The sequence below is a fragment of the Terriglobia bacterium genome (assembly GCA_020073185.1).
GTDB lineage: Bacteria > Acidobacteriota > Terriglobia > Terriglobales > Acidobacteriaceae > JAIQGF01.
In genome coordinates this window covers 1-42735 of sequence record JAIQFT010000039.1, presented here as the reverse complement: position 1 = coordinate 42735, position 42735 = coordinate 1, and the positions used below count along the sequence as shown (strand labels likewise).

Genomic DNA, 42735 nt, shown 5'->3' with positions numbered 1-42735 from the left:
CAAGAACTACCTGCGTAACGTCTACGACAAGATCGGCGTCTCCGACCGGCTGGAGCTGGCCTTGTTCACCATCCACCACCGCATCCTCGCCGAAGCCGCCGCTGCCACCGGACGCTAGCCCCGCGCTGCTACGATTTCGCGCTGGCTAACCGCGGATTCACCGAGGGAAAAACGCGAGTCATTGCAGGGAACGCGTTTACCCATCTCCCCGCCGCTTTTCACCGCAGATTCCACTGAATCCCCTAACTCATTGAAACCATGGGGCAAACGGATTGCCTCCTTCGGCGCCACTGTGGCCTCCTAAGTGCCCTAGCCACGGTGGATGCGTTGCTTCCCCCATCCGTCCAATCTCTCAGCGCTGGCTCAGCGCAGGAAGGCTTCCTAATGAAGAGGGTTCTTATCCTGATCACCGTGTTGGTATTGGCTCCCTTAGCATTTGCCGATACTTTCACGTTGACCAACTACACCATTACAGCCAACGTTTCCGACTCCTCCGGGCTGCCGATTAACACTCTAGGAGTCGCGGTACCGAAAACATTTTCCCTCAATCCGGGTGACTCCGTTACCTTCGACTTGTTCCAAATCTGGACCAACGAAAGCTCCCTCGATTCGAACGACTCGACCCCGAAGCCCATCGACGTGCACTTCACGTTTAATCCTCCAACCCCAGCCACTTCGGGTGACGTGACCGGTTACACCGAGGGTAACTCCAGTGGGCTTTTCGGTTGGTATCAGTCCGGACAAGTTACCTGGAACGGCCCGGTCGTAGTGACCTTTGGCAACGGCGGACAATACACGGTTTCGCTGTCGAACGAGACCTTCAATGATGGATGGGGACTAGACAGCGGACAGGGCAATGGTGCGACCGTGCAAGCCACGCTGACTTACAGTCTAGCCAACCCTGATCCTCCGCCTGCGCCCGCGCCTGCTCCCGAGCCCGCCAGCATGTTGCTGCTCGGTACCGGACTTACCGGACTGTTCGGTTTGATCCGCCGCCGCAAGTCGTAACCCTTGTCGTAATGCTTCGCAATACTGACAGACTGCGGACAACGCGATTGCCGTGTCCGCAGTCTGGTTTTCTTCCACGCCGCGCTCACAATGTTCAGTGGCAACTGGGGCTGTCCGCGAACTCACCGCTGATCAGCATCGCATTTAGAAAATTGGCGCATTCGGAGATTTTCGTTTGCCGCGGATCGTTCTGCGCTACGGCCGGATTAACCGCTGGCTCGGCATTCAGGGCATGGATGCTTGCCTGGGTATCGCTGTCCCACTCCCCCAGATAACTGAGCTCATTCTTGAGCAATTGCAGAGCTTTTTGATCCGACTCGGTTTTCGCCACTAACCCGGTTTGACGTAGGCTCCCCTCGGCCCGCACCCGGTGATCTTGTAGCCAGGGACCGAGCCACGTGCCAGCGGCAATACCAAACCTCATCGCGGATGCAATCGCGTTCTTCCACTCTCGCATCTCCGCCAATTGGGAGATACTTGCCATGGCGAACTCTCTCGACAATCCCGGCGCGGCACGCTCCGGCCTGGCGCCGGCTTCGGCGGCCGGTACTGTCAGGATGACTCGCCCGGGTGCGAAGCTCACCGTGGCGTTCATGATCTGCGCGAGCGTTTCGACATTCACATAGAAATGGCCGTCGATCTGCACGGCCGCTCCTTCGGCTGCGCGCCCGTTCACCACCAGCGTTTTCTTCTCGGGCGCGTTCTGCGCAAACGCAGCTCCGGTGAACATCGCAAATAGCGCAACAGCCGCAAGCGGGCGAAAACAAGAAAGTTCGTCCATAATTTCATCAACCAGTGGCGCCACATCCGCCCGTGCGCGTTCAGCCTAGGCTGTTGCCTTACCTTCGGCCACGTGATGCACGGTGGAGGTCTCGACGCCATAAATGTGGACCTCGGCCGTGGTGTGCGCCAAGTGCTCGATCATTTCGTTGATGCGCTTGAACTCCTGGCGCTGGAAGGCCTCGGCATCCTCTTTCGCCTTCCAGAAACTCATCGCCAGCACCTGATCGGCATCGTGGTCGGCGATCAGCACGATTTCATCGATGAATCCGGGGTGGGACTTCAGAATGCCGAGCACGTCTTTGTGCAACTTGTGGCAGAGTTCTTTTGCCTTGCCTGGCTTGGTTGTTACGTTGACCACGCGAGTAATCATAACGGGAGCTCCTTTATCGGCCACATCGTTGGGCCGCCGGCGGCCGCGCCTGAGCAAAACCGGCTTTCGCATCTCGATTTTCCGGCACCCCGCGAGACGCGCGTACGCACTGATACTACGCCCTTCTCTACCCACTCGCTGCCGGAAGCACGATGGTGAACGTCGTCCCCTTTCCCGGCTCGCTGTGGAAGGAAATGTTGCCGCCGTATGACAGCAGGATTTTCTGCGCGCCTGACAGTCCCAAACCCGTTCCGCGCGGCTTGGTGGTGAAATACGCGAAGAAGACTCTGCTCTGGTCCGTCGGCGGGATACCGATACCGTTGTCGGAAACTGTCGTCACCACTTGATTCTCGCGCGGGCCGCAGGTAATGGTGAGTTCGCCGCCCTGAGGCATCGCCTCGATGGCGTTGATGATGAGGTTGGTGAACACGCGCCGCAGGTCAGCGGCGTTGGCGCACACGTTGGGAACCGCCGCCAGCGATGTCGTTACCCTGACGTTCGCCTTTTGCCACAAAGGCCGCGCCAGTTCCACCGCCTCGGCGGCGATGGTGCTAACGTCGATCGGCCGCGATGCGCCTTCCCCGGTGCGCAGGTACTCGCGAATTCGCTGCACCATTTCAGCCCCGCGGCGAACCGCGTTATGGATCATGTCGAGCAGCGGCTTGCGCTCGCCGGCTGGGCTATCCATGCTGCTTTCCATCACCGCCGCGGCCTGCGCGATGGTGTCGAGGATGTTGTTGAAGTCGTGCGCCAGCGCGGCGGCCATCTCACCGATGGCGCGATGCCGCTCGATGTCGGCGATGCGCCGCTGCAATTGCGTCAGCTCGGTCACGTCGCGGGCGATCAGCAGCGCCGCGATTGGCCGTCCCTGCTCGTCGAGGATGGGATTGGCCGACACTAGCAGTTCGTTGACCACGCCGGTCTTCGAGTCGCGCAACGCGCGGCGGTCGTGCCGCACCATTTGCCCGCTGAGCACGCGCTGCACAATCGGCTCGTGCGTTTCCTCGTCCTCCCCTTCCACCAGCAGGCCCGTCTCCCCCGCTGCCACGCCGAGCAGTTCCTCGCGCGTTCTTCCCACCAAATGACAGGCGACGCTGTTGGCATCCACGATGCGGCCGTTGTGGTCCACGATCACGGCGGCTTCCGGGATGCTTTCCAGCAGAGTGGAGATTTCCACCTGGCGCTTGGGATCGATTGGACCCTGCTTGCCGCGCCGGTCTACCAGGTGAATATTGCCGGCCATGAGCACAGGGCCGCTCAATGTGGCGGCGGCTTGCGCCAACGTTCGAATCACTTCGGATATCCCCCAAGACCGGTACATCAGGCGGTTTCCATGCGACGCTCTTACCAGTGCTCCCCCGCGCCCAATCGGGAGAGTTGGGCCGGTGATAAGTTGGATGGCGCAAGTTGGTGCAAGGGATGCGCCGGAATCGAGAATCAGCCGCGAGAAGCAGCGCCGCTGGTCTTCAGCAGTTCGTTGACAATGGTGATCAGTTCTTGCGCATTGACCGGCTTTTCCAGGTACAGGTCGGCGAGCGGTTCGGCTGCCTGGAAGGCTTCCGCTACATACCCAGAAACCACCACCACGGGCGTGCTGGAGCGCGCCTTGGCTGCTTGGACAACGCCGCGTCCGTTGGCGTCGCCCAGTCGCCAGTCGGTGACCACTGCGTCGTAGCTGCTGCTCGCCAGCTTTTCGATGGCGTCCTGCGCGGAGGTGGAGGCAGTCACAACATGGCCTGCAGCTTCCAGGATTGCGCACTTCAGAGTCACGACATTGAGCTCGTCGTCAACGCAAAGAATTCGCCCCATACAGAGTCACTCTCGCGATCCGCACTCACTGCCGGACCGCCGCGACTTATTTTGGGCAGCCTTGTCAAGCTTGTCAAATGCCGCGTAGTGGGTTACGTCAGCTTTTCGCCGATCGACTTCGCCTGCGTGAACAAGTAGAGGTAATCGGGGCCGCCGGCTTTAGAGTCGGTCCCCGACATGTTGAATCCGCCAAACGGATGCGCCCCCACCATGGCTCCCGTGCACTTGCGATTCAGGTACAGGTTACCGACATGGAACTCGCGCTTAGCCCTTTCCAGCTTCTCCCGCGAGCCGGAATAGACGGCGCCGGTGAGTCCGAACTCGGTGTCGTTGGCGATTTCCAGCGCGTGATCGAAGTTGCGCGACTTCATCACCGCCAGAACCGGGCCGAAGATTTCCTCCTGTTCCAATTTCGACTTCGGCGCGATGTCGGCAATCACCGTGGGCTGGATAAAATAGCCTTCGCCGGCCTTGCTGTCGCGCCGGCCGCCGGTGATCAAGCGTCCGTCGCGCCGGCCGTGGTCGATGTAGTCGAGGATGGATTTCATCGATGCTTCATTGATGACCGCCCCCATGCCGGGATTCTGCGTCGCGTCGCCGACCGTGATCTTCTCCACCCGCGCCTTCAGCTTGTCGATGAAGCTGTCGTAGATCTTCTCGTCGAGGATGAGACGCGAGCAGGCGGAGCACTTCTGGCCCTGGAAGCCGAAAGCGGCAGCGGCGACGCCTTCGACGGCGGCGTCTATGTTGTTGGCGTCGGCGTCCACGATGATGGCGTCCTTGCCGCCCATTTCCAGCACCGTGCGCTTGATCCAGATCTGGCCGGCAGCGGTTTGTGCGGCCACGTGGTTGATGCGCAGCCCGACTTCGCGCGAGCCGGTGAAGGCGATGTAACGCGTCTTGGGATGCGCCACCAGCGCGTCGCCAAAGCTGGCGCCGGCGCCGGGGCAGTAGTTGACCACGCCCTCCGGCATTCCGGCCTCCAGCAGCGCTTCCATGAACTTCTGCGCGATGGCGGGCGAGTCGCTCGAGGGCTTCAGGATCACCGTGTTGCCGCAGACGATGGACGCCAGCGTCATGCCCCCCATGATGGCGCTGGGGAAATTCCACGGCGGAATCACCACCCCTACGCCGAGCGGAATGTACCATAGGTGGTCGCGCTCGCCGGGCAGTTGCACCGGCGGCTCGGCCTTGGCCAGACGCAGCGCCTCGCGCCCGTAGAACTCGCAGAAGTCGATCAGCTCGGCGACGTCGGCGTCGGCCTCGGCGTAATTCTTGCTCACCTCGAAGATCATCCACGCCGAAAACTCGTGCTTGCGCCGGCGGATGATGTCGCCGACCCGGAACAGCAGGTTGACGCGTTCCTCCACAGGCGTGCGGCTCCACTTCTCGAACGCCTTGAGCGCCGCCTTCATGGCCGGCTCCACTTCTTCCTTGCCCGCTTTCTGGAACAGGCCCACCAGTTCGGTCGGCTTGGCGGGATTGAGGGAGCGAATCTTGTCCTTGGTGGTGACGTTCTTGCTGCCGATGATCAGCGGATATTCGCGGCCGAGTTGGGCGCGCACTTTCTCGATGGCGGTGCGCATCGCCTGCACATTCTCTGATCTACTGAAGTCGGTAGCGGGCTCGTTGTGAAACGGCCCAACGGCGATGGCTTCGGGCGCCTGAACGGTGGCCATAAGTGCAAACCTCTTTGTAGAGTCCCTCCAAGAGCGGGACCGAATCCAAAACCTACCATTCTAACAGCGGCGTGGGGCCGAATTGCGCCTCGGGAAGGAGAATTCGCACTCTGGCGCGCCTAACGGGCGACAACAGTGGGCACCCGCGATTTTGAACCGGCACGGCTGGTTTTGTCACCCGGTTGCCCATCACCTTATTTAGTGATCGTTATCACAGATCGTTCGTGCATCCGCCTATACTGTCCGAAGTAACCGAGGAACTACGTCATGCGCTATCCGACCGCCAGTGAGGAACAACTAAAGGCGCCGAAGTCGCAATTTCGCGTCGTCGGCGTGGACGTGAAGGACGTATCGGGCAACATTTTTCAGGTCGGTGTCTTCGAGACGCTCGCTGCCGCCCAAGGGGCTGCCAGGGAAAGGGCCGGCGTCGGCAACCCGGTATTCGTCTATGACGATGCGGGCGAGGTGCTGGTGCGCTTGGGGAGCTGGCACTAACGGTGCGGCGATAGCGCCGGAGCCCTTGCCGACTCGTTGAGGATCGATTAACCTTCCGTTGTAGTTGTACTTACCACCCAGCCGGGATGGCGGAACTGGCAGACGCAGCGGACTCAAAAAACTTTCCGGGCCATCGCGCAACCCGCCTAGAATCACTAAGCCCTTTTACTTCCCGCATTTTTAGCTGCTGATACCTGCCCGTAGTTGCTGGTACTTTGCGGAAGTCCGTGCACGAATCGTGCACGAAATCCGCCGGAGCGCGTTGCTGGGATTGGACCACCTCAGTCACCTTCCGCCCGGCAAGTGCGCGTGGGAATATCGGGCGAGAGGAATCATCATGTCGAATATTGTTCACCCGCCTCTGCCGGGCCGAAAGGCAGACCCCGACGTGCGCGAGGCGTTCGAAGCATTGGAACAAGCGGGGCGCGAGCTAGAGCTTGTTGGTCGACGTAAATCTGGGCGGGCGGCACTAAGGGACCATCCCGCCTGTCAGCGATTAAACGAGCTGCTCAGGTTGATACGCGAGTACCCCGAACTGACGTATGAGGCGCGAGTGGTTTATTACGGACGGCTCGACGCGACAAGAGAAGCAATCCGGCTTGCGGTGAACGATGCCCGCAGAACGGCACGGGCAGAAGCCAAGGCGACTGGTAGGGAAAAGAAAGCCATCCTCATGGCAGGGCGGTATGCGGCTACAACCGCAAGGTCTGCTGCTGAGCGGCACGCGGTCGAGCAAGCGCTGGCAATGGCACGGGCGGTAACAAAAGGCGAAGCTACCTAGAAGGGTAGCTCCTCGGTGGAAGGTTTGGATGGCGCTTCAGGCTCCGTGCCGGAGCCGCTGTCTTCTTGGAGTAGTTCCTTCTCCACTCTGCAAATCTGACCAACGCGAAACGTAGGAAGTCCGAACTCGTGGGCGACGGCGCGGATGTCTTGGACTTCGATATAGCGCTGACGGATGGCCTCTTTCTTCGCTTCCGACAACGGCCTTCGCTGTCGACCTGCGGGAACCCGACCGGGGAACAACTCGACTGCGATTTCCTCCAACCGGCGCAGACGCTTCATGAGCGTCCCTTTCTTCAGCCGGTGCGCGAGCGCGAAGGCCGGGATGGTCCAGTACCGCGTCCGCCTTGGGCTTATCTTCTGCGGACGGCTGAGTTCCTGTAGCCATCGACGTAGATGCTCCTCGGGAACCGCCCCGCCACCGCTAGCACATTGGCGCAGATACTCGTTGATGACCCGTTGGCTGCTGGCCGTGGGTACGTCATCCCCGTGATATTCGGGATTGCGCCTGTACCACCACAGGCTCGGCGGTGGGCCGTCGGTGCCATGAGGCATTCGCTCGAACTTAGGTTTGGAAACCCCTAGCCAGTTTCTGCTCACAAAATACAGGTTAACACGTTGTCTCGCTGAAGTCAACGTGTGAACCACATATAGCCCTGTTCGGCGCGGTCATGGGTGCAGATTCTTCGCTGGGCAAGGCTATATGTGGTTCACACCTTCTCGCCCGAAAGACCCGGAACACCCCGCAGGGAGTATGCGACCTGCCACCGGCATAAAGCAGTAAGCAATCCAAGTTTGAACGCTCTTCCTTACCGTGGCTGGTCGGAAGTTCCCGTGCCCCGCTGGTGCAAGCCAGCGGGGTGCCGGGAAGGAAAGCCGACATGGCCACGACCCCGCATTCCGAACCGCTCCTGATGGATATCAACGCTGCCGCTGCGTTCGTTGGTGTCGGCTCCGGCGTCATCAGGGGCTGGGCATCGGACGGACTTGCCTTCGTTCGCGCGGGTCGGGGCGGAAAAAAGATGTTCGCGCGTCGAGACATTGAACGATACGTCGAGCGACGGAAGGAAAGCGCCGGTGCCTAACTACGAAAGCATCCCGACGCAGTTGCGCGAGCCAGCGCTGTGGCTTCAGTACTACCCCTCCCCGAACCCTAAGCGCCCGGACAAGAAGCCCAGCAAGCATCCCGAGGTTAAATACGGGACGCCAGAGGAGCGCAAATCCAATCTGCGTTCGCTGGACTATTTGATTGCAAATCGGACGCTGCGGCCCGGCGGAGGATACCAGCGCTGGGCAGACCCATCTGAAAAACTCACTTACATCGACCTTGACCACTGCCGCAATCCGGAGACGGGCGCAATCACCGAGGAGGCGCAGGCAATCATCAACGTGCTCGATACGTTCACCGAAATCAGCGAGAGCGGCACGGGCCTCCATCTCGTCTGCCGCGCTGGGCTGGCCGCCGATTTCAAGCCTGATGGCACGCGCGTGGAAATCTGGGGTTCGGGGCAAATACCTAATCGCCTGCTGGCGATGACCGGAAATTTGTACGGTGGACAGGACGCCATCGAGGACCGGCAGCAGCAGTCCGAGAAGCTACTGCGGAGGGCGCAAGCCGGTGAGTTCGGCCCAGCGCCGCGCGTGGAGACGCCGGTGGTATGGCGGGACAGACTCCGTGCCCCATGCGACCTGCAGACGGGTGACGTTCGGATGCTGATTGACCGCATCCTGTCGGAGGGCAATACCATCGTCGGCGCAGCGCCATGCGTCGGTAAGACGTGGTTCTCGCTGTCGATTTCCAAGGCGCTGGTCACCGGCATGCCGTTCCTCGGCATGTTCAAGGTGCCCGAGCCGGTCAAGGTCTTGTACCTCATACCGGAGCAGGGCGACCGCTCGCTCCGAAGCCGAGTTCAGAAGCTAGGTATACCGATGGACGGCTCCGTATTCCGGTGCGCCACCATGCGCGATGGCCTGCTCACGTTAGGCGACCCAGCGCTGGTGGCTGCAGTCGAGGAGTGGCATCCGGTCGTTGTGCTAGACACTGCCATCCGTTTTGCGGGATTTAAGGACGAGAACTCCAGCGCCGAGAACTCCAGTGGATTGTTCGCAGGTATTTCCGAGCTGATGCGTCTGGGTGCGCTCGGGGTGATTTCCAATCACCACATCGCAAAACGATTTGCTCTAAATGACAAGGGAAAGCTGCCCCTCGCCGAGCTGGAGAACCTGCGCGGCACATCCGACCTCGGTGCAATGGCCGATACCGTCTGGATGCTGCAGCCGGACGACGGCGGAGGAGAGGAGGGCTGGCTGGAAGAGTCAAGGGACCTGACCCGCCTGTGGGTAACTAACGTCAAGCCCCGCGAGTTCGACCCGGCAGAACCGTTCCGCATCCAAGGCCGCCCGCACATCGACCAGCACGGGGATTTCGTCGTCCTGACGGACGAGGAGGCCCGGCCCGGTGAGCAGATAACCGATGTGGGCGAGCAGGCCGCGCGGCTGATTGCAGCGGACCCACGCATTACCAAGGCCGCGCTGACCAAGGCCCTCGGCGTCAGCAGGAGCCACTTCGCCGACCCGCCGGGCTGGCGGTATGTGCCTCCGCCCCGTGGGTGTAAGAGCGGCGGCCACTGGGAGCCGAAAGAGGAGCAGGAGCTGGGGATTTGACGTGTCCCGTTCTCATGTCCGGATTTCTCATGTCCCGGCGCACATCTTCTAGTGATGTGCGCACGGGGACATGAGGCCGGGACATGATGGGACATGAGCGGGACATGAGGATGGGACATGAGGAAAGAGAGTTCAGAAAATGGAAGCATCCGGCAGGAAAGAGATAGCAGGAAGAGGGACGACCCGGTGAGCACCACACGATACGTGGTCAATCCGTTGCGCGGGACGATGTGGCTTCCTCCGGGTATCGAGCCGGGGGAAATCGAATGGGCCGACGCGACCCCCGCCGGTATTGCCCAGCCTCGCGCACAGCAGCCCGCACGTGCGCCTGACAGGAAGCAGATGGCCCGGCAACGCAATGCGCCCCGGAGCTACCGGCGTCGCAGCAGGCGTACACATTCCGAACTGGCGCACACATCCGTAGGAAAGGACGGTAGATGAACGGCAAGACATACAAGGAGATGCTCAAGGAACGTATCGAGGCGCAGATGCGCTGGTCGTCGAGCCACCTGAGCAAACAGCAGCGCGAGGAAATGGTCGCCCGGTTGTTAGAGGACGCGCTGGCTCCGACGCCAGCAGCAGCGCCGCCCCAGCCTCACGAGCCTGACGTGCTGGCCGAGCAGGCGTGGGAGAAAGCAACGGAATGATGCTGCAAGCCACAAGACATCACAACGATGCGACCCCTCGCGGACCCGTATGGGTAGGTCAAAGTGATTCGGGAGGCTCGCAAAAATACCGCGCGCAAGTTTTTCCGTGCGAACTCCCAAAACTGGACTCGCGCGATTTGAAAGCATTTGCACCCGATTACGCCACGAATGAGGCGACCCAGCAGGCATTTGATTATGAATAGCAAACCTTTAGGGCACAGAACGAAGGCAGAACTGGCAGCGCAAAAGGCTAAGAATGCTCCGCCAGATGCCCCCGGTTTGCCTCCAAAACCGCCCGGCATGGACAGGCACTGGCGCAGGTGCTGGGATACGTGGGCGCAGAGCATCCTGAAAAGACGCCTGCTTTCTCGCGCAGATGGCGCGGCACTTTCTCACCTCGTGGACTTGGACCTTGCGGGCGATGAGGAAGGCAAGCGGAAACTCGTTCAAGAAACTTGGGGAAATCGTGAGCCGTTTCCAGAGGACGTAGAACCCGCCCCGGCGGACGCGCCCACCACGCCCACGCTGGAGGGCTTCCTTCAGGACGTGGCTGCTGTACGCGCCTCCTTTGCCCAGCGATTGCGCCCCGGCGTGACGCTGTGCTTCGACCATGATGGGCGGGAGTACCTTTGGCCGGAAAATGACCCGGCGTCTATCGCCCGGCGCTACGCGCAGGACGTCGTCGAGAAAAAGATTGTGGCGGGCGACTTGGTCATACGCGCCTGCGCGCGGTTTCTAACTGACCTCGAAGAGGTACACACGCGCGGCGTCTATTTCGACCCCGCCGAGGCTCGGCTGGTGATTCGATTCTGCGACCAGTTTGTGGGGCTGCATACGCTCCCGTGGCAGACGTGGCTGCTGTGCAACCTGATGGGCTTCAAGCGGGCGAACGGCTACCGCCGGTTCACAGAGTGCTGGTTGAGCACCGCCAAAAAGTCAGGCAAGACCACGCTGGCATCCGCCATCGCCCTGTGGGCACTTATTGCTGACCTCGAACGGCTGCCGGAATGCTACAGCGCCGCCACCCGCAAGGAGCAAGCGAAAATCTCGTATGTGGATGCGCGCCGAGCGGTCGCCGACAACCCGGAACTGCGCGAATGGTGTCAGCGATATGCCGACCGCATTAGCATTCGGGAAACCGACGGCACGTTCATGCCACTGGCCGCGAATGAAAAACTACTCGACGGCTTGAGGCCGTCTCTCATCCTCGCGGATGAAATCGCTTTCTGGGATTCGCGCGCCACATGGGACACGCTGGTCAAGGGCATCGTAAGCCGGGTACAGCCGCTCGTCGTCGCGCTCACCACGTGCGGGCCGACCAAGCAATGCTTCGCGTTTACGAAGTTCGACTTGGCCGAGAAAATCCTGCGGGGCATCTACCAAGACGACTCTACGCTGGCCGCCATCTACTCGATAGACAAGGATGATGACCCACTCGATGAGGCATGTTGGTTCAAGGCTAACCCGTCGCTCGGTACAACTCTGCTGGTCGAACACCTCCGCAAAACGCGCGATGAAGTTCTGCAGGACCCGAGCGGTCGAAACAGCTTCGTTCAGTACCACGCTAATCAGTGGCCCGAAGTCGGGTTCTCGCGACCGACCGCCATCACACCATCGGCTTGGGAAGCCTGCAGCGGTATGGACTTGATGCCCGATTGCAAGTCGCCGATGGAAGCGTATGAGAAGTTCCTGATGCTCAACCGAGACCTGCCCGCCTACGGTGGACTCGATGTGGGCATGACGTCCGACACCAGTTTCTTCGTGGCGCTGTGGCCGCGCGCCCGGTTTGCTGAAGGGCAAGCCCCGGTCGACAAGAAAGTGGTCATCGCGCAGTGCTTCATGCCGGAGTTAGGGCTGCTCGAAAAGGAGAAGGCGTGGCAGGTGCCCTTGAGCACTTGGGCACGCGACGGGTATATCTCCCTGTGCGCGGGTGACCTCCAAGATCCCAAGGAAATACGAAAGTTCATTCTGGATTTCGCCTCGCGGTTCCGCATCCACGAAATCGGGTTCGATACGTGGAACGCGCAGGTCATGTGCGCGGAAATCAACGAGTCGGGTTCGGCGGCCTGCGTGGCAGTCCCGCAGGTGCCCAAGGAGTTGACCGCGCCCTGCCGGGAAATATTGCAATGGGTTCACAGTAAGGAGTTGGTTCACTTCAACTCACCCGTTGCCGCGTGGCAGGCATGCAATGTGGTCTTGGCCGAGGACCCGAATCACGGCGGTACCAAGCCGGGCAAACTCGCGCCGCAGGAAAAGATTGACTTCTTTTCCGCGCTGGCCAACGCGGCACATCGGATGCTGGCGAACCCAGTGCAGGAGTCGGTCTACAGCAAGCGCGGAATCATTTTCATTTGAGGAGGCAACAATGTCACGCTCGATTCTCGATGGTATAAAGAACGCGATTCACGAAGTACTCACACCGGGTTACACGTCCCGCCAAGCCGAGGCGGAATACCTGCGCACTATGTACCGCGACAGCGGAAGTGTCGTGATACGACGCAATCAGTTTTACAGGTTGATGAACGAAACCGGGTCACTGGTCGGGTTTGAATGGAGTTGCGGATGCGGAACGTCGTATCCCTTGCTCGACGCAAATATGTATCTGCGTTCCCATACTTGCCCGGTGTGCAAGACCGAAATCAATCTGCTCAAGGCAGTCGGTGCGACGGACGTCCCGCCCGCAAAGTGGCCGGAACTATTCGCGCAGTTGCCCATGCGACCAAGGCTGGCCGGGAAACCGCAGAATCGGTTCGTGGATACATGGGCCGAGGACAAGAGCGGGGACGTGTCGTATGAACCGCACGACCTGAAGTTCACCTAATGCTGCGTTGCCCAACTGTGTGCGGAGAACCCGGCTGCAGCGCCACGAATGTGCGCGGGTCGCGGTACTGTATTGCGCATCAGGTCAGCAATACTGCTGCGGTTGCGCGGAAGCAGTTCGATGCGGACCGCGCCGACTCCGAAATCAGGAAGATGTATAACAGCACGCGATGGTTTGCATTTCGCGGGATGATGCTGGCGCGGCGGCCCATTTGCCAAAAAATGATTCGCGGCGTCCGTTGTACGAACCCCGCCCGCGTCATTCACCACTTGCTTTCTCCGAGGACGCACCCGCAGTTCTTTATAGACCCAGCCAGAGTCCTGGCGCTGTGCCCGACCTGCCACACCCCGGAGCAAGGGACCGAGCACTGGCGACCCGGAATCGATTACGTCGATATCCCGTTTGATGGGCCGATGTGCGTGTAGGTGCCCCGCAAAACACGAACTGTGGCTGAAACAGAGTCGTAACACCGGACAAGCCCATAGTGAAGACACACAAATCTTAGGACCCGCGCTCGCGGGCTGGAGGAAGTATGGATATCACCGTCACAAACAAGGATGGCCGTAAGCGCAACCTATTCCATGTGGATGCCGATGCGCTGGTATTGGCACTCATCGAAATCTTTCCCGAGAACTTCGCTCGATACGAGCGCCCGCCGAAGCCGGAACCCGTGCCCCAGTGGCGCCTCCACAGCAATCAATATGGGGAAACCATGGGACTCGCCATTGAACTGGGTTCCGAGACCATCGTGGTAGGAGGCGACCCGAAGGGCCTCGTAGACCGCTGTCAGCGTGCGTTGGCAGGCCGCAAGGCCCCGCTGCCCAGCGACGACTTGGTCGCCGTGTACGCGACAACGGCAAATGCATCAGCGCTCACTCCCGTGCCGAGATATGACGGGAGCGGAAGATGAGTCCCGAAGAGAGACAAGAAATCGACCGGCTCGTCGCGGAGGACCTCCCGAAGGCCGAACACGACTACAAAGACTTGGTACGGGTGAGAGAACAGAACGCCCGTGTCGCCGAAATGAGGAAGCAGTATGGCAACGATTGAAAAACGCAGTTGTGAACTCCGCGCCGCACAGGGCGAGGAAGGCGTCTTGGTAGGTCGTGCGGTTTCCTACAACCGCGTCTCGACCAACAGCGTGTCTCCCGGTGTAAGGGAGCGCATCATGCCGGGCGCATTTGCTGCGTCATTGGCAGGCGGCGCGGATGTGCGTGCCACATTTCAACACGACCCCGCCAAGACGCTGGGCCGCACGAGCGCGGGTACGCTCAAACTCACCGACGGACCCGACGGCCTCGACGTCCGCATTACTCTCGATAAGGGGAACAGCGACCACATGAATCTGTGGCGGTCGGTCGCGAGGCGTGACTACTCAGAAATGTCCTTCGCGTTCGGTTGCGAGAACGAGTCCTACGATGAGGGCACAGACGAGCAAGGCCATGCCTGTCAGATTCGCACCGTCCGGAAAGCCAAACTTATTGACGTGGCGGTCGTCGCTAATCCGTTTTATACCGCCGACATGACCTCCGTCTCCGCCCGCAGCGCAGGCGCGGCTCCCACGGGCCGCGAAGCGCTGGACGCCATAGTTGAGGAGCACCGACGCGCCGCTGCCTTGGCCGCCGGTGCGCCTGCGGTCCCTACCGAAAGTCGCAACCCGCACCTCCGAAATCCGCACCTCAGGTACGCCGAGAACCCGACCGTGGCTGTAGTAGAGAACACGGACGAATACCGCCGCGCGAAGGCCACCCGTCTGGGCGAACAAATAAATCGAGCCGCACCGGAAACGCTGCGCGAGCGGGCCGAGAGGCTTGGGCGCGAAATAAGTCAAGAGACGGACGCGTGGTACTCAATGAGATGGGATGCCAAGGAGGATGCGCTCGATGAGTTGGATGATTTGCTTGCGGAGGAATACAGCGAGGGTCGTTTCCGCGCAATCGATGTCGCGCCCATCACCGACGCGCCCGGCTCCACCGGCATCGCTCGTTCCAGCCAAGGCGATGAGCCCGCGCTGTTGCGTGGCAGCGTAGTCTATCGCAGTTTGAACAGCGAAAAAGAAGACTTCGGTATGGATGACTGGATTGAAGAAGAGCCGGACGACGATGAGCAGGAGCGGTCAGCCAAGCGCGGCCCGACCAAGCGTAGTCTGCGCCTGTGCGGGAACATGCGTCTGTGCTCGCCTTCGGTTACCAAGTGGCAGGCGAGCGAGCGTGCTCTGCACGCCGCCGCAGAATGGACCTTGCGGCAACAGCATCTCGAAAGTGAACTGCGTATGGCCGTGGCTGCAGGGAATCACAGCGCGATAGCCCGCATCAACCGGCTGCGCGTCGGGAAATAAAGGAGAGCACCATGAGCAATCTGGAAACGAACGGCGTTGGCAGCCCAGCGATTTTTCAGCCACTTCCGAAACCGATGTCACCCGAGGACGCGGAGAAGTATCGCGCCGCCGGAGAGAATAAACGTGAGGAGCAGGCCAAGCAGTACGGCCTCGTGGGCGGCGACCGATGGGACCAATCGGCATCAATGGCTGCGCACTTGGCCTACACCTGCGGCATTCCACTGGCCGGGGCGCAGCGTCTCATCGCAATCCTCGCCGGTCTTGAAAGGCGCCTGGAGGCACTGGAGTCGCACATTGACTGTGGCGAGGTGAAGTAACTTTGGCAATCGGCACAATCACGAAGCGTGGCAAGCGACCGCTGTCGGTTGTCATCAACAGCGCGATGGAGGCTGACGACGCCAGAGAAGCAAGACGGGCTGCGCGACTCGCCCGACAGGAAGAGCAATCGGAGGTGCGCACGTCACAAGTTCCTAAGACCGCCGATGAGGCCGGGTGAAAGTCCCGCCGGTCGGCATACCTGCGCAAGCAGGCCCGCCTCAAGCGTCTATGCGGGCACGTGACCATCGGTAGGCGAGGGCACTTCTCCCTTTCAGGCGATGGCCATCGGCGCGAATTACTCTCCGCGCCATGCGCGGCTTGTCCCCGCGCTACAGGGGCAGTCGGCGCAGGCATACGACGGCTGCCCTCTTCCTTTCGGTCCGCAGCCCCGGCCCGCTGGGCCACTAACTTTGTCCCCGAGACAGCGCCGAGGAATTCTGATGCCTACCATTCAGATTTGCCCACCCGCTCACGACACCAATCTAGAATGGCCGCAAGCGCCACACCGTCCAAAGTATCCAGTTGCTGTGGATTACGAGGCCGGGGAGCAGGTCGGCAACGGAATCGACTTTTCAATCCTCAAATTCATGCAGACCAGCCGTGGACGTGACCAGACCGCTGGTCGTCGACTCGCTACGCCACGATGGGCATTCCCCGGTGCGGACCAGCGCACGCTGCTCGCTCGATTCATGGAGTACCGCGCCGGTTTTAGATATCCCCAGCGCGGTACCGAGAAAGAACGATTGGAACGCGCCCGGCGGCAACTGCTTGCAAGTCGCTCTCGATTGGAGCGGACCCTCGACCGGCTGTTGGCCGCATTGCATGCTGGCCCGCCATACCACGCCTGTAGTCACGGGCGTGGTCAGAGGCGAACCGGGCGATTCATCTCTAAGCGCCGCCTCGAAGCGGAAATCCAGAATGTGGACGCTCAACTGTGCATTGAGAATGTCGCGGGGACCATCGCGCGAGTGATTTTCCTGTATTACGGCTGCGGTTTCGATTCGGTAGGCGTGGGTATTGCGGTAGGCATACGACCGCCTGCGGTGCGACAGGTTTTGCATAAACTTCATGTGCTTTGGCGTCGCATGGAGGCCGAGGCCCGGTGACTCCAGCCGGGAGCCATTAGCCCCGCTCACACCGACTGTGCGTAAGATTTTGGGAAGATAAAGGCCCTGCCGAGCGGCAGGGACGAACTGCTGGCAACATTGGTCTGAAGTTTACTTTGCTTCCTTTGAAGGGCTGCCCGCCGCAGACAAGTTGAAGTCTTCCGCTGGTTTGTTCTCCGCTTGGCGCTCGCGCCACGCCTTCTTCGTGGCATCCGTGATGTCCGCTACTGTACCAGTGGCACAGGTATGGTCGGTGACCACGTCCACCAAACGCGGGCTTACGTCCTTCAGGTCAGCGTTCACAAAGTCGTCGTCCATGAACAGCGCCAGACTGCGCGTTGCGCCGCCGAAACCATTGGTCCCGCGATACCAGATGCAGACCGTGAGGAACTGCCCGTGGTGGCGCGGCAATGAAGGCAGGTCGCGCAGGAGAGCCTGTCCCTGCCCCGACGTGGCCACCTTCACGCTATCGAGAACCAAACTGTTCGGGTCTTTCGCGTGGTCCATCAGTATCTGCAGGTCCCTTACCGCCTGCTTCGCCGGGTCTGGAGTCTGCGCGTGCGCCATCGCCGCCAACATCAGTATTCCAAATACTACCGCTGCGCGTTGTTTGCTTGTCGTCATTTGGTGGCTCCTCATTACAGCCACAGGATACCTCGGTTATTATGACCTCAACCCGGCTCGCCTGCGCTCCGCCGTGAAACCGAAATTTTCTCGCGGTCATCCGTCTATGTCACGGGTACTAAAGTCATGGGTGCCGAAATCGTCAGCAGGGGTAGTTTATTAGTGCGGCGTTGAGGTCAGAATGTGAACTAACATTCCGAGCGGGGCGTGAACCGCGTGAGCGATTCTCAGCTTGGTTGTCTTGGAGTCCCATAAGGACGGAACGAAAAGGGAACCCTGGTAAGCAGCCCGCCGGGGAATAGCCCGACGGAACCTACCGGAATGGCGGAACGCAAAATGAAACTCAGATTGATTCTTTTTCTGGCGATGGCGGTTTCGGCGGAGCTGTGGCTTTGCTCGGGGTGTACAGAACGGAAGTCCGGCGGGGGAAAGCCCACGCAAACCAACGTAGTAGTGCAAGCGAAGCTAAGCGACAATTACGCAACTTCCGCTCTTCTTGCACTGAAGGCAATACAGAGAGACCCCTATGTGCCAGCCAAGGGCTCGCACCTCGTCGGGCGTTTAACTCAAGAAAAGATAGATGCCGCCGACGTAGCGGCCATCTCAAACGAAGAAAGAAAGCTCACGACTGCGCTCCAGTCCGCGTATGGCGCGCGATTGAATTTGAATCGGCGCAAAGAGGAATGGGCGAGAAGAAACCATTGGTTTGTGGAGGTTGATGCAACTCAGTACACACAAAAACAGTGGAACGCACTTGTTGAGGCTAACTACAAATTGAATCTCGCAGAGGCTCCCCAGATGGAGGCACTCGGCGGACGGCTTGATGCGTGCTTTTCGAACTTTGACGCGGCAATACGCGCGCGGTCAGCAGATGTGCCCGCGTCGTGCGCGGAGCTGATGCACTAGGTTAACCCGACGTAAAAGTTGCACGGGACTCGGCAGGGCAGGTAACCAAATACCTTCAGTCGAACATCGTATTCACCTTCTCACGCACGGCTTGGCTACCAGCGGGTCAGGTACGAACGTCACTTTGTGGACGGCAGGGCGCGGGTGGGAGTATCGAGGTAGGAGGCGTGATGAGCAACAAGAGGGAAATTGGTTCATGGGTGCAATCAATTGAGCTGTTGCGCGACAAGGACGAGGCAGATGCGTTGGTAGCAGCGATGGTGCGCGAGGGCTTCCCGGTGACTTGGGCGTTCACCGAGAAGCAAAATCCGGCGATTTGTCTGCAGTACGGTCACGTGGCTTCCTCCGAATGGCAGGCTCAGATGGGCGAGTTCGCGAAGAAATGGCTGTCGGAACGACGGCACCGAGCTCAGCTTGACGCTGAGGAGCTTGAAGCCCACAAGAAGCGCAGCAACGAGATACACGAGTTCTTCGACCCGACGAAGTAACGCTCGAACCTAGTCGAACATCTGATTGACCTTCTCACGTGCCGCCCGGCGCGCGCAGTGAGAGTATCGGTCACGGAGGGAGAGAATGTCCAATAGCTTGCGTGTCGAAATAGACAAGGCTCACTTCGATGAGCTGAAGACGAAGGAGTCCTTTTGGCAATTGGTGGCCTTATCACGAGCAGTGAACGCCTTGCGCTTTGTGCACACGGCGCTGCTCGGACACAACGTGGATGATGCCTTCCCTTGGGCGAAACGCACAAGGTTCAACTCATTTTTCTTCAACTGTGCGTTGCTCTACGAAGCACTACTGCTCGTCGAACGTCTGTCGAAACACTATCGGGATGTCCCCGAATTTGCAGAGCTTCGCGAAATCCTTAAGGACCGCACTGCCACGGAATTGCGGGACTCAAGCCTCGCCTCTGTCCGGAACCGACTAACGTTTCACTTTGACGAGAGTGAAATCGGCGCGCAACTTGCCCAGACGACAGACATGGTGCGTACTTTTGCTTCAGGACAGGGCAACACGAATGCTGACGTGTACTACGAACTTGCTGACTCATGTACCTTGGGAGCGTTCCTGGGGTCTTCGCTAGATGAACCGGGAGCGGTCAATAAACTTCGCGAAAGAGGCACCGAGGTCACTGATTTAGCACTTCGTTTCATGGACTCAGCCGAGAAATTCATCGTAGCCGTGCTCAAGACCGACGGATGGGAAGGTATTGGCGGCGGACGCACCCGTTAGTTGAACATCGCGTTCACTTTCTCACGCGCCGCCTGACTGCGGGCGGGACCGTGCAGTGACCCCGCTGGTTCACGGGTACGGAAGTCACTTGTGGCCGGGCCGTGCACGATGGGAATATCGGCGCGGAGGGCAATCATTCATGGCGAAGCGCATTCCTCTCCGCATCGCGGTATCGTTGACGGCTCCTGAAGTGAAGAAGCTCAGAGCATTCTCGATGCCGATGACGCCAACCGTAATAGCAGGCGGATTGTGTACGAGCTGGCTGCGCACGTTCCTAGCCAAGCGCAAGATGAACGGGCGGCCCAAGGAGCGTGTGTGATGGCAGGCGAATACTTGGGCGACATCGAAATCACCGTCTCACGAACGTCAACCGGGCGGTCAACCGTATCAGCGACGTGCCGCTCGGGAGCTACATGGTCGAAGTTGTCTTCGAGCCGTTTGTGGAGCTGCGCCTGCGGGCACTTCGCTCCCCGGCGGAGCAACTGGCAGCGGAGGCAAAGCAGCAAGTGGGTCCGCCACCCAAGCCACCGAAGTGGTGAACGGTCGCGCGACGTTGCCTAGTCACGAGAACCAACGGTAAGCTCCCGCTATGGCGCGGCTCTACGGTACCGGCAGCCTTTGGCTGCGGAAAACGAAGAAGCATCCGAAGGGCGAATACTGGCTCCGGTTCCGCGACGCCGCCGGTCGGCAGCGGACTGAGAACAGCCGTTTTTGCATTTGTCACGATGGCCGCCCCGAGGCGAAGGCCGGGAAGTTGCTCGCGCGGCGCATAGGGGATGTGCAGTCCGGCACCCTCCCCAGCCCGAGGGCCGCGAAGGCTCTAGTAGAGGATTTGGCGCAGGCGCTCCTTAAGGCGCGACGCGTAGCCCTTCTCCAGAAAATCCCCGAGAATCTACCGGCCCCTACTCGCGCGTGGCGTGAGCGGGCGGCGAAGAAGCTGATTGCAGATGCCGAGCGCCGGTGGTCCGTCAACCTGAAAGCGACCTTCGGGGACCGCAAAGCGGCGTTGGTCACCACGGAAGACCTGAACGACTACGTCGTGGCTCGCCACAAAGCTGAGGCGCGGAACGCAACGATAAACCGGGAGATGGCGTTCCTACGTCGTGCGTTCAAGATGGGACACGATGCACGCCCTCGACTGGTGACGGAGGTCCCGGCATTTCCCGCACGTCTACCTGAATCGCCTCGCACCGGATTCATCGAGGACGCAGCCTTCGACAAGTTGCAGGCGGCGATTGCGGAGCCGGGATTGCGTGCGATGGTCGTCACCGCGTACCGGCTTGGCTTCCGGATGTCGGAACTCAAGAACCTCCTCGTGATGCAGGTCGCGGATGGATGGATTGTGCTTTTCGCGGGCGCGACCAAGAACAGCCGGTCGAGAAAAGTACCAATGCCGCCGGACGTGCGCACCGCCGTGGAGGCGTGCTGCAACGGGAAGCAGCCGGAAGCGCCCGTCTTCACATGGCCGAATGGAAAGCCTATACTGGATTTCCGCGCTTCATGGTCGAAGGCATGCAAGGCTGCTGGCGTGCCGGGCTTGAGCTTCCATGATTTGCGGAGGTCGGCAGTGCGGAACATGCGCCGGAAGGGCCTAACAGCGGCGGTTGCGATGCGGGTGACCGGGCACTTGACGCGGACGGTCTTCGACCAGTACGACGTGACCGCTGACCAAGACCTTCTCCGCGCGGTAGAAAAGTTGTGAACGAATCGTGCACAAACAGCAGAACCGGCTTGGTGCTCCCAGCGCAAGCCACTGATAACACGTAACGCCGGGATGGCGGAACTGGCAGACGCAGCGGACTCAAAATCCGCCGAAGCGAAAGCTTCTTGGGGGTTCAACTCCCCCTCCCGGCACCAGTCGCGTACTTCCCTTGCATCGTTCGTCCCTGAGAGGTCGGGTCACGCTGATCCGTGATTGCTATCACTGGATCGCGAGTGCGTGTCGGCGAGAATGCTCACCGCGCCCGTGCGAGGTCTCGATGCGAGCTGCTGGGTTTGAACGCTTCGCAGTCGACGGTGCTCACGTCTACGTTTCCATCTGTCGTGCCTGCCTGCAGTTCGTTGCGGCCGCGCCGGATCCAGCGTTGCGTGCCATCGCAGAAGACCTCCATGCCTGCTTGCGTGCGCCGAGGACGAGGGGTGCGATGGTCAGCGGGATTACGCTCGCAAGCAAAATTGACCGTCGCCTGGCGCGGAATCTCAGAGGGGCTGGTCGGCGCTGACGCTCGTAGAACGCCCGTCGCACGGATCGCTCACCGATGCACGCGGATGAAACACCGCGAGGATTGGTCCGCCAGAATCCGTGGGAACCCCCGGTTCGGCTTGTTACTGTGGTGGTTACTTTCGGGTTACGGAAGTGATATTTACATCGGCGGGCCTTAGGTCATAATTCAGGCTGTTGTTGAGGCAGTTCTGGGGGAGGGCTGCCCGGCGTCCCGGTGATGAGCCGGGACGCTGTTTTTCAGAGAGGCTGTAGGCGTCGGGATCTAATCACGGCAGAGCGCAACGCTGTCCGCACGTCCGTTTTCCCCAATCCGCAGGGCAATCCACAGCAACATCTCTCAACCATCGGCCCGACGCCTGTCCAGGCACCAGGCGCATGGCGGTCCGCGCGACCTGCACGCTACCGGCGTTGCTACTTCCCACGTTCTCGTGCATCCAATCAGGTGTTAGGATAGTTCGCCGCTTGGTACGCCCGGGAAGCGCCCCGGGGACGGGAGGTTTACGCATTCATGGCGGGAGGATTGATGGCAAGCAATGCAATTATTGAAGTGACGGACGCGAATTTCGATCAGGCGGTACTGAAGGCGGAGCAACCGGTCATTGTGGATTTCTGGGCTGCGTGGTGCCAGCCCTGCCGCGCCCTGGCGCCCATCGTGGACGAGGTCGCCACTGCCTACCACGGCAAGGTAACGGTCGGGAAAATGGACGTGGACAAAAACGCGGCCACGCCGCAGCGCTACGGCATCCGCGGCATTCCCACGCTGCTGATCTTCAAGGGCGGCCAGGTGAAGGAACAGATCGTCGGCTTCGTGGAGAAAGAGAAGATCGAAAAGGCGCTGGAACGCCACATCACGGGATAAGGCTCCATGTGTCAGGCTTCAGGCAAAGCAGCCCGGTTTTGACCGGGCTTTCTTGCGTCCAAGAATTTGTTAAGTCCGAGTGGGATACGGGCGGACCAGATGTCTTGCCTGAAGCCAGAAGCCCGGAGCCAGAAGCCTGAAGCCAGAAGCCCGGAGCCTATTTATCCGACCACACCGCGAGCAGGTTGCCGTTGGGATCGCTGAAGTGGAAGCGGCGGCCGCCGGGAAATTCGAAAGTCGGCTTGGTGATTTTGCCACCGGCGGCGATGACCTTGGCGTAGGTGAGCGAGAGATCGTCGGCGTAGATGACGATCAGCGGGCCGCCCTTGACCACGGGCGAGCCTTTGGCGAAGCCGCCACTCATGCGGCCGTCGTGAAAGCTGGTGTAGTCCTCGCCATAGTCTTCAAATGTCCAGCCGAAGACTTTGGAGTAGAAAGTCTTGGTCGCGGGGATGTCAGAGGCCGGAAATTCGACGTAATCCAGGCGGTGGTTGTTCTCGCTCATGGCAGAAATCTCGGTCACACTTTATACCTTACGTGGTCAAGCGGCGGGAAGAACCGCGACCATGGTCAGCGCTCAATACTTGCGCAGTACGCCAATCACCCGGCCCTGCAAGCGCACGGCGGCAGCCGACACCATGATGGGCGGCATGGCGGCATTGGAAGGTTGCAGGCGGATGCGGTCGCCTTCCTTGTAGAAACGCTTCAGCGTAGTTTCCGAGCCGTCCACCAGGGCGACAACGATCTCGCCATTGCGCGCCGTCTGCGCCTTTTCCACCAGCACGTAGTCGCCGTCGAGGATGGCTTCGTCCTGCATGGAATCGCCGCGCACCTGCAGCACAAAAACGTCCTTGGACCCGGTGAAGTCGTGCAGCGAAATTGACTCCGGGTTTTCCATCGCTTCTATCGGTTGTCCGGCGGCGATGCGCCCCAGCAGCGGCAGCGAGAGTGGCGCCGCCATGGCCTGCTTCATGCGCCCGCGCGGAGGCAGCACGTCGATCGAGCGGCTGCGGTTGTAGTCGCGGCGCAGCAGGCCTTTCTTCTCCAGATTGCTGATGTGCTTGTGCACGGTGGCCAGCGAACTGAGACCGAGGCCGTTGCCGATCTCTTCGAACGATGGCGAGTAGCCGTGCGACTGCACAAAGCCGGCGATGAAATCGTAAACCTGCCGTTGACGCCGCGTCAGGGCCATGGGTGGCTCCTCCACGCCGAGTATTAGCGAACAAAAGGCGAATTGTCAAGCGAGTTCTGAGTACTGGCCTAACTACCCGGGCTCTAATTCCGATTTTGCCAGTATTTGCTAAAGATGTTAGTCCCAAGAGGATTTCTCGCAGAGCGCCTTTCTCTTTTTGCGAGTGTTGGGAAATGGTAGAAGCAAGCAATGTGCTGGGTTATCGGGCTCAGGGTCTCTAGCCACGATATAGCGGAGGCTGCGGACTGCTCCCGCCGTGATTTTGATGATTCGCTGTCCGGGTTTCCCTGCTGCGAGGACCGCTTCCGGCGTCGTTTCTCTACCGTAATAGACGGATACTTCCTGATGCTGATCATCCCACGCCCATGACTGTAGAGTGTTAGTGGCCGGGTCGAGCATCCCTCGATCTATCCGCCGCCACAACTCTCCATCATCCGGAATGTCAACAGCATCGGTTCTGTCAGGCACAAGACAATTGGTCCGCTCACGTGCCAACTAGCCAATTCCAAATCGGCGTATCCGCGAGCGATGGAATGACACCCTCATCCGAAACAGGGCGTTCACCGCCCATCGTTGTCTTCAGATATTCGACGGTGCCGGTCGGCTTGAACTCAAGCTCGAGATCACGATTCTCGACCTGCCAGTGAAAGCCTAAGCCGCCGCCTGACACGAGCGTGACGTGTGGAATCGGCAAGATATTAGAGGGTGCCTCAAGCAGAAATCGGCAAGCCCCTTTTATGGCGGCAGGCTGCAATCTTGCACTGCCGTAACTATCCCAGTCCGGCGGTAGTTGTGCCAAATGTTCGATCTTTTCTAGAACTTCGGGCACCCATGACCCCGTCTCGTCAAGCGGCCTAATTACACTCCACTTACTCGACGTGCTTTTCTTGATCTTTGGTTTGAAACCAATCGAGGCCGCATATGCGGTCATTCCGGCCTCCTTCTCGGCTTCTTGCGCCAGACTGCGTGCATCTTCTCCGTGGTGAAATCCTCGAAGCCTCGGACAACCCATTTCCTTCCAAGGTCAAGGGACTTGAACAGGTCTGAGGGTTCCGATGATGCCGGTTTGCACATCGCCGTAATCGTGAGCTGAAGCGTCTGTCTTGCGTCAGGCTGACGGATGCCAGGCTGCATCACGATCTGCAAACGCCCGGTCTGTCCCCCGATCGGATAAGAAACATTCATCGAAACAAGGTCGGGAGTCGGAAGGAAGCCGCAGTATGTTCTGCCTCTCCAAGCACTGAAGACATCGGGGAGATCCGCGAATGATCGCCAGCCCTCCCCACGGTCAATGTGGTTTACGTATGTGACCTCACATTGCCGCACTCTTGGAGACTCTACGCCTTGCCGCTTCAGGAAGCGCAGAAACTGACCCCACGTTTTCCAGAACGCGGGACGTAGATCCTTGTAGTGCAAGTAGGGATCATTCTTGCTGCGTTTGCGCCAATTCTGGATGAAGCTCTCAGTCTGGACCTGAATCAGACGCTTCCCGGACTTGTGCTCGTACCACCACCGCACAGGTACGTCGCCAGTAAGCTTGATACTCCCAAGAGCGGAATTCAATTCCAATCTCAATCCCTGCTCAGCGAGCGCCGGATGAACTTGTGCGTCTGGGTATTCAGTTTTGATCTCCTGCCAGAACAATCCGAAATTTGGCGTCTTCCAATTTTGTAGCGGGTAAAAGTGAAAGCCAACAAGTGTTTCCACTGCTGGTGGCTTCTCAAAATCGGGAAGCCCCATGACCTTCGAAGCCGACACCCTCGTACCGCGCACTAGTTGCGTTGATTGTCGGTCAGCGGGTGCGCGACTTTCCGGTGTTATTTCGTTTTCCGACTGATTTACAGTTTCCATCAGAACCGTCACGGGGCCTGTTGCCAAACCAACAATCTTATACGCCAAACAATGGCGACTTCAGCGTCATAGGTGATATGTATCACGCTTAGCCTAAAAAGACTATTAATGATATTGATCCTGTTTAGGATACGAGTGATATAAAATGCGTCCAGCTAAATGGGCAGGACAGACAATACGTGGCCTGTTGACGAGCCGACCGCGAGACGCACTGGCTGGCGGTTTCCGAAAGATGTAATCGATGGCGTCGGCCGCGCGACGTTTGACGAGGATACAACGGAAGAGAGACTCGCAACAAAGTGGCTCCGGCAAAAGATAGAACAGCACGCCACTGAACAACAACGGCTTTCTCGCAACTCCCCACGGCGATCGCAGGGGTAGCCGATGCCAAGTATTACTCCAAACCGACCAATTATCGACTTTCCAGCTTCGTGTTCAGGACTGAGGCGCAGCGGAACACCTGGGGCGCGTGTACCACGACTTACCGGGTGGCCACTACACCCCTCGCGCTCAAAATTTCCTCCACCGCGCGTATAGCGACCTCCAACTCCTCATCCTTGGTGTAGAAATGCGGCGACATGCGCACCCCGGCGTTGGGACGATAGTCCACCAGGATGTTGCGCTGGATCAGTTCGGCGCAGACCTCCTGCGCGAACGGCATGTCAATGGAGACGGTGCCGCCGCGGCGCTCGGGATCGCGTGGCGTGTTGACGCGCCAGCCGCGCGACTCGGCGAGCTCGATCAGCTTTGCGGTCTGGCGCTTGGATTTCTCGCGGATCTTCTCGACTCCGATTTCGCGGATGATCTGCACCCCGGGCTGTGCCGCGTAGAGCGCGGGAATGTTGGGCGTGCCGTTCATGAAGCGGTACTGTCCGGCAGCGTACTTTTGTTGTCCGACCTCGAACGCGAACGGCTGCTCGTGCGCGATCCAGCCGGTGAGCGCGGGCTGCAGTCTGCAGGCGAGATCGGGGCGAACGTAGAGGTAGGCGACGCCCGGGCCGCCGCACAGCCACTTCAATACGCCGCCGCACGCGAAGTCGGTGTTGAGCGCCTGCACGTCCACCGGAACCGTGCCCAGCGACTGGAAGGTGTCGAGCACGACCAGCGCCCCGACCTGGTGCGCGCGCTCGATGATCGCCTTGGCGTCGTTGATGTAAGCGCTGCGGAAGATGATGTGGGAAATGGGGACCAACAGCGTGCGCTCGTCAATGGCGGCCAGCATGTGGTCGAGCGGCACATGAATGCCGTCGGTGGGCACCATCTCGACCTGCGCGCCGCGCGCCCGCTGCGCGTTCCAGAAATACATGATCGAAGGGAAATTCAAGTCGCTGAAGACTACCTTGTTGCGCGGGCCGGAGAAATCAAAGCAGGAGGCCACGATCGCCTGGCAGATAGTCACGTTTTGATGCACCGACACGGTGCCCGCGGGCGCGTTCATCAGGGCGCCGATCTGGTCGCCGACCTCGGCCGCCAGCATCCACCACTTTTCTTCCCAGGCGCGGACGCCGCGCTGCGCCCAGCAGTCGCAGTAGTCGCGCATGGCGTCGTACACCGCGCGCGGCATGGCGCCCAGCGAGTTGCTGATCAGATAGGTGGTTTCCTCCAGGATGGGGAACTGCGGGCGGTAGCGGAGCAGGTCGTCGGCCATCGGGGAATTGTAGTACGAAGCACCGGGCACGCTGTACGGACCATTAGGTTGCTCATGCCGGGACAAGTGAGGACAGTGCGACCGGTGACGTCAACCAAGAACCGACAACCGTAAACCGTTCCGGTACCAAAGTAAGGCGATTCGGCAATTGTTTCTCGCGGTTCTTCTGCATACAATAACCCGCGCTACCGGGACTTCTGCACACGTGCAGTATCCGTGCTGGCTCAGCCCCAGTGCCACCGCGAACTTCGCTCTATGCCGGACATCAGCAAGCATCTCGAAAGAGCCGAGAAGTTCCTGCAAAAGGGCAGGCAGGATGCTGCCCTGGACGAGTACCTGCAGGCCCTGGAGCTAGACCCCGGCAACGATCAGGTGCGCCAGACCGTGGCCGACCTCTACATTGCGCAGGGCCGCGTTGCCGAGGGCGCCAAGCTGCTGTCGCAGCAATTCGATCACGAGGTGGCGATCAACGACACCCCCAAGGCGGTGGCCAATTACAAGAAGCTGGTGCGGGTGGGTACGCCCACCGTCGACCAGACCTTCAAGTTCGCCCAGCTCATCGAGAAGAGTAGCCGGGGCGAGGCCATGCACGCCTACCAGGCCGCGCTGCGCGGCTTCGAGTCGCAGGGGAGGAAGCAGGAAGGACTCGGGGTGTTGAAACGCGTCATCGCGCTCGATCCCAGTGAAGAGAATTACAAGCGCGAAGGCGAACTGGCGGCGGAACTCGGCGACGGCCAGACGGCGGCGGTCGCGTTTTTGCAGGTTGGAATGTTTGCCGCCAAAGCGGGCACGGATCCGCTTCCCTGGTATCAGCGCGCCCACCAAATGGACTCGCACAATGCCGACGTGGCGCTCGCCTACGGCAAGACTCTGTACGCCGCCGGGATGGTACAGCCGGCCATTACCGTGCTCGAGCCGCTGGCCACCGCCGACAATAGCCGCGTCGAGTACCGCCAGGCCTACTCCGACGCGCTCGTCGCGGCGCGCCGGCTGGTCGAGGCCGAGCCCCTGATCTGGGAGCTGTTTGAGCGCGATCCCAAGGAGGTCAACGAGGTTGGCGAACTGATCGCCGCCCTGCTCGACGAAGATCACCAGCCGCACGCACTGGAACTGGCGCACAAGCTCGAAGTCCACCAGCTCAAGGCCGGCAACCAGCGCGAGTTTGTCGCGCTCATGAAAGACATCGCCGACAAGCATCCCGCCGGCATCGAGTTTCTGGAGTACATGGTCGAGGTGTACAACGCCTCCAACCGTGAACACGATTACTGCGGCACGCTGCTCAAGCTGTTCGAGCTGTATTACGCCTCGGGAAATTTCATCAAGGCGGCCGACTGCCTGGACCGCGCCGCTGAGGTGGACGCTTATGAGCCCGGTCACCAGCGCCGTCTCGATATGCTGCGTGGCAAAATTGACGGCAACCACTTCAACGCCATCGCGTCGCGCTTCTCCTCGGTGCTGAAGCTGGAGGAAAAGGAAAGCGACACGCCGGAAACGCCGGAAGGCGAAACCACCGTGCTGGAAGACCTCATGCTGCAGGCGGAAATTTTCCTGCAGTACGCGATGCGCGCTAAGGCGGTGGAGCGGTTGGAGCGCATCCACAAACTGTTTCCCCGCGAGGAAGAGAAAAACGAGAAACTGCGCGAACTCTACATGACCGCCGGCTTCACGCCGCAGTATAAGGGCGCGCCCCCGCTTCCTCCCGCCACCGGGCCGGGTTCCGCCGCTCCCGTGTTCGTGCCGGCCGCGGCGGCCGCGTCTCCGGTGGCGGCGGGCAACGAAGCCGAGGTCGACAACTTCACGCGCATCACCGATATCACGCGTAACATCTACCGCCAGGGCAGCGTGAAAGGCGTGCTGTTTACCGCCGTCAACGAAATCGGGCGGCACTGGAATGCCAGCCGCTGCATCGCCGGGCTGTGCACGCCGGGCAAGCCTCCGTCAGCGACGCTGGAATATTGTTCACCGGGGGTGCAAGCGTCCGACATCATGGCCATCGTCAAGATGGTGATGACCTGCCTGGCGCTGTCGGTGACCCATGGGATCGTAAAGCTGCTGAATGTGCCCAGCGCGACGGAACTGGACGGCATTCGCGAGAACATCCAGGGTCTGGGGATTGAATCCGTGCTGGCGGTGCCGCTGATGGACGGCGACGAATTCGCCGGCATCGTCATCTTGGAGCAATGCGCGCCGCGCAACTGGCGTCCCACCGACGAGGTCGTGCTCAAGACCATCGCCGAGCAGATGATCCTGGCGGTCAACAACGCCCGCCTGCGCAGCCTGGTGAAAACGCTCGCCGTCACCGACGAGCGCTCGGGGCTGCTCAAGCGCACCTCCTACCTTGACGTGCTGTTGTCGGAGGTAAAGCGCTGCCAGGAGCAGAACTCTACCTGCTCCGTCATGCTCATGCACTTCGGCAAGACATCGTCGCTGGTGAAGGAGTACGGCGAAGCGGCGGTGGAGACGCTGATGCAGCAACTCGGCCAGATCATCAACGGCCACATCCGGCAAAACGATGTTGCCGTGCGCTACGACCTGACCACCATCGCGCTGCTGCTGGCCGACACCGGCGAGAAGAACGGCTTTTTCGTGGTGGACAAGCTGCGCAAGGTGATGGCCTCGGTGCATCTGCCGGGAAAATCCACGCCCCCCTCCATGACCGTGGGTATTGCCGAGGCGGTGATGCAGAACCGCTTCGATCCGGTGGACATCGTTTGCGAACTGATCAACCGCGCCGAAAGCGCGCTGGCTGCCGCAAAATCCGAGGGCGCGAACACGGTCAAGGCGCTCTCGCCGACGCTCGACACTGCCACCGTCACGGCGTAACTGCTCGCTATCCCTGTGGCCGCCGTCATGCCGAGGGAGGGCGCCCGCGCGTTCTTGTAACCGGGGTCCCCGGCACGCCTGCTTTTGGCGCGCTGGGGTGGTCGTGCGCGGGAAACCCGCGTCGAGGGCTCTCCGTGTTTCCTCTCTCGGCTACACCGATTCTGAAACGGCTCTAGTTGTTTCCGCTTTCCTCCAACTGCTAGACTGATGGCTTCACCCGCACCCCGGAAAGTCCTCTGTATGCTCAAGCCAAGCGACATCGCTATCGTCAGTGGGGCGCGCACCCCGATGGGCCGCTACTGCGGCAAGCTGCGCGACTTCACCGCCATGGAGCTTGCCGCCGTGGCCGCCAAGGGTGCCATTGAGCGCGCCCAGATGGACCCCTCCGAATTCGACCATGCCATCTTCGGCAACGCACTGCAGACCTCCTGCGACGCGCTCTACGGCGCCCGCCACGTCGCCCTGCGCGCCGGATTGCCGATCGAAACGCCGGCGCTGACCGTCAACCGGCTGTGCGGTTCGGGCATGCAGGCCATCGTGAGCGCGGCGCAGATGATTCAACTCGGCGAAGCGCAGCGCGTGCTGGCCGGCGGCATGGAGTCCATGTCGCAGGCGCCGCATGTGATCCGCGGCGCGCGCTGGGGCCTCGCGCTGGGCGAAAGCAAGATGGAGGACTCGCTCATGGTGGCGCTGCTCGACACCTGGTGCGGCCTGCAGATGGCCAACACCGCCGAACTTTACGGAGAGCAGCAGGGCATCACGCGCGAGATGCAGGACGAGTTCGCGCTGCAATCGCAGCAGAAAGCCGCCGCGGCACAGAAGGCGTGCCGACTGAAGGAAGAGACCGTGCCCGTGCCGCTGAAGAACCGCAAGGGCGAGCCCTCGGGCGAGATGTTCGAGCAAGACGACCACCTGCGTCCTGAGACGACGATGGAAGGTCTGGCCAAGCTGAAGCCCTCGTTCGGCAAGAACGGCACCGTCACCGCCGGCAACGCCAGCGGCATCGTGGACGGCGGCGCGGCGGTGGTGGTCATGTCCGTGGATGAGGCGCAGAAGCGCGGCAAGAAACCGCTGGGGCGCATCGTGAGCTGGGGCATCGCCGGAGTGGAGCCGAAGTTTATGGGACGCGGCCCGGTGCCGGCGACTCGCATCGCGCTGGAAAAAGCCGGGCTGAAGCTCGAAGACATGGACCTGATCGAGGTCAACGAGGCCTTCGCGGCGCAGTACCTCGGCGTGGAGAAAGAGTTGGGCCTCGATCGCAGCAAGGTGAACGTGAACGGCGGCGCGATTGCGCTCGGCCATCCGCTGGGCGCCAGCGGCACGCGCCTGATCATCACCATCCTGCACGAGTTGCGTCGCCGCGGCGCGAAGTATGGGCTGGCGACGGCCTGTATTGGAGGCGGGCAGGGGATTGCGATGATTGTGGAAAGAGGTTAATGATCACGAATACGCAGCAAACATTCGAGGGTGAAGGGCGGCTAATCTGTAGAGGTCTGCCTACACTGCGTGTGAGCTACAGAATGAGGAAGAACTTCAAGATCACTTCACTGCCCGGTGGAGGCCAATCCAGGCCGAAGCTCACGAGCGCAAATGGAAAGATCACTCCTGTTGAGCCCGTGGATTTAATGCCGTATGTGGACGCGCCAGAATGCCTGCTGCAAGACAGTGAGCACGAGTTCCGGATCTCTCTGACCGGCACTGACGGAACATTCATTTCTGGCTAGAATCCAAGTCGCTGCCAAATGAGACCGGCGCAGGAGATCGCTAAGGTCGGATCTACTCAAATGGAAAACGAACGAGACGATATCTGGAAGGAAGTCGTTCTTGCAGACGAGCGCGCAAGACAAGGGCGAGTGGACCGCTTAAACGTACTGAACATCGGAATCTCGACCGACCCGATCCCGATTCCCGCGCTGGCCGCGGAATACTTTGAAGAGGCGCGTCTATGTTGGTACACGGGTGCTTACATCGCAGCCATCCTGATGGCGCAACTTTCATTTGAAGAATTCTTTCGGTCGCATTACCGCGCGGTATTCGGGGTTGGCGGCAAACTTAAATCCGGTTCGACAATTGACCGCGCTCAGTTCTTCGATTTACTGAATGAAGCCAATCAAGACGGAACCATCACGCAAGAGGAATTCTGTCGCCTAGATGGAATTCGTAAGGCTCGCAACGCATATGTGCACACAAAGGATAGTGTGCCATCGGATGTAGCGAAGCCCAACTTCTTTGATCAAATGCTCAAGGTATCTGCACCCCACCTTGTCGGAATTAGCGCGGAAAACGAAGCTCGCACATCCATTCAGACATTGGTCGAACTGTTTGCTCCAATTTGTGCACGATCATTCGGGTTGACTCACACCTCAGCAAGTACAGAGGCATGATATGGACATTCGAAAAGTTGGTGTTCTCGGTTGTGGTCTGATGGGTTCCGGTATCGCGCAAGTCACGGCCACTGCCGGGTTCGACGTCACAGTGCTCGAAGCCGAGCAGCGCTTCCTCGACAAAGGGTTTTCCGGAATCGAGAAGTCGCTCGCCAAGTTTGCCGAGAAAGGCAAGCTCAAGGAAACGCCGGAGGCGATCCGCGCGCGGCTCAAGGGCACGCTCAAGCCCCAGGACCTGGCCGACTGCGACCTGATCATCGAAGCCATCATTGAAAACGTGGAAGAGAAGAGGAAGATGTACGCCTCGCTCGACGCCGTAGTGAAGAAGGACGCCATCTTTGCCAGCAACACTTCTTCCATCTCGATTACCGAGCTGGCGGCGGCCACCAAGCGTCCCGACCGCTTCATCGGCCTGCACTTCTTCAATCCCGTTCCGCTGATGCAACTGGTGGAGGTGGTCCGCACCATCACTACCGCGCCCGAGGTCTTCGAAACCGGTTACGCCTTCGCGCAGAAAGTCGGCAAGGTGCCGGTGCGTACTAGCGACAAGACCGGGTTCATCGTCAACCGCCTGCTGGTGCCATACATGCTCGACGCCATCCGCGCTTACGAAGAGGGCGTGGGCTCCATCACCGACATTGATACGGCCATGAAGCTCGGCTGCGGCTACCCCATGGGCCCGCTCACTCTGCTGGATTTTGTCGGGCTGGACACGACCTACTACATCACGCAGGTGATGTTCGACGAATTCAAGGAGCCGCGCTTCGCCTCGCCGCCGCTGCTCAAGCGCCTGATCATGGCCGGCTGGTACGGCAAGAAATCCGGCAAGGGGTTTTACGACTGGTCCGATCCCGCGAAACCCGTACCGATGAATTTCTGAGCTAGTAACATGGCAAGGATTGCCATACTTGGTTGGGGCTCCTTGATTTGGGACAGGCGCGATCTGCCCATCGATGGCGATTGGCGATTGCACGGACCTGTCTTGAAGTTGGAGTTCTCTCGTAGGTCTGCGGATGGGAGACTAACGCTCGTCATTGATACGACGAATGGCCAGAAATGCCCCACTCGATTCGCCGAGAGCGCCCGGCGCAACCTGGAAGATGCGATTTGCGACCTGCAGCATCGTGAAGGAACTAGCAGAGAGTACATCGGAGCGATCGAAACCAAGTCGCGTCCTTCCGATACAACACCTGAGCATGAGAGACAAATCTGGTGCTGGGCAGCCGAAAACAGATTCGATGCAGTGATTTGGACAAATCTTCCCCCAAGAGTTCCAAGAGAGTGGAAAGAATTCTCAGTCACGGCTGCCGAGGAGTACCTGAAGAATTTGCCTGGAGTCTGCCAAGGCCGTGCCCGGGAGTATCTGATCAAAGCACCGCCTGAAGTTGATACTCCGTTACGCCGTCGTCTTCGTACCTGGTTGGAGAAATCATGAGCTACGAGAACATCACTTACGAAAAGAAAAACGCCATTGCCTACGTTACCATCAACCGGCCCAAGGTCCTCAACGCGCTCAACATGGCAACCATGGAAGAGCTGCGCACGGTCTTCCACACCATCAAGGCCGACGACAGCGTTCGCGTCGTAATCTTTACCGGAGCAGGCGAAAAGGCGTTTATCGCGGGCGCCGACGTTAACGAACTGGCCAAGCACAACGCCGTCGAAGGCAAGGCATACACGCACAAGGGCCAGAGCGTGCTCAATCTGATCGAAAACCTGGGCAAGCCGGTGATTGCCTGCATCAACGGCTTCGCGCTGGGCGGTGGCTGCGAGATCGCCATGGCCTGCACCATGCGCCTCGCCAGCGACAACGCCAAGCTCGGCCAGCCCGAGGTCCATCTCGGCATCATTCCCGGCTACGGCGGGTCGCAGCGACTGCCCCGCCTGGTCGGCAAAGGCATCGCCATGCAAATCGTGCTTGCCGGCGAGATGATCACCGCCGCCGAGGCGCATCGCATCGGGCTGGTGAACGAAGTCGTGCCGCAGCCGGAGCTGATCGCGCGCGCCGAAGCCATCGCGCAAAAGATCATCGCCAACGCCCCGCTCGCCGTGCAGTACGCCATGGAGGCGGTGAATCGGGGCATGGAGATGACGCTGCAGGAAGGTCTGTACCTGGAGGCCACGCTGTTCGGCGTCTGCTGCGCCACCGAGGACAAGACCGAGGGCACCAAGGCGTTTCTGGAAAAGCGCGCGCCAAACTTTAAGGGAAAGTGAGAATCAAGAAGTCAGAAGTCAGAATGAAGAATGGCTTGCTACCGGCATTCTTCATTCTGACTTCTTAATTCTTCATTTCTGCGTGTCGCCGTGTCTCTGTGGTAGCTTCTTTTTGCATGATCAAGTCCCTCCACAAGCTGCTGGTCGCCAGGCGCGAGGCGGACTATCGCGCGCTCGTGGATTTTTTCGACGCGCTCGGGCTGACGCGCGGCGAATCCTGGGACGGTCGGCGGAGCAAGGGAATAAAGTTCGAAGCGCGCCAAGCTGGCGTTGAGATCGGCATCGGGGAAGGCTTCCCCGACACCGACCTGGTGATCGAAACCGACAGCGCCGACGTGACCTACGAGATCGCCGGCAAGCGCGGCTTCAAAATTGCCGCCGACATTACTGACACCGACTGGGGAGGGCGCCTGTTCACCCTGGAAATACCGGCCGGCGCCGGCCGCCTGACGATCTTCTCTTATAAGGAAGACTGGCGCGCCGCCAACACGCGCGAAGGCAAGCTGAACGCTACCGGCTTGCGCTTCGCCATCGTGGTCGGACGCTTCAATGCGCTCATCACCGACCGCCTGCTCGCCGGGGCACAGGACGCGCTTCATCGTCTGGGCGCGGATGCGAAAAACATCACCACCGTTCGCGTGCCCGGGTCGTTTGAAATCCCGTCGGCGGCCCGCACGTTGGCCGAAACCGGGAAGTACGACGCCATCGTCTGTCTCGGGTGCCTGATTCGCGGTGAAACGGATCATTACGAAGTCATTGCCAACGAGGTGACGCGCGGCATCGGCCAGGCAGCGCAGGAGACCGGGGTGCCGCATGCCTTCGGTGTTCTGACCTGCGACACGCTGGAGCAGGCCATTGATCGCGCCGGGCTGAAAGCGGGCAACAAGGGTTACGACGCTGCCCTGGCGGCGGTGGAGATGGCGCAGTTGAAGATGGTCGATGGTCGACGGCCTGCGGTCGACGGCTCGCGCATCAAACGTTCCGCGTCGTCGCGCGCGGCGAAACCACATTCAGAGAAGAAGAGTAGGACTGAGAGAACGAAAGCGGGTTCACGCCGCCGATAGCTTTGGCAGCAATTGGCCGTTGACCGCAGACCGTGGACCGTCGACTCATATGGGTTCTCGCCGCAAATCCCGCGAACTGCTGTTGCAGATGCTGTTTCAGTGCGACATGGGGAAGCAGTCCGTCGAGCAGGTGGACCAATCGTTCTGGGCGGAGCGCGACGTAATCAATGACGAGGTGCGCGGCTACACCGAAGACTTGTTCCGCGTCGCCGGCGACCGCCGTGAAGAAATTGATCGCCTGATCGAGAAGCACGCGGTGAACTGGCGCATGGCGCGCATGGCCGCCGTGGACCGCAACGTGCTCCGCGCCGCGGTGGCGGAGTTTTTTGCAAAGCCGGAGGTGCCGAAGGTGGTCATCATCAATGAGGCGATTGAGATCGCGCGCCGCTACTCCACGCCCGAGTCGGTAAACTTTGTTAATGGCGTGCTTGACTCGGTCGCCCGCCACTTAGATAAAAAAGACACCTAGAGATTTTTCATCGCACCATTTATTGTTTCGCGGTCTGCGGTTGACGACAAGAACCGATAACCGACAGCCATGACCTTTTCCGACGAAGCCAACGAAATTGTTGCCGAACTGATGGGCGCCCTGCCGGCGCCGGTGCGCGACGCGGTCAAGGACGCCATGGAAAGCCGCGCCGAGTCGCTCGCCACCGACGACGCCGAGGACGAAGTCTCAATGGAGACTGCGGTCCGCGCTTTCATCGAAGCCACACCCGGCGACCTGCGCAACCGCCTCAAGCATACCCTCACCTACCACGGGATTGATCCGGAGGATTACCAGGAAGCGTTCAGTTCCTAGCGGGCTGCGGGCGCCAGGCTCCTGCTGCCGAGAGCGCGGTTCGCGTTTTGCCTGAAGCCTGAAGCCTTTTGCCGGAAGCCTATTTCGGTCTCACCGCCACCAGGTCCGGCGTGAACGACACGCCGATCTGCTGCACGTCGGCGCCGGTGGCTGGATCTATGCGGTGGACTTTATTATCGCTGGCTCCGACGTAGATACTCTTGCCGTCGAGCGTGGCCCCGCCGGTAAAGGGGCTGGCGCCCCCAACCAGCGGAATCGCGAACGGGGTAAGGGTCGAGGTGTTCAGCCCCAGCAGTTGTCCGAGATCGCTGGTGACGAACGCCTTGGATCCATCCGAAAGCAGGAACAACTGCCGCGCGGTAAATGCTCCGACGCCGAAATCCACCCGGGTGAGCGCGTCCGACAACGACGGTGGGCAGCCCACGCGGGTTGTTGCCGGCGTGAGCACGTCCATGCCGGGTGACTCCACCGCCAGCACTTTGCCGGCGTCCACCAGCGAGCGCACGAACCTTGGTGTTCCCGGCGTGGTCGCCGTGTCGGCGAGCGAATTATCGCAGGCGGCACGCGCCGTCACTGCCGGTCCCGCGGCGCCGCCCGCCAGATAGGCGAACGCGCCGTTGGCGAGGAACTTCACGTCATTCGCCACCCCGCTCAGCCCGACAATCCTGAAGGTACCCGGTGTCCAGAAGTACAACGTATTGCCGGCGACGATGTACGCTCCGCGGCTGTCCGGGGTGAAGTCGGCCGCCGTCGCACCACATACACGATGTTGGAGCCCGCCACGATCACCCGGTTACTGTCCGGCGAAACCGCGACCACGGCTCCGGTTATGCCCACGTTCTGCGTCACCGTGTTGGTGGAGGAATCCAGCGCCATCAAGCCGCCGCTGCTGCCCAGGTACCCCGTCGTGCCGATGGCATTGAACAAGAACGAATTCGGAGTCGAAGGCAGGGTGATTGCGGTGCCTGCAGCGTTGCTGGTGGAATCGATCGGCACCAGCGATGTCGAGCCGGTTCCGCCGGCGTAGATCGTGGTGGCCGACGTTCCCCCAACCGTACCTTTTACCACGTTGCTGTATACCGAGGACAGGTTGACGTTGCACGACCCCGCGCAACTCGCCGTGATCCCCACCGTTCCCGGCCCCACTGCCGTCACCAGGGCGGCGCTATTCACGTTGGCCACTGACGCCCGCGAGCTCGACCAGCTCAGCGGTGCGCTGATGGAATTGCCGTGCTTGTCCACCAGGTCTGCCGTCAGGTTGACCGTGTTCCCCGCGGCGCCCAGCGAGAAAGTTGTGTCCGGCCCGCTGGCGAGGTGAACATTGATGCTCTGCACCGGGCACGTTATCCAGGTCGCCACCACGCTCTTCACATTCGCTACCGTCGCCACGATTCCGCCTTCGCCGGGAGTCTTTGCCGTGACCAGGCCGTTAGCGTCAATCGTGTCCACGTCCACCGACAACGTTGACCAACTGAACGGGCCGACACTGGAGGTGATGTCCACGCCGTTACTGAAAGCCTTGGCCGACATCTGTTGCGTCTGCCCGGACGAAACGCAATCGACCACCGCCGGGCTGGTGGTCACCCGGTCCACGTGCAGGTGGGTGTACACCGGGATGGTGGCGGTGATCGCGCCCGAGGTCAGGGTGATGTTGGCAGTGCCCGGTTGGAAGCCGGTGGTATCGCAAACGATGAAATTCGTGTCCCACTTGCCGGCGCACACCGCGCCCGCCGACGATACGGTCGCCACCGCCGTGTTGCTCGAGGAGAAGGTGATGGTCGGAAAATTTGTGATTGGCGAGCCGCTGGAGTTCACCACCGTGCCGGAAGCGGCGGCTACATCGCCCAGGTTCAACGACAGCACTGCGGGGTTCACGGTAATGGAGCTCGGAGTGTTGGCCGACGAGCTGCTGCTGCCGCCGCCGCATCCGGCGAGCGCTATCATCAGCACCAAAAGTACTGCCGCCACTATGCTCCGTGCCTGTCGCCGGGAGCCTGAAGCCTGAAGCCTAAGTATGACTGCCCACCGCCGCATGCTTCCTCCCCGTCCAACCCTCCGGCCGGACGGTATGTTTCACTTGGTGCTGGGAAAGAATTCAGTGTAGAAGCTGGTGAGATTTTCGGCAACTTGAGCCGTTTTGCGGGCGTGAGCGACCCGAGGCGCAGCCGAGGCAGCGGGAGCCCGCAGGCGAAATCCAGAGCGTCGCGAGGGATCTCCGGTTGACGCTTCCCGCCCGAGTTGCTATATTTGAAAGGTTCTGCGAGTTGGGTTTGGCTTGCTTGCAGCGGCTGAGCTGTAGAAGGTTCGCCCGAGGACCACGGGGAGTCGTATTCATCAGGTCCGCTAACAGGGTGCCCTCGCTGAAACGCTCCTGCGCTGCCTCACCGTCTTCGGTGGGGGTATGCAGGACGAGAAAGACGAAACGGATCACCTACCGCTTCGGCTCGGTGACACCGTCGTCCTTCCCAGCCTCAGGAAACTAACAATCTCCCGCCTTGCTGCGGGAATTATGGCGGCCTCAGGCCTGCCAGCATGGAAATGCATGAGCGCGTGGCGCTGAGCCGGAGATGTGCGTGCCCGCGAAGGAGTCTCAGAGTGCCTACCTTCAACCAGTTGGTGCGCAAGGGGCGGACGGCCCCCAATTACAAGACGGCTAGTCCGGCGTTGCAGTCCTGTCCGCAGAAGCGCGGCGTCTGCACCCGCGTCTATACCCAGACGCCCAAGAAGCCGAACTCGGCCTTGCGCAAGGTCGCCCGTGTTCGTTTGACCAACGGCATCGAGGTGACCACCTACATTCCCGGTGTCGGCCACAACCTGCAGGAGCACTCCATCGTGCTCATTCGCGGTGGCCGTGTAAAAGATTTGCCGGGCGTGCGTTATCACGTGATCCGCGGCACTCTGGATGCGGTCGGCGTCGCCAACCGCAAGCAGAGCCGCTCCAAGTACGGCGCCAAGAGGCCAAAAGCCTAAGTACGGTGCTAGCGCCCGAAGGCTTAGTGGGTAGGGCACGGCTTTAGCCGTGCCGCAAGAGTCAAGCCAGATTCCGGGGCTTTAGCCCCTGAGGAGATGGTCAAGCGAATTTCACCTCTCGCTGAACAAGTAGAGAGCTGATAGCGGATAGCTGAGAGCTGACATGCCAAGAAAAGGACACACTCCCAAGCGCGATGTTGCCGCCGACCCGGTTTACGGTTCGACGCTGGTCACTAAATTCATCAACTCGATGATGTGGGGTGGCAAGAAATCCACCGCTGAGAGCATCTTCTACGACTCGATGAAGAAGATGCAGGAGAAGGGCGGTGACGAAGCCTTGAAGCTGTTCAAGAAGGCCGTCGAGAACTGCAAGCCGCTGCTGGAAGTGAAGACCCGCCGCGTCGGCGGCGCCAACTACCAGGTCCCGGTGGAGGTCAATCCCGACCGCCGTACCTCGCTCGCCATCCGCTGGCTGATCAGCTACAGCCGCGGCCGCGCCGAGAAGGGCATGACCGACAAGCTCACCAACGAGTTGCTCGACGCCGCCAACAACCGTGGCGCCGCCATCAAGAAGAAGGAAGACGTTCACCGCATGGCGGAAGCCAATAAGGCTTTCGCGCACTATCGGTGGTAGGCGGAAACACAGTAGGTGGAAGCGCAGTAGGTGGAAGCGCACGGCTTTAGCCGTGCGGACCATGGACACATCAAGTCGGGGCTTCAGCCCCGGCTCTTAACAAGTAGGAAGTTAGGTCAGACAGTGCCCCGACAGGTTCCATTAGATCGTTGCCGAAACATCGGCATTATGGCGCATATCGACGCCGGCAAGACCACCACGACGGAGCGCGTCCTCTATTACACCGGGCGCACGCACCGCATCGGCGAGGTCCACGAAGGCACCGCTGTGATGGACTGGATGGAGCAGGAGCAGGAGCGCGGCATCACCATCACCAGCGCCGCCACCACCTGCTTCTGGCGCGATGAGCGGATCAACATCATCGACACGCCCGGCCACGTCGATTTCACCGCCGAGGTCGAGCGATCCCTGCGCGTGCTCGACGGCGCAGTCGCCGTGTTCGACGCCGTGCATGGCGTCGAGCCGCAGTCGGAAACCGTCTGGCGCCAGGCTGACAAGTATGGCGTGCCGCGCATTTGCTTCATTAACAAGATGGACAAGATGGGCGCCGATTTCGAGCACGCCATCGAAACCATTCGCAAGCGCCTCAACGCCCGCCCCATCGCCATCCAGCTTCCCATCGGCAGCGAATCCAATTTCAAGGGCATCATCGATCTTTTCGAGATGAAAGCCGTGGTCTGGCTGGATGAGACCCTGGGCGCCGACTTCGAAATCCAGGACATCCCCGAGAATTTCAAGAAAAAATCCAACGCCTTCCATAACCAGTTGGTGGAAACCATTGTCGAGAACGACGACGACCTCCTGCGCAAGTACATGGAAGGCGAGACCATGACCCCGGACGAACTCAAGAAGTCGCTGCGCAAAAGCGTCATCGACCTCAAGCTGTTCCCAGTGTTGTGCGGCTCCGCCTTCAAGAACAAGGGCGTGCAGCCCATGCTGGACGCGGTCGTCGACTTCCTGCCCTCGCCCGCCGATATCCCGCCGGTGAAGGGCCTCAACCCGGAAACCGGCAAGGAAGTGCTGCGCCCCGCCGACGACAACGCTCCCCTGTCCGTGCTGGCGTTCAAGATTATGACCGACCCCTTTGTCGGCCAGCTCGCTTTCATCCGCATCTACTCCGGTCAGTTGAAGACCGGCGACAGCATCTGGTTGCCCGCCAAGGGCAAGCGCGAGCGTATCGGACGCCTGCTGAAGATGCACGCCAACAAGCGCGAGGAGATCAGCGAGATTTACGCCGGCGACATCTGCGCCTGCGTCGGGTTGCGCACCATCACCACCGGCGACACCATCTGCGACGAGCAGCAACCGATCGTGCTGGAATCGATCGTGTTTCCGGCGCCGGTGATCTCGGTTGCGGTCGAGCCCAAGACCAAGGCCGATCAGGAGAAGATGGGCGTCGCGCTCGGACGCCTGGCCCAGGAAGACCCGACCTTCAAGGTCAACACCGATCCCGACAGCGGCCAGACCATCATCAGCGGTATGGGCGAGCTGCACCTGGAAATCATCATCGACCGCATGATGCGCGAGTTCAAGGTCGAGGCCAACGTCGGCAAGCCGCAGGTCGCCTATCGCGAGACCATCCGCAAGGAAGCCAAGGCGGAAGGCAAGTTCATCCGCCAGACCGGTGGGCGCGGCCAGTACGGCCACGTCAAGATCAGGCTCGAACCCAACCCGGACAAGGGCTACGAATTCGAGAATGAAATTGTCGGCGGCTCGGTGCCCAAGGAATTCATCAAGCCGGTGGATCAGGGAATCAAGGAAGCCTTGGAAGGCGGCATTCTCGCCGGCTACCCCATGGTGGACGTCAAGGCCACGCTCTACGACGGCAGCTATCACGACGTGGACTCTAGCGAAATGGCCTTCAAGATTGCCGGATCCATGGCTTTCAAGGATGCCGCCCGCAAGGCCACCCCGGTGCTGCTGGAGCCGGTAATGTCGGTGGAGGTGGTGGTGCCGGAAGATTTCATGAGCGCCATCATCGGCGACTTGAACTCCCGCCGCGGCCGCATCGAGGGCATGGAACACCGCGCCGGATCGCAGGTCATCAAGGCCATGGTGCCGCTGAGCGAGATGTTCGGCTACGCCACCAACATGCGCTCCAACACCCAGGGCCGCGCCACCTTCTCCATGCACTTCTCGCGTTACGAGGAAGTGCCGCGCTCGGTGTCGGACGAAATCATTGCCCGCGTGCAGGGCAAGACGGTGAACCGGTGAACGTGGTGACGCAGGCAATGCGGTTCCGGCGTAATGCTGAACCAGCCTCGTAGGGGCAAGTGAAAATAGCCCGGCGCTTCAGCGCCGGGAACCGGAGAGATTGAAGACTGAGTCCAGTAGGGACGACACGGAGATAGGAATGGCGAAAGAGAAATTTTCCCGCACCAAGCCGCACGTGAACGTAGGCACGATCGGTCACATCGACCACGGCAAGACCACGCTCACGGCGGCCATCACCAAGGTTTTGGGCAAGAACAATCCGAACGTGAAGTTTCGTT

The 42735-nt window shown here is 60.4% G+C and carries 45 protein-coding genes and 1 tRNA gene; 31 read left to right on the top strand and 15 right to left on the bottom strand.

What is annotated here, in order from left to right; all coding sequences use genetic code 11:
- The first annotated feature begins 258 nt into the window (after positions 1-258).
- On the top strand, positions 259-1008 hold the full coding sequence (locus tag LAN64_14320) for a PEP-CTERM sorting domain-containing protein (protein MBZ5569013.1): 750 nt from the start codon (positions 259-261) through the stop codon (positions 1006-1008).
- 94 nt (positions 1009-1102) lie between these two features.
- On the opposite strand, the gene LAN64_14315 is transcribed toward LAN64_14320, so the two are convergent.
- The 5 genes from LAN64_14315 to pruA form a co-directional block, all read right to left on the bottom strand.
- Positions 1103-1789, bottom strand: a complete 687-nt coding sequence (locus tag LAN64_14315) for a hypothetical protein (protein MBZ5569012.1) — start codon at positions 1787-1789, stop codon at positions 1103-1105.
- Between the two features lie 45 nt (positions 1790-1834).
- Positions 1835-2161 carry an antibiotic biosynthesis monooxygenase gene (locus LAN64_14310; GenBank protein MBZ5569011.1) on the bottom strand — a complete coding sequence of 109 codons (327 nt, stop codon included), beginning with the start codon at positions 2159-2161 and terminating at the stop codon, positions 1835-1837.
- Between the two features lie 127 nt (positions 2162-2288).
- Positions 2289-3455 carry a PAS domain-containing protein gene (locus tag LAN64_14305; GenBank protein MBZ5569010.1) on the bottom strand — a complete coding sequence of 389 codons (1167 nt, stop codon included), beginning with the start codon at positions 3453-3455 and terminating at the stop codon, positions 2289-2291.
- A gap of 143 nt (positions 3456-3598) precedes the next feature.
- Entirely contained in the window at positions 3599-3970 is a 372-nt protein-coding gene (locus LAN64_14300) for a response regulator (GenBank protein ID MBZ5569009.1), read from the bottom strand.
- Positions 3971-4062: 92 nt separating this feature from the next.
- Positions 4063-5649, bottom strand: a complete 1587-nt coding sequence (pruA, locus tag LAN64_14295; GenBank protein ID MBZ5569008.1) for an L-glutamate gamma-semialdehyde dehydrogenase — start codon at positions 5647-5649, stop codon at positions 4063-4065.
- A gap of 267 nt (positions 5650-5916) precedes the next feature.
- On the opposite strand from pruA, the gene LAN64_14290 reads away from it, so the two are divergent.
- Together LAN64_14290 and LAN64_14285 are read left to right on the top strand one after the other, a co-directional pair.
- The gene (locus tag LAN64_14290; protein MBZ5569007.1) at positions 5917-6144 is read left to right on the top strand and encodes a hypothetical protein; all 228 of its coding nucleotides are present in this window, start codon (positions 5917-5919) and stop codon (positions 6142-6144) included.
- A 337-nt stretch (positions 6145-6481) separates the two neighbouring features.
- Positions 6482-6925, top strand: coding sequence for a hypothetical protein (locus LAN64_14285; protein MBZ5569006.1), 444 nt, complete (start codon positions 6482-6484; stop codon positions 6923-6925).
- Here the strand turns inward: LAN64_14285 and LAN64_14280 are convergent.
- Entirely contained in the window at positions 6922-7479 is a 558-nt protein-coding gene (locus LAN64_14280; GenBank protein MBZ5569005.1) for a hypothetical protein, read from the bottom strand. The genes LAN64_14285 and LAN64_14280 overlap by 4 nt on opposite strands.
- A gap of 326 nt (positions 7480-7805) precedes the next feature.
- Between LAN64_14280 and LAN64_14275 the strand changes: the two genes are divergently transcribed.
- The 8 genes from LAN64_14275 to LAN64_14240 all read left to right on the top strand — a co-directional run bounded on the left by LAN64_14275 (position 7806) and on the right by LAN64_14240 (position 15711).
- A complete protein-coding gene (locus LAN64_14275) occupies positions 7806-8009 on the top strand; it encodes a helix-turn-helix domain-containing protein (GenBank protein MBZ5569004.1) in 204 nt (67 codons plus the stop codon).
- The gene (locus LAN64_14270) at positions 8002-9588 is read left to right on the top strand and encodes an AAA family ATPase (GenBank protein ID MBZ5569003.1); all 1587 of its coding nucleotides are present in this window, start codon (positions 8002-8004) and stop codon (positions 9586-9588) included. The genes LAN64_14275 and LAN64_14270 overlap by 8 nt, the downstream gene beginning before the upstream one ends.
- Before the next feature lie 437 nt (positions 9589-10025).
- Positions 10026-10235, top strand: coding sequence for a hypothetical protein (locus tag LAN64_14265; GenBank protein MBZ5569002.1), 210 nt, complete (start codon positions 10026-10028; stop codon positions 10233-10235).
- Positions 10236-10634: 399 nt separating this feature from the next.
- The gene (locus LAN64_14260; protein ID MBZ5569001.1) at positions 10635-12590 is read left to right on the top strand and encodes a hypothetical protein; all 1956 of its coding nucleotides are present in this window, start codon (positions 10635-10637) and stop codon (positions 12588-12590) included.
- 10 nt (positions 12591-12600) lie between these two features.
- Positions 12601-13056 (top strand): hypothetical protein, encoded by a 456-nt coding sequence (locus LAN64_14255; GenBank protein ID MBZ5569000.1) that lies wholly within the window; start codon positions 12601-12603, stop codon positions 13054-13056.
- 532 nt (positions 13057-13588) lie between these two features.
- Complete coding sequence (locus LAN64_14250) at positions 13589-13966, top strand: hypothetical protein (GenBank protein ID MBZ5568999.1); 378 nt, start codon at positions 13589-13591, stop codon at positions 13964-13966.
- Between the two features lie 126 nt (positions 13967-14092).
- Complete coding sequence (locus tag LAN64_14245) at positions 14093-15394, top strand: HK97 family phage prohead protease (GenBank protein MBZ5568998.1); 1302 nt, start codon at positions 14093-14095, stop codon at positions 15392-15394.
- Positions 15395-15405: 11 nt separating this feature from the next.
- Complete coding sequence (locus LAN64_14240; protein MBZ5568997.1) at positions 15406-15711, top strand: hypothetical protein; 306 nt, start codon at positions 15406-15408, stop codon at positions 15709-15711.
- 573 nt (positions 15712-16284) lie between these two features.
- Here LAN64_14240 and LAN64_14235 read toward each other — a convergent pair.
- A complete protein-coding gene (locus LAN64_14235; protein MBZ5568996.1) occupies positions 16285-16773 on the bottom strand; it encodes a hypothetical protein in 489 nt (162 codons plus the stop codon).
- 156 nt (positions 16774-16929) lie between these two features.
- Positions 16930-17442 carry a hypothetical protein gene (locus tag LAN64_14230; protein ID MBZ5568995.1) on the bottom strand — a complete coding sequence of 171 codons (513 nt, stop codon included), beginning with the start codon at positions 17440-17442 and terminating at the stop codon, positions 16930-16932.
- Between the two features lie 321 nt (positions 17443-17763).
- Here LAN64_14230 and LAN64_14225 point away from each other — a divergent pair, with 321 nt between their 5' ends.
- The 7 genes from LAN64_14225 to trxA all read left to right on the top strand — a co-directional run bounded on the left by LAN64_14225 (position 17764) and on the right by trxA (position 22661).
- Entirely contained in the window at positions 17764-18348 is a 585-nt protein-coding gene (locus LAN64_14225) for a hypothetical protein (protein ID MBZ5568994.1), read from the top strand.
- Between the two features lie 170 nt (positions 18349-18518).
- Positions 18519-18836, top strand: coding sequence for a hypothetical protein (locus LAN64_14220; GenBank protein MBZ5568993.1), 318 nt, complete (start codon positions 18519-18521; stop codon positions 18834-18836).
- A gap of 85 nt (positions 18837-18921) precedes the next feature.
- The gene (locus tag LAN64_14215; protein ID MBZ5568992.1) at positions 18922-19578 is read left to right on the top strand and encodes a hypothetical protein; all 657 of its coding nucleotides are present in this window, start codon (positions 18922-18924) and stop codon (positions 19576-19578) included.
- A gap of 139 nt (positions 19579-19717) precedes the next feature.
- The gene (locus tag LAN64_14210) at positions 19718-19897 is read left to right on the top strand and encodes a hypothetical protein (protein ID MBZ5568991.1); all 180 of its coding nucleotides are present in this window, start codon (positions 19718-19720) and stop codon (positions 19895-19897) included.
- Positions 19898-20332: 435 nt separating this feature from the next.
- A complete protein-coding gene (locus tag LAN64_14205) occupies positions 20333-21280 on the top strand; it encodes a tyrosine-type recombinase/integrase (GenBank protein MBZ5568990.1) in 948 nt (315 codons plus the stop codon).
- Between the two features lie 66 nt (positions 21281-21346).
- Positions 21347-21435 (top strand) — tRNA-Leu (locus LAN64_14200).
- An 890-nt stretch (positions 21436-22325) separates the two neighbouring features.
- Complete coding sequence (gene trxA / locus LAN64_14195) at positions 22326-22661, top strand: thioredoxin (protein ID MBZ5568989.1); 336 nt, start codon at positions 22326-22328, stop codon at positions 22659-22661.
- 157 nt (positions 22662-22818) lie between these two features.
- Here the strand turns inward: trxA and LAN64_14190 are convergent, their stop codons facing one another.
- From LAN64_14190 to LAN64_14170, 5 genes are all read right to left on the bottom strand, one after another.
- Positions 22819-23166 carry a VOC family protein gene (locus tag LAN64_14190; GenBank protein MBZ5568988.1) on the bottom strand — a complete coding sequence of 116 codons (348 nt, stop codon included), beginning with the start codon at positions 23164-23166 and terminating at the stop codon, positions 22819-22821.
- A 72-nt stretch (positions 23167-23238) separates the two neighbouring features.
- Complete coding sequence (lexA, locus tag LAN64_14185) at positions 23239-23853, bottom strand: transcriptional repressor LexA (GenBank protein MBZ5568987.1); 615 nt, start codon at positions 23851-23853, stop codon at positions 23239-23241.
- 484 nt (positions 23854-24337) lie between these two features.
- On the bottom strand, positions 24338-24784 hold the full coding sequence (locus LAN64_14180) for a hypothetical protein (protein MBZ5568986.1): 447 nt from the start codon (positions 24782-24784) through the stop codon (positions 24338-24340).
- A complete protein-coding gene (locus LAN64_14175; protein MBZ5568985.1) occupies positions 24781-25752 on the bottom strand; it encodes a TIGR04255 family protein in 972 nt (323 codons plus the stop codon). The genes LAN64_14180 and LAN64_14175 overlap by 4 nt, the downstream gene beginning before the upstream one ends.
- Positions 25753-26185: 433 nt before the next feature.
- A complete protein-coding gene (locus LAN64_14170; protein ID MBZ5568984.1) occupies positions 26186-27352 on the bottom strand; it encodes an aminotransferase class V-fold PLP-dependent enzyme in 1167 nt (388 codons plus the stop codon).
- Between the two features lie 255 nt (positions 27353-27607).
- On the opposite strand from LAN64_14170, the gene LAN64_14165 reads away from it, so the two are divergent.
- From LAN64_14165 to LAN64_14125, 9 genes are all read left to right on the top strand, one after another.
- The gene (locus LAN64_14165; GenBank protein ID MBZ5568983.1) at positions 27608-30175 is read left to right on the top strand and encodes a diguanylate cyclase; all 2568 of its coding nucleotides are present in this window, start codon (positions 27608-27610) and stop codon (positions 30173-30175) included.
- Positions 30176-30415: 240 nt separating this feature from the next.
- A complete protein-coding gene (locus tag LAN64_14160) occupies positions 30416-31612 on the top strand; it encodes an acetyl-CoA C-acetyltransferase (protein MBZ5568982.1) in 1197 nt (398 codons plus the stop codon).
- A gap of 347 nt (positions 31613-31959) precedes the next feature.
- Positions 31960-32559, top strand: coding sequence for a hypothetical protein (locus tag LAN64_14155; GenBank protein MBZ5568981.1), 600 nt, complete (start codon positions 31960-31962; stop codon positions 32557-32559).
- A gap of 1 nt (position 32560) precedes the next feature.
- On the top strand, positions 32561-33439 hold the full coding sequence (locus LAN64_14150) for a 3-hydroxyacyl-CoA dehydrogenase family protein (protein MBZ5568980.1): 879 nt from the start codon (positions 32561-32563) through the stop codon (positions 33437-33439).
- A 9-nt stretch (positions 33440-33448) separates the two neighbouring features.
- On the top strand, positions 33449-33994 hold the full coding sequence (locus LAN64_14145; GenBank protein ID MBZ5568979.1) for a hypothetical protein: 546 nt from the start codon (positions 33449-33451) through the stop codon (positions 33992-33994).
- The gene (locus tag LAN64_14140; protein ID MBZ5568978.1) at positions 33991-34773 is read left to right on the top strand and encodes an enoyl-CoA hydratase/isomerase family protein; all 783 of its coding nucleotides are present in this window, start codon (positions 33991-33993) and stop codon (positions 34771-34773) included. The genes LAN64_14145 and LAN64_14140 overlap by 4 nt, the downstream gene beginning before the upstream one ends.
- Positions 34774-34889: 116 nt before the next feature.
- A complete protein-coding gene (gene ribH / locus LAN64_14135) occupies positions 34890-35837 on the top strand; it encodes a 6,7-dimethyl-8-ribityllumazine synthase (protein MBZ5568977.1) in 948 nt (315 codons plus the stop codon).
- A 49-nt stretch (positions 35838-35886) separates the two neighbouring features.
- Positions 35887-36306 (top strand): transcription antitermination factor NusB, encoded by a 420-nt coding sequence (nusB, locus tag LAN64_14130; protein MBZ5568976.1) that lies wholly within the window; start codon positions 35887-35889, stop codon positions 36304-36306.
- A gap of 69 nt (positions 36307-36375) precedes the next feature.
- Positions 36376-36639 carry a DUF2621 family protein gene (locus LAN64_14125; protein MBZ5568975.1) on the top strand — a complete coding sequence of 88 codons (264 nt, stop codon included), beginning with the start codon at positions 36376-36378 and terminating at the stop codon, positions 36637-36639.
- Positions 36640-36718: 79 nt separating this feature from the next.
- On the opposite strand, the gene LAN64_14120 is transcribed toward LAN64_14125, so the two are convergent.
- Positions 36719-37285, bottom strand: a complete 567-nt coding sequence (locus LAN64_14120; GenBank protein MBZ5568974.1) for a hypothetical protein — start codon at positions 37283-37285, stop codon at positions 36719-36721.
- Between the two features lie 5 nt (positions 37286-37290).
- Positions 37291-38607 carry an Ig-like domain-containing protein gene (locus LAN64_14115; GenBank protein ID MBZ5568973.1) on the bottom strand — a complete coding sequence of 439 codons (1317 nt, stop codon included), beginning with the start codon at positions 38605-38607 and terminating at the stop codon, positions 37291-37293.
- Between the two features lie 627 nt (positions 38608-39234).
- Here LAN64_14115 and rpsL point away from each other — a divergent pair.
- From rpsL to tuf, 4 genes are all read left to right on the top strand, one after another.
- Positions 39235-39609 carry a 30S ribosomal protein S12 gene (rpsL, locus tag LAN64_14110; GenBank protein ID MBZ5568972.1) on the top strand — a complete coding sequence of 125 codons (375 nt, stop codon included), beginning with the start codon at positions 39235-39237 and terminating at the stop codon, positions 39607-39609.
- 163 nt (positions 39610-39772) lie between these two features.
- Positions 39773-40243, top strand: a complete 471-nt coding sequence (gene rpsG, locus LAN64_14105; GenBank protein MBZ5568971.1) for a 30S ribosomal protein S7 — start codon at positions 39773-39775, stop codon at positions 40241-40243.
- A 123-nt stretch (positions 40244-40366) separates the two neighbouring features.
- The gene (fusA, locus tag LAN64_14100) at positions 40367-42457 is read left to right on the top strand and encodes an elongation factor G (protein ID MBZ5568970.1); all 2091 of its coding nucleotides are present in this window, start codon (positions 40367-40369) and stop codon (positions 42455-42457) included.
- A gap of 139 nt (positions 42458-42596) precedes the next feature.
- Positions 42597-42735: elongation factor Tu (gene tuf / locus LAN64_14095; GenBank protein MBZ5568969.1), on the top strand; the 139-nt coding region annotated here is incomplete at its 3' end.

Excerpts from the sequence above, each read along its gene's own strand:
- LAN64_14320 (MBZ5569013.1), top strand. The coding sequence starts at position 259 with ATGGGGCAAACGGATTGCCTCCTTCGGCGCCACTGTGGCCTCCTAAGT.
- LAN64_14315 (MBZ5569012.1), bottom strand. The coding sequence starts at position 1,789 with ATGGACGAACTTTCTTGTTTTCGCCCGCTTGCGGCTGTTGCGCTATTT.
- LAN64_14310 (MBZ5569011.1), bottom strand. The coding sequence starts at position 2,161 with ATGATTACTCGCGTGGTCAACGTAACAACCAAGCCAGGCAAGGCAAAA.
- LAN64_14300 (MBZ5569009.1), bottom strand. The coding sequence starts at position 3,970 with ATGGGGCGAATTCTTTGCGTTGACGACGAGCTCAATGTCGTGACTCTG.
- pruA (MBZ5569008.1), bottom strand. The coding sequence starts at position 5,649 with ATGGCCACCGTTCAGGCGCCCGAAGCCATCGCCGTTGGGCCGTTTCAC.
- LAN64_14290 (MBZ5569007.1), top strand. The coding sequence starts at position 5,917 with ATGCGCTATCCGACCGCCAGTGAGGAACAACTAAAGGCGCCGAAGTCG.
- LAN64_14285 (MBZ5569006.1), top strand. The coding sequence starts at position 6,482 with ATGTCGAATATTGTTCACCCGCCTCTGCCGGGCCGAAAGGCAGACCCC.
- LAN64_14280 (MBZ5569005.1), bottom strand. The coding sequence starts at position 7,479 with ATGCCTCATGGCACCGACGGCCCACCGCCGAGCCTGTGGTGGTACAGG.
- LAN64_14275 (MBZ5569004.1), top strand. The coding sequence starts at position 7,806 with ATGGCCACGACCCCGCATTCCGAACCGCTCCTGATGGATATCAACGCT.
- LAN64_14265 (MBZ5569002.1), top strand. The coding sequence starts at position 10,026 with ATGAACGGCAAGACATACAAGGAGATGCTCAAGGAACGTATCGAGGCG.
- LAN64_14255 (MBZ5569000.1), top strand. The coding sequence starts at position 12,601 with ATGTCACGCTCGATTCTCGATGGTATAAAGAACGCGATTCACGAAGTA.
- LAN64_14250 (MBZ5568999.1), top strand. The coding sequence starts at position 13,589 with ATGGATATCACCGTCACAAACAAGGATGGCCGTAAGCGCAACCTATTC.
- LAN64_14245 (MBZ5568998.1), top strand. The coding sequence starts at position 14,093 with ATGGCAACGATTGAAAAACGCAGTTGTGAACTCCGCGCCGCACAGGGC.
- LAN64_14240 (MBZ5568997.1), top strand. The coding sequence starts at position 15,406 with ATGAGCAATCTGGAAACGAACGGCGTTGGCAGCCCAGCGATTTTTCAG.
- LAN64_14235 (MBZ5568996.1), bottom strand. The coding sequence starts at position 16,773 with ATGCAAAACCTGTCGCACCGCAGGCGGTCGTATGCCTACCGCAATACC.
- LAN64_14230 (MBZ5568995.1), bottom strand. The coding sequence starts at position 17,442 with ATGACGACAAGCAAACAACGCGCAGCGGTAGTATTTGGAATACTGATG.
- LAN64_14225 (MBZ5568994.1), top strand. The coding sequence starts at position 17,764 with ATGGCGGAACGCAAAATGAAACTCAGATTGATTCTTTTTCTGGCGATG.
- LAN64_14220 (MBZ5568993.1), top strand. The coding sequence starts at position 18,519 with ATGAGCAACAAGAGGGAAATTGGTTCATGGGTGCAATCAATTGAGCTG.
- LAN64_14215 (MBZ5568992.1), top strand. The coding sequence starts at position 18,922 with ATGTCCAATAGCTTGCGTGTCGAAATAGACAAGGCTCACTTCGATGAG.
- LAN64_14210 (MBZ5568991.1), top strand. The coding sequence starts at position 19,718 with ATGGCGAAGCGCATTCCTCTCCGCATCGCGGTATCGTTGACGGCTCCT.
- trxA (MBZ5568989.1), top strand. The coding sequence starts at position 22,326 with ATGGCAAGCAATGCAATTATTGAAGTGACGGACGCGAATTTCGATCAG.
- LAN64_14190 (MBZ5568988.1), bottom strand. The coding sequence starts at position 23,166 with ATGAGCGAGAACAACCACCGCCTGGATTACGTCGAATTTCCGGCCTCT.
- lexA (MBZ5568987.1), bottom strand. The coding sequence starts at position 23,853 with ATGGCCCTGACGCGGCGTCAACGGCAGGTTTACGATTTCATCGCCGGC.
- LAN64_14180 (MBZ5568986.1), bottom strand. The coding sequence starts at position 24,784 with ATGACCGCATATGCGGCCTCGATTGGTTTCAAACCAAAGATCAAGAAA.
- LAN64_14170 (MBZ5568984.1), bottom strand. The coding sequence starts at position 27,352 with ATGGCCGACGACCTGCTCCGCTACCGCCCGCAGTTCCCCATCCTGGAG.
- LAN64_14165 (MBZ5568983.1), top strand. The coding sequence starts at position 27,608 with ATGCCGGACATCAGCAAGCATCTCGAAAGAGCCGAGAAGTTCCTGCAA.
- LAN64_14160 (MBZ5568982.1), top strand. The coding sequence starts at position 30,416 with ATGCTCAAGCCAAGCGACATCGCTATCGTCAGTGGGGCGCGCACCCCG.
- LAN64_14155 (MBZ5568981.1), top strand. The coding sequence starts at position 31,960 with ATGGAAAACGAACGAGACGATATCTGGAAGGAAGTCGTTCTTGCAGAC.
- LAN64_14150 (MBZ5568980.1), top strand. The coding sequence starts at position 32,561 with ATGGACATTCGAAAAGTTGGTGTTCTCGGTTGTGGTCTGATGGGTTCC.
- LAN64_14145 (MBZ5568979.1), top strand. The coding sequence starts at position 33,449 with ATGGCAAGGATTGCCATACTTGGTTGGGGCTCCTTGATTTGGGACAGG.
- LAN64_14140 (MBZ5568978.1), top strand. The coding sequence starts at position 33,991 with ATGAGCTACGAGAACATCACTTACGAAAAGAAAAACGCCATTGCCTAC.
- ribH (MBZ5568977.1), top strand. The coding sequence starts at position 34,890 with ATGATCAAGTCCCTCCACAAGCTGCTGGTCGCCAGGCGCGAGGCGGAC.
- nusB (MBZ5568976.1), top strand. The coding sequence starts at position 35,887 with ATGGGTTCTCGCCGCAAATCCCGCGAACTGCTGTTGCAGATGCTGTTT.
- LAN64_14125 (MBZ5568975.1), top strand. The coding sequence starts at position 36,376 with ATGACCTTTTCCGACGAAGCCAACGAAATTGTTGCCGAACTGATGGGC.
- rpsG (MBZ5568971.1), top strand. The coding sequence starts at position 39,773 with ATGCCAAGAAAAGGACACACTCCCAAGCGCGATGTTGCCGCCGACCCG.